Consider the following 56,160-nt stretch of genomic DNA (forward strand, 5'->3'; position numbering starts at 1 on the left):
ACCCCCATCACCGGCACCGCCACGACCACCACCACCGCCCCACCCCTGACCATCCACGAAGCCCGCACCCGCCTCGTCACCGAACCCCTCGACTGAACGGGATGCTGCCCGTCGTCGCCTCGGTCGGTTCGACGACAGCAGCCCGCACGAGGAACACTGAGCGGACCGCTCGGTGTGCGCCTCGGCTCTGGTCAGCAGCGCAGCAGGTCCCGGGCGGCCGCTCTCGGCCAGGCCGACCGGCCAGACCGACCGAGCGGATCGACAGGACGAGGGCACACGTGGAGGACGAGGCATGGGTAGGACGTTGATCGTCGAGGCTGACGGCGGTTCACGCGGCAACCCCGGACCTGCGGGCTACGGCGCACTCGTGCGCGACGCTGCGACGGGAGCAGTGCTGGCCGAGCGAGCCCGCTACCTCGGCGTCGTGTCGAACAACGTCGCCGAGTACTCGGGGCTCGTCGCGGGGCTCGACGCCGCGCGGTCGATCGACCCCGAGGCGCGCGTGGTCGTGCGGATGGACTCCAAGCTCGTCGTCGAGCAGATGTCGGGGCGTTGGAAGATCAAGCACGAGGACATGCGCCGGCTCGCGGCCGAGGCGGCGCAGGTGCTGCCGCCGTCGCAGGTCACCTACGAGTGGGTGCCGCGTGCCGACAACTCCGCGGCCGACGCCCTCGCGAACCAGGTCATGGACTCGCGCGGCGAGATCGCCCACGACCACTGGGTTGCCGACGCCACACCTGTGACCGACCAGGGGCAGGCGGACACGGACCTGGCAGTCGAGGAGCCGGCCGACCCGAGCGGTGCGCCCGGTGCCGACGCCGCCGGCCCCGGTTTCGACACGCCGACCCGTCCCTCGGGCGCCCGTGCCCGGTTCGACGGTGCCGAGCCGTTGACCGTCATCCTGGTCCGGCACGGCCAGACGCCGCTCACCGTGGCGGGCGCGTACTCGGGCTCATCGGTCCCCGGCCCGTCGCTCACCGCGCGGGGCCGGGTGCAGGCCGCCCAGGCTGCTGACCTGATCTACCGCATCGGCCGGGACCGCTGGACCGATCTGCCGAAGCCGACCGAGATCGTCGCGTCACCCATGGTCCGTGCGCAGGAGACCGCTCGCGCCGTGAGCCGCCGTCTGGGCCTGCACGTCCGCACCGACGAACGTTTCGCCGAGGTCCACTTCGGAGAGTGGGAGGGACTGACGGCCGGGCAGATCGCGGAGCGCTGGGACGGGCATCCCGAGCAGTGGCTCGTCTCGGGCACCGAGGCCGCCCCGGGCGGGGAGTCGATGGCCGACGTCGGCGACCGGGTCTGGGCCGGGCTGCAGGACCTTCTCGCGCAGGGCACCGGCCGGACCGTGGTCGTGGTGGGTCATGCGGTGCAGGTGCGTGCCGCCGTCGGGCGGGCGATCGAGGCGCCGCCCTCGCGCTGGGCGGGCTTCCGGGTTCCGCCGGGGTCGGTGAGCATCGTGCGGCTGTGGGCCGACGGGGCGACCGAGCTGACCGTCGTCGGGTGCCCGAGCGAGCCCTGAACCCGCACTGAGAACGAGGTTGAGGTCGTCAGAAGGCCGTTGGCGACCTCGACGTCGTTCTCGACCGTGGGTCCGTCGTCAGGAGACGACGAGCTCCAGCGTCGACGCACCGCGTGCTCCGGGCAGCAGCGTCGCATCGAGCAGCGCGGTACCGACGAGCTCGTACGCGGCCTTGAGCAGCTCGTCGGCCGTGTGCACGGGTTCGGCGCGAGTCAGGAGGTGTCCGGTGAGGACGCCGCGCGTGTGCTTGGCGTTGTGCGACACGACGCTCCGCTTCCCGTCGAGCTCGCGCAGCACGCGCACCGCGACGTGCTCGGCCCCGGCAGGCACCTTCCACGCGGCTGCGTAGGGCGCCGAGCGGCAGTCGATCACGACGTCACCGGTCGCCCGCACGTCCAAGGCTGCGGCGAGGTGCGGTCGCCACGACGGGGCGAGCGCCCCGAGCGGAGGGAGCTTGGTGCCCATCGACAGCCGGTAGGCGGGGATGCGGTCGATGGGGGAGACCGTGCCCCACAGCGCCGACACGATCCGCACGGACTCCTCGGCCCGCGCCGCAGCGGCGGGCGGCAGGTCGGCCAGACCCGCAGCGGCGTACAGCACGCCCGAGTACACCCGCGAGGCGGGAGCAGCCGGCGCTGTCGCCAGCGACACGTTGCGCGCCACCTCGTCGGCGAGCCCGCTGCTGACACCCAGGACGTCGAGCGCGTCGCGCCGCCTGCTCGCGGCGACGAGCGCCTTGAGCACGGCCTTGCGGTGCCGGGTGAGCGACGGCGAGCTGAGGGACGCGAGGTCGAGTGGAGCGCCGTCGTCGGGCAGGGACTTTCCCTCGGAGGGCGGCAGGAGCAGAAGCACACCGCCACTCTAGGGTGGGCGCGGCGGCCGTCCCGCCCGTCGCCCGCGTGGCGATGGTCACCCGTGGCGCACCCCGAGCCGCGGCACTAGGTTGTGCCGCATGGTCCAGGTCAAGATCTACGGCACCCGCACGGTCTGGGAGATGAAGCGCGAGGTCATCTCCGACGTGATCCACCGGGCGGTCGTCGGCGCCTGGGGGCTGCCCGAGGACAAGCGGTTCCACCGCTTCCTCCTCATGGAGGACGGCGACCTGGTCGCGCCACAACGCAGCGACGCGTACCTCGTGATCGAGGTCGTGTGCTTCACGGGTCGTTCGCGCGAGGCCAAGCGGGCGCTCATCGCCGCGATGTTCGACGACGTCGCGCCCTTCCTGGGGCTGGCGGCGGACGACCTCGAGGTCGTCATCCTGGAGAGCCCGCCCGAGAGCTGGGGCATCCGGGGCACGAGCGGCGACGAGCTCGCGCTGGGCTACCGCGTGGACGTGTAGGCTGCGGGAGCGGATGAGTCGGTCAGACGGCCGCGTCGGCGCCCTCGTGGCGTCGCCGAGGAACGTCCGGGCTCCACAGGGCAAGGTGGTGGGTAACGCCCACCCGGGGTGACCCGCGGGACAGTGCCACAGAGAACAGACCGCCTCCCACGACTCCGGTCGCGGGCGGTAAGGGTGAAACGGTGGTGTAAGAGACCACCAGCGGGCCAGGTGACTGGTCCGGCTAGGTAAACCCCACCTGGAGCAAGGTCAGACAGACTGTGTTGGAGGGCGGCCCGCCCGATTCTCTGGTGAGAAGCACAGTCGGGTAGACCGCTGGAGGCGTGCGGCAACGTACGTCGTAGATGGATGGCCGTCACCCGCGCGGGGGCAACCGCGCGCGGGGACAGAACCCGGCGTACCGACCGACTCATCCGCCCTGTCATCCATCTCTCCCCGTCAGTAGGCTGGCGGGATGAGGATCGTCGAGTGCTTGGCTCCCCTCGTGGGGCAGTGGCAGGGCGTCCACCGGCAGCGCCTCCTCCCGACCGACGAGTTCGTCGCGTCGGCCGCGACCGCTTCGGTCACGGTCACGGCGCGCGAGTACGTCTCGTTCGCCTACACGTGGTCCGACGGCGACGCGCCCCAGGAGGGCCTCCTGCTTCTGAGCGGCGGCTCGGGCGAGGAGGGGGTGTCGGCGGTGTGGCTCGACTCGTGGCACGCGTCGCCCGCGTGGATGCTCGTCGACGGGACGGTGGGGGACGACGGCGTCGTGCGGCTCACCGGGAGCTATGCCGCGCCGGAGGGGCCGGACTGGGGCTGGCAGATCTTCGTCGCGCCGGTCGTGGGCGGTGGCGGGCGCATGACGATGCTCAACCTGGTGCCGGGCGAGGCCGCGTACGAGGCGGTCGAGGCCGTGTACGACCAGCGGGCCTGAACGCTGCGGCCGACTGCTCGTCGCCCGCTCGCCCTACTCGTCGCCCGCTCGCGCCCGCCGCATCAGCCCGAGGGGCAGTGCGACCCACAGCAGAGCGAACAGCACGAGCGCGCCCACCGCCGCGATCACCGCGGCCGTCCACCCGACGACGACGTCGAAGATCAGCAGCACCGTGCCCGTGACGACGAGGGCGAGGACTGCGAGCCCTACCCGCGCCAGCCGGTCGGCCGACGTGACGAGCCGCGCCTTGAGGTGCTTGCGGAAGAGCATGCGGTGCAGAGACACGGGTGCGACGAGCAGCCCGGTCGCGATCACGGAGAGCACCACGAGGCACAGGTAGACGGTGCGCTGCGCGGGGTCGAGCTCCCCGAACCGCTGCTGGAACGGCAGGGTCAGCAGGAAGCCGGTGAGGATCTGCACGCCCATCTGCGTGACGCGGAGCTCCTGGAGGAGCTCGGCCCAGTTCCGGTCGGCCCGCTCGTCGGCGCTCTCGTCCCGTGAGTCGGTGATCGGCCCGTCGTGCGCGCGGTCGGGCTGCTGGTTGTGGGCTCCGTCGCCCGAGGCGCTCGACCCTGCGGGGCCGCCGGCGTCGGCGCCCTTGTTCATTCGGCGACCCCGTCCATCCGACGGCCCCGCTCAGTGGTTCCGCAGCGCGGAGATGAGCTCGCCCTTGCGCATGGTCGAGCGGCCTTCGATACCGACCTCGCGGGCGCGCTTGCGCAGCTCGGCGACGCTCCACTCCTCGTAGGCGGGTGAGGAGCCTCCCTTGGCGCCGACCTCGCTCCGGGACGACGCGGCGGCCGCGTTCGCTATGCGTGCGGACTTCTCCTTCGAGTTCCCCTCGTCGCGCAGCGACTCGTACAGCTCCTTGTCCTTGACGGACGGGCCGGGGTCTCGCCTGGGCATGGTGACCACCTCTCGGGTCGTGTCTCGGTAGGTCGTCCGACCGTACGACGGCGCCGCGCCACTCGCGCGAGAAGTCGCACCGAGGTGGGGCAGACCCGGTCGAAGCACCACGAGCACGGGGATGATTCGCCCTTAAATGCACCTGATGACCCTCTCAGGTAAAGTAATCCCCAGAATGCTGTCATGCGGGCGCCTGTTGGGGGTACCCTTGCTCTGTTGGCGGCACTGCAGGCGTCGGGTGCCGAGAACGCGACGAGCGGGGGCTCACGTCATGACTGCGAGCAAGACAACGACGACGACAGGCGGGATCACGCTCTTCGAGCAGCCCGACACGAGCGTGGTGGACATGTGGGGCGAGATCGACGTCGCCCTGCGGAGCGAGGCGAGTGCGGCACTGGCGAACGCCCTGGACCGTGACGTCCCCGTGGTGATCGACACCTCGAAGGTGACGTTCATGGACTCGACCGGGATCGCGTTCCTCGTGCAGTTCTACACGATCGGCTGCGAGGAAGGGCTCCAGGTGAGCCTGCGGAACCCGCCGACGGTCGTGACCGACGTCCTGGAGATGCTGGGCGTGATCGACATCTTCCCGTCGCTGCCGCAGCATCAGATCGAGCACCCGGTCGAGGACCGGCACCCGAGCACGGTCTGAGGCCGGTCGACCGCCCGGCCTGACCCGCCACAGCGGACCAGGCCGAGCCGCAGCGGACCAGGCCGAGCCGCAGCGGACCAGGCCGAGCCCGGCCCGCGCGCGACGACGACTACGCGAGCCCGGCCCCTTCGGCGGCGAGCGCCGCGGCCCCGACGATCCCGGCTGCGTTGCGCAGCTTCGCGGGGATGATCGGTGCCTTGAGGTCGAGCAGCGGCAGGAAGTTCTCGTGGTGCTTGGAGATGCCGCCGCCGACCACGATGAGGTCGGGAGAGAACAGCATCTCGACGACGTCGAAGTAGCGCTGGAGCCGCGCCGCCCACTCCTCCCAGGAGAGGTCCTCGCGGCTGCGCGCGGACTCCGCGGCCCGGGACTCGGCGTCGAACCCGTCGATCTCGAGGTGTCCCAGCTCGGTGTTGGGCACGAGGACCCCGTCGACGACGAGTGCGCTGCCGATGCCCGTCCCGAGGGTCGCGAGGAGCACGGTGCCGCGCGCGTCCTTGGCGGCGCCGTACCGGACCTCGCCGATCCCGGCGGCGTCGGCGTCGTTGACGGCGACGACGTGCCGCCCGGTCTCCTTCTTGATCAGGGCGGGCAGGTCGACGCCCTTCCACGACTTGTCGAGGTTCGCGATGAACCCGATCACGCCGTGGCGGATGGGGCCGGGGAACGCGACGCCGATGGGGACGTCGTGGGGCAGGTCGTACTCGTCGACGAGCTCCGCGATGACCTTGGCGACGGCCTCGGGGGTCGAGGGCTGCGGCGTCGGGATGCGGTGGCGCTCCTGGGCGAACTCGCCCGTCGAGAGGTCGACGGGTGCGCCCTTGATGCCGCTGCCGCCGACGTCGATCCCGAACGCGAGGCCGTGGTGGTGGTGTGAGTGCTTGCTCATGGCAGGGTCAGGATCTCCGCTCCGTCTTCGGTGACGACCAGGGTGTGCTCGAACTGGGCGGTCAGCGACCGGTCCGCGGTGACTACGGTCCACCCGTCGTCCCACGTCTGCCACTCGGGGCCGCCCAGCGTCAGCATGGGTTCGATGGTGAAGACCATCCCTGGTTCGATGATGGTGTCGTGGTCGGGGGCCGCGTCGTAGTGCGGGATGACGAGGCCCGAGTGGAAGGCCTCCCCGACGCCGTGGCCCGTGTACTCGCGCACCACGCCGTACCCGTGGCGGTGCGCGTACTTCTCGATGACGCGGCCCAGGACGTTGACCTCGCGCCCGGGGCGCACGGCCTTGATGGCGCGGTCGAGGGACTCGCGCGTGCGCTGGACGAGCAGCGCGGCCTCCTCGCTGATCTCGCCGACCGCGAAGGTCGCGTTGTTGTCGCCGTGGACGCCGCCCACGTACGCGGTGATGTCGACGTTGACGATGTCGCCCTCCACCATCTCGGTCGAGTCGGGGATCCCGTGGCACACGACCTCGTTGAGGGACGTGCACAGCGACTTGGGGAACCCGCGGTAGCCGAGCGTGGACGGGTAGGCGCCGTGGTCGAGGAGGAACTCGTGCCCGATCCGGTCGAGCTCGTCGGTGCTCACCCCGGGGGCGACGTGCATCCCGACCTCGGCGAGGGCCTGGGCCGCGATGCGGCTCGCGACGCGGATCCGCTCGATCGTCTCGGGGGCCACGACGTCGTCGCCCGTGAAGGGCTGCGGGCCGGGCCGTCCGACGTACTCGGGCCGCGCGATCGAGCGCGGCACGGCGCGTGGCGGGGAGAGCGTCCCGGGGACCAGAGGTCCGCGCGGGGCGGTCAGGACGGGTGAACCGGGCATCGTGCCAGTCTACGGAGGTGAGCGCCGCCGAGACGTCCATCGGCCCTGCGCGCGTCCGCCGTCGCGCGCGGGGTCGTGTCGGTGCGGCAGGATCGACCCATGACGAAGGAACGATTCTCCGACGACGGTGACGCTGCGAGCGACGACCAGTTCTTCTTCGACACGCGCACGGGCGAGGTGTCGAAGGGCCCACAGTCGACCTGGTCGTCGCGCATGGGGCCCTACCCGACGCGGGAGGCGGCGGCCAAGGCGCTCGAGCTCGCTCGTGCCCGCTCCGAGGCGTGGGACGAGGAGGAGCGCGAGCGAGAGCAGGACCGGTGACGTCCTGCCCGACGACGCTACGCGCCCCGGTGCACCAGGGCACCCTGGCGCGCGACGCCGTCGGGCGGGGGAGCGCTACTTCTCGAAGCTGTGCGCGGCGTCGGGGAACGTCCCGCCCTTGACCTCGGCCGCGTAGTCCTGCGCGGCCCGGCCCAGGGCCGCGCCGATCTCCGCGAAGCGCTTGGCGAACCGCGGCGACCACTCGGTCATGCCCGCGAGGTCGGTCCAGACGAGGACCTGGCCGTCGCACACGGGACCCGCCCCGATGCCGATCGTCGGGATGCGCACGATCTCCGTGACGCGTGCGGCGACCTCGACCGGGACCATCTCCAGGACGAGGGCCACCGCCCCGGCGTCCGTGACCGCGAGGGCGTCCTCGCACAGGATCTCCGCGGCCTCGTCCCCGCGGCCCTGAACGCGCGGCCCGCCCAGGATGTTCTCCGACTGGGGCGTGAAGCCCAGGTGCGCCACGACGGGGATGCCCGCGTCGGTCAGCGCACGGATCTGCGCGGCCGAGCGGCGACCGCCCTCGATCTTGACCGCGTGCGCACCGGTCTCCTTCATGATGCGCACGCCCGTCGCGAGAGCCTGCTCGGGCCCGGCCTCGTACGACCCGAACGGCAGGTCGACGATCACGAGAGCGCGACGGGCCGCCCGGGCGACGCCGCGCGCGGCCGGGATCATGTCGTCGACCGTGACGGGCAGCGTGGTCTGGTGGCCGTGCATGGTGTTCCCGATCGAGTCCCCGACGAGGAGCATGTCGATGCCGGCCTCGTCGAAGATGCGGGCGGTCACCGCGTCGTACGCGGTGAGCATGGTCAGCTTCTCGTGCCGTGCCTTGGCCTCCGCGAGGTGGTGCACGCGGAAGCGCTTGACGGGCGTGGCCGGGGTCTGGCCGGGCTGGGTGTGTGCGGACATGCTCTCGTCTCTCCAGGTCGTGCGGCCCGTCGGTGGTCGGTGGGCCGGTCGTTCGGGAAGCGGGTGGGTGGCGTGCGGCGGGCGCGCGGGCACGCCGGTCGGTGCTACTCGACGGGCTCGCGCCAGCGGGACGTGACGGGCAGGCGGCGGTCGCGGCCGAAGGCCAGCGACGTGACCTTGGGGCCGAGCGGGTACTGGCGCCGCTTCCACTCGGCGCGGTCGACGAGCGTCACGACCTTGTCGACGACCTCCGGGTCGAACCCGCGTGCGAGCAGCTCGGCGCGCCCCTCGGCGTGCTCGATGTACGCGTCGAGGACCTCGTCGAGCAGGTCGTAGGGCGGCAGCGAGTCCTGGTCGGTCTGACCGGGGCGCAGCTCGGCCGAGGGCGGCTTGGTGATCGAGGACTCGGGGATCGGGGGGATCTCGCCCGCGTCGAGCGCGGCGTTGTTGCGCCAGCGGGCGAGGGCCCACACGCGCGACTTGTCGACGTCCTTGAGCGGGGCGTACCCGCCGATGCTGCCCGCGTCGTAGATGGTCGCGTACCCGACGGCGAGCTCGGACTTGTTGCCCGGCGCGATGACGAGGTGGCCCTCGCGGTTGGAGATCCCCATGAGGACCACGCCGCGCACGCGCGCCTGGAGGTTCTCCTCGGCGACGCCCTCGAGCGCGAGCTCACCCTGGAAGGCGTCGACCATGGGTGCGATGGGCTGCACGCGGTAGTCCGCGCCGAGCCGCTTGGCGAGGTCGGCGGCGTCGTCCTTGCTGTGCTCCGACGAGTACGTCGAGGGCATCGAGACGCCCACGACGTTCTGCCCGCCGATCGCGTCGGCCGCGATCGTCGCGGACAGCGCCGAGTCGATCCCGCCCGACAGCCCCAGGACGATCGACCGGAAGCCGTTCTTGCGCACGTACCCGGCCAGGCCCGTGACGCACGCCCGGTACACCTCCTCGTCGGGGTGCAGCGGGGCCGCGACGCGGCCCGTGGGGTACGTGGTGCCGGCGGCGCCCGGTGCGGCAGGGGCACGCGAGGGCAGGTCCCACACCAGCAGGTCCTCGACGAACTGCGGCGCGGAGGTGAGCACCGCGCCGTCGGGCCCGACGACGAACGAGCCGCCGTCGAACACCAGGTCGTCCTGGCCGCCGACCATGTTGACGTACGCGACCGGGGCGTCCACCTCGCGCGCCCGGCGTGCGGCGAGCTCTGTGCGGACGTGCCCCTTGCCCTCCTCGTAGGGCGAGCCGTTGAGCACGAGGAGCAGGTCGATCCCGTGCCCGGCCTCGTCGAGCCCGCCCAGCGTGGTGATCGGGCCGCCGTCCTGCCAGATGTCCTCGCAGATCACGATGCCGACCGAGCGGCCGGCGATCTCCAGGACGAGGGGTTCGGTGCCGGGCGCGAAGATGCGGAACTCGTCGAACACGCCGTAGTTGGGCAGGTGGTGCTTGTCGTACGAGGCGACGACCTTCCCGTGCTGGATCGCGACCGCACGGTTGGTCGGGAGGTCGGCGGGTGAGCCCGACACCTCGCGCTCGGCGGCGCCCGCGCCGCGGGCGAGCGCGGTCTCGGAGGTGCCCACGGTGCCCAGGACGACCGTCACATGACCCAGGCCCTCGCGCGCGAGCTGGGCGGCGACGTCGGCGGCCGCGTCCCAGGCCGCGCGGCGGAACGAGGCCCGCAGCGCGAGGTCCTCGACGGGGTAGCCCGTGAGGGTCATCTCGGGGAAGGCCACGAGGTCGGCGCCCTCGCCGGCCGCCCGCCTGGTCCATTCGAGGATCGCCGCCGTGTTCTGGTCGATCGCTCCCACGCACGTGTCGATCTGTGCGAGGGCGATCCGCAGGTCTGCCATGCCCGCCAGCCTATGCGAACCCGCCGGTCAGGTGGCCACCCGCACCCCACGTGGGCCGGGTCGTGGCAGGCTGGTGACACGTCGGCCGCGTCAGGACGCGACGTAACCCGCTCGTCACACTCTTCAGGCAGGATGTAGCCCATGGACAGGCAGCAGGAGTTCGTGCTCCGCACGGTCGAGGAGCGCGACATCCGCTTCATCCGTCTCTGGTTCACCGACGTGCTGGGGATGCTCAAGTCGGTCGCGGTGGCTCCCGCGGAGCTCGAGTCCGCGTTCGCGGAGGGCATCGGCTTCGACGGCAGCTCGATCGAGGGCCTCACTCGTGTCTACGAGGCCGACATGATCGCGCGCCCCGACCCCACGACGTTCCAGGTGCTCCCGTGGCGCGGGGAGCGGCACGGGACCGCGAGGATGTTCTGCGACATCCTCACCCCGGACGGCGAGCCCTCGCTCGCGGACTCGCGCAACGTGCTCAAGCGCGCGCTCGCGAAGGCGAGCGACAAGGGCTTCACGTTCTACACGCACCCCGAGGTCGAGTTCTACCTCTTCAACCACCCGGCGGACGCCTCGGCGCCGCTCGTGCCGGTCGACCAGGGCGGGTACTTCGACCACCTGGCCCGGGGATCGACGCACGACTTCCGCCGCGCCGCGATCACGATGCTCGAGTCGATGGGCATCTCGGTCGAGTTCTCCCACCACGAGGCGGGCCCCGGCCAGAACGAGATCGACCTGCGCTACGCCGACGCCCTGACGACGGCCGACAACCTCATGACGTTCCGCACGGTCGTCAAGGAGGTCGCCCTGGAGCAGGGGGTCTTCGCGTCGTTCATGCCCAAGCCCATGGCGGACCAGCCGGGCTCCGGCATGCACACGCACCTGTCGCTGTTCGAGGGCGACCGCAACGCGTTCCACGAGCCCGGCGCGCAGTTCGAGCTGTCGAAGACGGCGCGCTCGTTCATCGCGGGCCTGCTGGTCCACGCGGCGGAGATCACCGCCATCACGAACCAGTACGTCAACTCGTACAAGCGCCTGTGGGGTGGCTCCGAGGCGCCGAGCTACGTGTGCTGGGGTCACAACAACCGCTCGGCGCTCGTGCGCGTGCCCATGTACAAGCCGGGCAAGGGCAACTCGAGCCGCATCGAGTACCGCGCGCTGGACTCCGCGACCAACCCGTACCTCGCGTACGCGGTGATCCTCGCGGCGGGCCTCAAGGGCATCGAGGAGGGCTACGAGCTGCCCGAGGCGACCGAGGACGACGTGTGGGAGCTGACCGACGCCGAGCGCCGCGCGCTCGGCATCAAGCCTCTGCCGCAGTCGCTCGACGCCGCGATCCAGATCATGGAGACGTCCGAGCTCGTCGCCGAGACCCTGGGCGAGCACGTGTTCGACTTCGTGCTGCGCAACAAGCGCCAGGAGTGGGACGCCTACCGGTCCCAGGTGACGCCGTTCGAGCTGAAGCGGTTCCTCCAGGTCCTGTGAGCCAGTCCTCCCGTCGGTCGGTCGGGTCCCGGTGGTCGTCATGACCTCGGGGCCCGACGACGTCACGCCCCTCGGGCGCGTCGGCGCACCCCACGGGTCGCGCCGCCCCACCCTGAGCTCGCGCCTGCGCCGGATCGGGTTCGCCGACGTGACCCGCTCGGCGTCGCTGCTCGACGACAAGGACCTCGTGGGCGTCGTCGGGCCGCTGCCCGAGGACGTGCTGGTCGCGCTCGGCGTGACCGCTGACCCCGACCTGGCCCTGCTCCAGCTCGCGCGGCTGTCGTCGGCGGTGGCCGGGGACGAGGCGTCGTGCCGGACGTTCCGCGACCTGCTCACGGGAGCGGGGGAGCGCGATGCGGCGGAGGCTGTCGAGGGCGAGGCCCCGGTCCCCTCGGGTCGCGACCGTCTGCTCGCGGTGCTCGGCGCGTCGGTCGCCCTCGGCGACGAGCTCGTGTCCCACCCGGACCTGCTGGTCGTCGTCGCCGACCCGGCGTCCGGGACCGGCGTCGACGCGGGCGCCGTCCGGGCCGAGCTGCTGCGCGCGGTCGGCGCGGACCCCGAGGCCCACCAGCCCGTCTCGGCGCTGCCGGCCGCCGCCGCGACCGACGCCATGCGCCGCGCCTACCGGTCCCGTCTCCTGCGCATCGCCACGACCGACCTCACGTCGCGCGAGCCGCTCACGCGGTTGCCGGCCGTGGCCGCGGCGCTCGCGGACCTCGCGGCCGCAGCGCTCGAGGCCTCGCTCGCGATCGCGCGCTCCGAGCTCGACGACCACGGGGCGGGCGTGCGGCTCGCCGTCATGGGCATGGGCAAGTGCGGCGGTCGTGAGCTCAACTACGTCTCGGACGTCGACGTGATCTACGTGGCCGAGCCCGCCGAGGGGTACGACGAGACCTACGCGACGAGCGTCGGTGCGCGGCTCGCGACGGGCCTCGCCCGCGCCTGCCAGGGGACGTCGTCGGAGCCGCCGCTGTGGCCCGTCGACGCGGCGCTGCGCCCCGAGGGCAAGAACGGCCCGCTCGTGCGCACGCTCGCGAGCCACCTCGCGTACTACGAGCGCTGGGCCAAGACGTGGGAGTTCCAGGCGCTGCTCAAGGCGCGCCTGGTCGCGGGCGACCGCGAGCTCGGTGCGGCGTACCACGACGCGATCAACCCGTTCGTGTGGTCGGCCGTGACGCGCGAGAACTTCGTCGAGGACTCCCAGGCGATGCGCCGCCGCGTCGAGGACCACGTGCCCGCCGCAGAGGCCGACCGTCAGCTCAAGCTCGGCAAGGGCGGCCTGCGCGACGTCGAGTTCACGGTCCAGCTCCTGCAGCTCGTGCACGGGCGGGCCGACGACTCGATCCGCAGCCCCAGCACTCTGACGGCGCTCGCGGCCCTGGCGGCGGGCGGTTACGTCGGGCGCGAGCACGCCGCGCGCCTCGCGGTCTGCTACCGCTTCCTGCGCTCGCTCGAGCACCGCATCCAGCTCTTCCGGCTGCGCCGCACGCACCTGGTGCCGACGGGCGAGGACGACCTGCGTCGTCTGGCACGGTCGTTGGGCATGCGCGCCGAGGGTGCGGAGGGACTTCTGGACCGGTGGCGTTCCACGCGCCGCGAGGTGCGCGCGCTGCACGAGGAGCTCTTCTACCGGCCCCTGCTCCCGGCCACGGCACAGCTCTCGGCCGAGGAGGCGAGCCTCGCGCCCGAGGCGGCCAAGGCACGCTTCCAGGCGATCGGGTACCGCGACCCGGCGGGCGCGATGCGGCACGTGCTCGCGCTGACCGAGGGCGTGAGCCGTCGTGCCGCGATCCAGCGCCAGCTCCTGCCGGTCATGCTGGGCTGGTTCGCCGAAGGGGCGGACCCGGACGCGGGGCTGCTCAACTTCCGCAAGCTGTCCGAGGAGCTCGGCTCGACGCACTGGTACCTCAAGCTGCTGCGGGACTCGGGCTCGGCCGCGTACCGGCTCGCGACGCTCCTCTCGAGCTCGCGGTACATGGCCGACGCGCTGTCGCGTTCGCCCGAGTCGGTGGCCTGGCTCGCCGACGACGCCGACCTCGTCCCGCGCGGGGCCGAGCGCCTCGCGAAGGAGGCCGACGCGATCCTCACGCGCGCCGACGTCGCCGTCCCGGCGGCCACGGCGCTGCGGGCCGTGCGCCGCCGCGAGCTCGCGCGCACCGGGGCCGCGGAGATCCTCGGCGTCGTGGCCCCGGTCGACGCCGCCCGCGCGATCTCCGACGCCGCCGATCTCGCCCTCGTGGGCGGGCTGCGCGTGGCGCAGTTCGTCGCCCGGGGCGAGCTCGGGGTCGCGGACCCGGCCGACGACCCGGCGCGGTGCGCGATCATCGCGATGGGCCGCCTGGGCGGGCGCGAGATGGGCTACGGCTCGGACGCCGACGTCATGTTCGTGCACGAGCCCACCGAGGGCGCGAGCGAGCGCGACGCGCAGGCTTTCGCGCTCGTCGTCGCGACCCGGTTGCGCTCCCTGCTGGGCGACATGGGCCCCGAGCCCGGGCTGCCCGTCGACGCCGACCTGCGCCCCGAGGGACGCAACGGCCCGCTCGTGCGCTCGTTCGACTCGTACGCCGAGTACTACGACCGCTGGTCGGCCGCGTGGGAGTCCCAGGCGCTGCTGCGCGCCCGACCGGCCGCGGGGGACGCAGGGCTCGGCGAGCGGTTCATGCGGCTCGTCGACCCGCTGCGCTACCCGGCGGGCGGGCTCGACGCCGCGACCGTGCGCGAGGTGCGGCGCATCAAGGCCCGTGTCGAGTCGGAGCGGCTGCCGCGCGGCGTCGACCCGTCGCGCCACCTCAAGCTCGGCCGGGGCGGCGTCTCGGACGTCGAGTGGACGGTCCAGCTCCTGCAGCTCCAGCACGCCCACGAGGTCGCGGGCCTGCGCACGACGTCGACGATCGACGCGCTCGAGGCCGCGGCGGTCGCGGGCATCGTCACGCCCGAAGACGCCGCGACCCTGGGCGAGTCGTGGCACCTCGCGTCGCGGTTGCGCAGCGCGCTCGTGCTCTGGTCCGGGCGCTCGGGCGGACCGACGGCCGACGTCCTGCCGCACGAGATCCGGGCGCTGACCGGGCTCGCTCGCGTCATCGGCGACGAGGAGTCCGGGGCCGAGCTCGAGGAGCGCTACCTGCGGACCGCGCGACGGGCCCGGGCCGTCATGGAGCGCGTGTTCTACGGCGAGGACTGAGCCCCGCCCGCCTCGGTGGTGTGCCGACCTGACGACCGGGCCGTACGGCCCGGTCGTCAGGTCGGCTCGGGCACGGACCTGACCTCAGGCCAGGGCCTTCGCCTTGAGCGTGGCGAACTCGTTCTCGTCGATCACGCCCGAGTCGAGCAGGGCCTTGGCGTCGGCGATCTGCGTGACCGGGGACGAGTCGGCACCGGCGACTCCTCGGATGTAGGCGTCGGTCTGCACCTTGGCCTGCGACATGTCCTGCATCTGGCGCTCGGCCATCCCGCGCCCGCGGGCGATGATGTAGATCAGCGCGGAGAGGAACGGCACGACGATGAGGGCGACGACCCACACCGCCTTCCACCAGCCGTTGAGCGTGTGGTCGCGGAAGAGGTCGGCGAGGATCCGGAACAGGATCATCAGGTACATGAAGAAGAAGAACCACCAGACCATCAGCCAGAACCAGTCCATGAAGCTGTCCATGCGAATTCCTCCTCAGGTGGGTGCCGGTCAACCGGCGAGGATCTGAGCCTTCTGCGCCTCGAACTCGGCAGGGCTCAGCACTCCCTGGTCGCGCAGCGCGGAGAGCTGCGTGAGCTGGGCGATCTTGGCGTCCATGCCGACGGGCGCGGGTGCAGGCGCGGGCGGCGGCGGTGCGGCGTAGGTCGGCTGCGGTGCCTGCTGCGCAGGCGGTTCCTCCTGGGCGGCCCAACGGCCGGCCTGGCGGCGGGAGACGCGGTTGGAGACGGCGGTCGCGGTTCCGGCGACGACGGCGGTGCGCGCGACACCTCGGATCAGTCCGGGCATGGTGTTCCTCCTCTGTCGGGAAGCGGGTCAGGCGTTCTCGGCGGCGTCGAGCGCGGCGAGCACGGCCTGCACCGGGATGCGCCCGCTCGCGACGAGCTGGGCGCCGCCGCGGCGCAGTGCGGACGCGAAGGGCGCGGCCCACACGTTCTCGTAGACCAGGACCGCTGCGGTCCGACCGGGCTCGACCGCCTCGGCGGCCTCGGTCAGGTCCTCGTGCCCCAGGAGCCCCGACGAGGCGCCCGCGAAGATCTCGAGCCCCGTCGATCCGTCGGCGAGCTCGTCGAGCTCGACGCCCACCACGCTCCCGTCCTCCTCCTTGCGCAGGACGAGCAGGTCGAGGACGCGGATGGTGCCCTGCTCGACGAGGTCGACGAGCAGGGGAAAGGCTTCGCCCGTCATGGCGTCGGACGCGAACTCGACGACGAGGTAGTCGATCGGTCCGGTGTCCTGCAGGTCGCTCGGGTCCTGGGTCATGGGTCGTCGGTCCTCTCCGTCGGGACCTCTCTCGCCCCAGGTCAGGGGCGCCCGGTGCGGGGGAGGTCGCACGTGTGCTGTCGCTCCTGCCCAGGATCCGTCGCCCGACGGTCGCCGTCGTCATGCAGACCGCATGAACTTGATCCCGCCGGCACGCGGCAGGCGAGGCGCCGGATCATGTGATCGGGGTGATGCGAGCCCCCGGCGGGCGTGCGGCAATAGGAGGACGTGACCGGGCGAGAGGATGGCCAGACCGTGGACTACACCGATCGACTTCGGCGCTTCGCGATCAACGACGCACGCCTCGAGGAGGACCTGGAGCTCGAGTCGACCGTCCTCGAGCCCAAGACGCTCGCACTGATCCGGCTCGCCGCGCTCGTCGCGGTCGGCGGTGCCGAGCCGACGTACGGCAGCGAGGTCGACGAGGCGGTGACAGCGGGCGCGACCACCGCGGAGATCGTCGACGTCCTCGCCGCGACCATCCCCATCGTCGGGCTGCCGGCCGTCGTGGCAGCAGCACCCAAGCTCGCGCTCGCGCTCGGCTACGACCCGTTCGACGCGCGCGAGCCCGGATGAGGGCTCACGCGCCCAGGAGCCCCCTGTCGACCGCACGCTCCACGGCCTCGCTCCGGCTCGACACACCCAGCTTGCGGTAGATCGAACCGATCTCCGAGCTCGCGGTGTTGCGTGACACGAACAGCCGCTCACCGATCTCCCGGATCGTGAGGTGGGTCTGGAGGTAGGGCAGGAGCCGCAGCTCTGCGGGCGTGAGCGGAGGTCCGGTGCCGACGGCCGTGGTCGCGTGCTGGGCCGCGTCGAACGACTTGCGCAGGTCCGCGACCTCGTCGCTCAGCACGCCGAGCGAGGGGCGTCGGAGCAGCACGTCGTCGATCTCGCGCAGAAGGTGCCGGACCGCGGCGACGTCCGCCGTCGCCCAGCTCGTCCGCGCGAGACGCAGACGCACGCGGACGGCGAGCGTCGGGAACGCGTACGTGCAGAACGTCCTGGTGCGCATCCCGCGGGTCAGGAGGTCGGCGGTCCGCGCCGGGTCGTGGTCGTGGTGGGCTAGGCGAGCGGCCACCGCGTAGCCGAGCGCGCTCGTGGGGTGGTCACCCGTCCGATGGTCCTCGACGGCGGCCAGGATCCGCCGGACCCGGCCGCGGGCACCTTCCCAGCGGCCGTGGTCCATGTCGAGGTCGGCGAGCTGCGCCTCGGCGTAGACGAGCATGTCCGCGTCGCCGAGGGCGCTCGCGGCCTCGGCGCCGAGCTCGAGGTGCCGGACGGCGGACTCGTCGTCGCCGGTCAGGCGGAGCGCGTCGCCGCTCAGCACCAGCGCGGTGTCGCGCCACGGGCTCCACTCGGGCTCGGCGGCCAGGGCCACGCCGGCGTCGTCGAGCATCCGTTGCGGGCCGTCCGGGCACCGCAGGGCCCGGTACATCGCCCGCACCGAGTCGAACGAGGCCGACCCGTCCTCGGGGTCGCCGTCGAACGTGGCCGTGTCCACGACCGCTCCCCAGTGCTCGGCGGCCCCGGCGCGTCCCTCGGACACCGCGACGTGGCCCGCGAGCGCCGCGAGCGGGGGGTGGCTGCGGATCGCGTCGTCGCCCAGGGTGCTCAACCATCGGTCGATCGTGGAGGTCCGGCCGTCCTGGACGAGGGGCATGACGACCCGGGTGACGAGCCGGGCGGCGCGCTCGCGCTCGCCGGTGGCCAGGAGCTGCTCGACGGCGCGTGCCGGGGACCCGTTCGCCTCGTACCAGTCGGCGGCCCTGACCCGGAGGGTGTCGGCGAGGTCGGGCTCGGTCGTCAGGAGGTCGTCGAGGAGCAGCTCGCGGAACAGGGCGTGGTAGCGGAACCAGCGGCGTTGCCGGTCGAGCGGGACGAGGAAGAGGTGCGCGGACTCGAGCCCGCGCAGGTGCCGCAGCGACGAGGTCTCGCCCAGGACGGCGTCGCACAGGGGGGCGGTCAGGTCGTCGAGGATCGCGGTGCGGCGCAGGAACTGTCGCGTCTCGTCGGGCAGTCGTCGCAGCGCCTCCCGTTGGAGGTAGTCGGCGACGTACCGGTCGGTGCCCGTGACGGTTGCGGCGTCTGCCTCGTCGCCGCTGTCGCGTGCGGCGAGCGCCGCGAGGTGCACCCCCACGGGCCAGCCCTCGGTCCGGGTCCGGACGGCGTCCGCGACGTCGGGCGTGAGGGGTACGTCCGCCGCGGCGAACACCTGTGCGGTGCCCTCGGTGTCGAGCGCGAGCTCGCGCACGCCGAGCTCGACCGTCGCGTCCGTCGCGCGCAGCTGCGCCAGGTGTGGTTGCTCGTCGCGGCTCGCGGCGACGAGCTGCGACCCGTCGGGGATTCCTGCGACCACGATGCCCAGGACGTCGTGGCAGGCCGCGGACCTCACCTCGTGCAGGTCGTCGAGCACGAGGACGAAGGGAGCGGGGCTGGTGCGCAGGGCCGACGCCAGGCGGGGGGCTGCCCGTCCCAGCAGCGAGGCGTCAGGTCCGGACATGTGCGCGCCGAGGTCCGGGCGCCCGATCCCCTGGCGGGCGAGGGCCGCGGCGAGCACGGTCAGCAGGGTCAGGGGGGCGTCGTCGAACCGGTCGAGCGTGATCCACACGACCGTCCTCGGGTCGCTCGCGGCCCACTCGGCGAGGAGCGTGGACTTGCCGTAGCCCGGGGGAGCGGTGACCCCGACGACCCGTCGTCCGCTCGCGCGTGCGGCGTCGATCAGCGGGGCCCGGCTCACGACCGGTGCTCCGGTCCGGGGCACGGTGAGCTTGGCGTCGAGGAGCTGGTGGTCGAGCTCCAGGGGCGTCGTTGCCGGCCGCGGCTCCTTGTTCACGACTCTCACGATAGGGCGCAGGTTCCCTGTGCGCCCGGGGGAGGCGCGGGATCATGCGGTCTGGGGGATGCCTCGGGGTGAGGGGTGCTCCTAGCGTGGGACGCACCCATGCCTCGTCGTCCGACCGAGCGGAGTCCCTCATGCGTCCCGACCAGCACGCCCGCACGATGCTGCCCGTCCCGGACCGGCCCGCGCCGGGGCTCGTGACCTACGACGCGAAGGACCCTGACACGTCGTTCCCGCCCATCGAGCCGCTGCTCCCTCCGGAGGGTGCGCCGAACGTCCTGGTGGTCCTGCTCGACGACGTGGGCTTCGGGGCGTCGAGCGCGTTCGGCGGCCCGTGCCGGACGCCTACCGCGGAACGGCTCGCGGCCGGCGGGCTGCGCTTCAACCGGTTCCACACGACCGCGTTGTGCGCGCCGACCCGGCAGGCGCTGCTGACGGGGCGCAACCACCACTCGGTGGGCATGGGCAGCATCACGGAGACCGCGACGTCGGCTCCTGGCAACAGCTCGGTGCGGCCCAACACCAAGGCACCGCTCGCGATGACGCTCAAGCTCAACGGGTACTCGACGGCCCAGTTCGGCAAGTGCCACGAGGTGCCCGTCTGGCAGTCGTCGCCGCTGGGGCCGTTCGACGCCTGGCCGTCGGGTGGCGGTGGGTTCGAGACGTTCTACGGGTTCATCGGCGGGGAGAACAACCAGTGGGACCCGGCGCTGTACGACGGGACGACGCCCGTTGAGCCGCCCGCCACGCCCGAGGAGGGGTACCACCTGACGGAGGACCTCACGGACCGTGCGGTGGGTTGGGTGCGTCAGCAGAAGGCGCTCATGCCCGACCGCCCGTTCTTCGTGTACTTCGCGCCCGGTGCGACGCACGCCCCGCACCACGTCCCCAAGGAGTGGGCCGACCGGTACGCGGGCCAGTTCGACGACGGGTGGGACGTGCAGCGTGAGCGCACGTTCGCGCGCCAGCAGGAGCTCGGCGTGGTCCCGGCCGAGGCCGAGCTCACGGTGCGTGACCCGCAGATCCCTGCCTGGGACGACATGCCCGACGACCTCAAGCCCGTGCTCGCGCGGGAGATGGAGGTCTACGCCGGGTTCCTCGAGCACACCGACCACCACGTTGGCCGGCTCGTCGACGCCCTCGACGACCTCGGGATCCTGGACGACACCCTGATCTACTACATCATCGGCGACAACGGGGCCTCGGCCGAGGGGACCCTGAACGGCGCGTTCAACGAGATGGCGAACTTCAACGGCATGGCGGCGCTCGAGACGCCGGAGTTCCTGCGCTCCAAGGTCGACGAGTTCGGGTCGCCGTCGTCGTACAACCACTACGCGGTCGGCTGGGCGTGGGCCATGGACACCCCGTTCCAGTGGACCAAGCAGGTCGCCTCGCACTGGGGCGGGACCCGGAACGGGACGATCGTCCACTGGCCCGAGCGGATCACGCAGGGAGACGAGGTGCGCTCGCAGTTCACGCACGTGATCGACGTGGCCCCCACGATCCTCGAGGCCGCAGGGCTGCCCGAGCCGACGAGCGTCAACGGCGTCCAGCAGTCGCCCATGGAGGGCACGAGCATGCTCTACGCGTTCGACGACGCGCAGAGCCCCGAGCGGCACGACCTGCAGTACTTCGAGATGTTCGCGAACCGCGGGATCTACTTCAAGGGGTGGAGCGCCGTGACCAAGCACCGCACGCCGTGGCTCCTGGTCGGCGGTGAGGTGCCCGCGTTCGACGACGACGTCTGGGAGCTCTACGACGGGCGCACCGACTACAGCCAGGCGCACGACCTCGCGGCCGAGCAGCCCGAGAGGCTCGCAGCGCTCCAGCGGCTGTGGCTCATCGAGGCGACCAGGTACGGCGTGCTCCCCATGGACGACCGCACGGGCGAGCGGCTGGACCCTGTTTCGGCGGGGCGCCCCACGCTCGTCCACGGCACGTCGCAGCAGTTCTTCGCCGGGATGGGGCGGTTGTCGGAGAACAGCGTGCTCAGCATCAAGAACCGCTCGTTCTCGGTCACGGCCGAGGTCGAGGTCCCGGCGTCGGGTGCTGAGGGGGTGATCATCGCCCAGGGCGGCCGGTTCGGCGGGTGGTCGCTGTACACCAAGGAGGGGCGGGTGAAGTTCGTCTACAACGTCCTGGGCATCCAGGAGTTCGTGGTCACCGGTGACCTCCCGGTGCCCGCGGGCACGCACCAGGTCCGGATGGAGTTCGCGTACGACGGCGGCGGCCTCGCCAAGGGTGGTGACGTCACGCTCTACCACGACGGCGACGTCGTGGGAGCGGGACGTGTCGGGGCGACGCAGCCCATGATCTTCTCCGCGGACGAGACGACCGACGTCGGGTACGAGTCGGGCACCCCGGTCACGTCCGACTACACGACCCGGGGGAGCCGCTTCACGGGCAGGATCGGCTGGGTCCAGATCGACCTGGGCACCGACGGCCACGACCACTTCATCGACCCGGACGAGCGGCTGCGGATCGCGATGGCGCGCCAGTGACCGGTCGGTGAGGGGCGTCCCTCCCTGCGCACGGCCCGACGGCGCCGCTCACCCCGCGAGGTGAGCGGCGCCGTCGGGCGTTGGGCGGTGACACCATTCCTCGAAGCGTGGCCCTTGTCTTGACACCATGAGTGGTGTCATAGTGGTGTCATGGAACTGACGCGATACGTCGACGAGCTGCAGCACCAGCTCGCCACCGCAGCCGCCGCGGGCGGGGACGAGGCACGTGAGCTCGCCGGCCGCCTGTCGGCCCCGCTCGATACCGCCGTCCGGCTCGTCCTGCTCGAAGCCCTCTCGACCGCTGCCGCCGAGATCACGGCCGAGCTCGCGCCGGGCGCGGTCGACGTCCGGCTCCGAGGGCGTGACCCCGAGTTCGTCGTGACGCCCTCGCCCACCTCGGCGTTCGAGGAGGACGCCACCCCGCCGGTCGAGCCCGCCCGCCCGGCAGCGCTCGACCCTGACGACGTCAGCACGTCCCGCACGACGCTCCGCCTGCCCGACCAGCTCAAGGCGCTGGTCGAGGAAGCGGCAGCCCGTGAGGGCGTGTCCGTCAACACGTGGCTCGTGCGCGCGGTCGCCGCCGCGCTCGCTCCCACCGCCCCCTCCCGCCCGGCTCCCCGGGCCACGAGCACCTCCGGTCGTGTGACCGGCTGGGTGCGCTGACCCACCACCCGACACCACCACACCCACGCGCCCCGCCACCCCGGGGCGGCCACGCTCACCCCTCCGGAGGATCCGTCATGCCCACTTTCGCCGCCCCCACGCCCGTCCCGGTCGTCGTCGACGTCCCCTTCGGCAACCTGTACGTCGTCGCCGGCGAACGCGACGACGTCGTGGTGACCGTCCTGCCGGCCGACCCGAGCAAGTCCGGCTCGGTCCGCGCCGCCGAGGAGACCCGCGTCGAGCGCGACGGCGACACCGTCACGATCGTCTACCCCAACGCCTGGAAGCAGTACGTCCTGCCCTTCGCCTCCGGCGGCGCGAAGGTCACCATCGAGCTCCCCGCCGGGTCGGACCTGCGCGGCAAGGCCGGCTCTCTCTACGCCGAGGGGCGGCTCGGGACCGTCGACCTCACCCTCAACGGCGGCAACGCCCGGCTCGACGACGTCGACCGCCTCGACATCAAGGTCTCGGCAGGTTCGCTCAGCATCGGCCGGGCCTCGGGCACCGTCGACGCCGTCGTCTCGGCCGGCGGCCTGCGCGTCCGCGAGCTCGACGGCGACGCGACGGTCAAGGTGCCCAACGGCACCACCGAGATCGGGCGGACCCGCGGGAGCCTGCGCGTCAACGGCGCGCACGGGGACATCTCGATCGACCGGTCCCACGGCGACACCGTCGTCCGGTGCGCGCACGGCGGAATCCGCGTCGAGCAGGCCGTGACCGGCCGCGTCCAGCTCGAGAGCTCGTCCGGCTCGATCGAGGTCGGCGTGCCCGAGGGCACGGCTGCCTGGCTCGACGCGACCTCGCAGCACGGCCAGGTCCGCAACCTCCTGCAGGACGCCGCCGGTCCCGACGAGTCCGACCTGACGGTCGAGGTCCGCGCAGGAACCAGCTACGGCGACGTGATCGTGCGCCGCCCTCACGCCTGAAGGAGAAGCTCATGACCACCACAGTCCGTGGACCCGCGATCGAGGTCGCAGGCCTGTGCAAGTCCTACCGCTCGAAGTCCGGCACCCAGCTCGTGCTCGACGGCGTCGACCTCGTCGTCCCGGCCGGGACGATCACCGCGCTGCTCGGCCCCAACGGCTCGGGCAAGACCACGACCGTGGGCGTCCTGTCGACCCTGCTCGCCGCCGACGCCGGCACGATGCGCGTCGCGGGCCACGACATCGCGCGTGAGCCGGGCGCCGTCCGCGCCTCGATCGGCGTGACCGGCCAGATCACGGCCGTCGACGAGCTGCTCACCGGCACGGAGAACCTGCGGCTCATGGCCGACCTCAACCACCTCGGGAAGTCCGCCGGACGCCGTCGGGCGACTGCGCTGCTCGAGCAGTTCGGCCTCGCCGAGGCCGCGGGCAAGCCCGTGGCCACCTACTCGGGCGGCATGAAGCGCAAGCTCGACCTCGCGATGACGCTCGTCGGCACGCCGTCGGTCGTCTTCCTCGACGAGCCGACGACGGGTCTCGACCCCCGCAGCCGTCGCACCCTGTGGGACGAGGTGCGTGCGCTCGTCGAGGGTGGCACCACGATCCTGCTCACCACGCAGTACCTCGAGGAGGCGGACCGGCTCGCCGACTCCGTCGCGGTGCTCCACGGCGGCCGCATCGTCGCCGAGGGCACACCCGCAGAGCTCAAGTCCGTGCACGACGCGGGCTCGCTCGACGAGGTCTTCCTCGCACTGACCGAACCGCCCACCGAGGGGGAGGCCGGCACCGACGCCGCTGCCACCACCGACGCCGCCGCCGGTCCGACACAGGACAAGGAGAACGTCCGATGACTGCCATCGCCACCACCGCCCCCACCACCACGGCCCGGCCCCGCCCCGTCGCCGACGTCGGGACGATGCTCCGCCGCAGCCTGCTGCGCGCCGTGCGCTACCCGGGCCTGACGGTCTTCCTCGTCGGCGGCCCGATGGTCATGCTGCTGCTGTTCGTCTACGTCTTCGGCGGGGCCTTCGGTGCCGGCGTGGCTCCCGGGATCACGCCGGGCGCCGACGGCCGGGCCGCCTACCTGGACTACATCACGCCGACTCTCCTGGTCATCACCGTCGTCGGGGGAGCGACGTCGGTCGCGGTGAGCGCCGCGATGGACGCCGCGAGCGGCATCATGGCCCGGTTCAAGACCATGGCGATCTCGCCGGGGTCCATCCTCTCGGGGCACGTCCTCGGGTTCGCCGTGCAGGCCATGATCGCCGTGGTCCTCGTGCTGGGCGCCGCGATCGCCATGGGCTACCGTCCCGAGGCCGACGCTCTCGACTGGCTCGCCCTGCTGGGCCTGTTCGTCCTGCTCGGGACCTGCCTCAACTGGCTGTGCGTCGCCATGGGTCTGGGCGCCCGCAGCGTCGAGACCGCGAGCAACACGCCCATGCTCCTGCTGCTCCTGCCGTTCCTCGGCAGCGGGTTCGTGCCCGTCGAGACCATGCCGACGGCCGTGCGCTGGTTCGCCGAGCACCAGCCCTTCACGCCCGTCATCGACACCGTGCGCGGGCTGCTCGCCGGGGGAGCGGGACTCGAGGGCTCGACCGCGGTGCAGGCCGTGGCCTGGTCCGTCGTGATCGGCGTCGCGGGCTACGTCTGGGCGCGTGCGCTCTTCCGCCGCGAGCGTCGCGTCTGAGACCAGGAAGAGGCGACGGATCGGGCACCGTGTGACCAGCCGCACACCCGTCCGGCGCCCCTCGCCGGGTGACTGCCGACCACCCGACCTACGCTCGGTCGATGACGACGGACCTCCGTGAACCGGTCGTGTGCGTGCTCGCGCTCACGCCTCTCCTGGCGATCGAGATCGAGCCCGCCGGGCCGCACGAGACGTCGCCCGAGATCCACGTGCACCCCGGTGGGCAGGGGTTGTGGCTCGCGCGCATGGCGTACTCGCTCGGTGCGCACGCGATCGTGTGCGGGCCGTTCGGCGGGGAGACCGGGTCGGTGGCCGCGCACCTGGCCCGCGCCGAGAACCTCGACCTGCGGGTGACCTCGACAGGGGCCAACGGTGCCTTCGTGCACGACCGGCGCAGCGGTGAGCGCGCCGAGGTCGTGGCCATGGAGCCCTTCCCCCTGAACCGGCACGAGGTCGACGACCTGTACGGCACGGTGCTCGTCGCGGCGCTCGACGCCGCGGTCACGATCCTCACCGGGTCCAGCACGCCCGTCGGCGTCCCGCCGGACTTCTTCGGCCGGCTGACCAAGGACCTGCACGCGGCCGAGCGCCAGGTCGTCGCGGACCTGTCGGGCGCCGAGGCCCACGCGGTCGCCCAGGAGCCCGGCGCGGTCCTGAAGATCAGCCACGAGGAGATGGTCGAGGGCGGCTTCGCGCCCGACGACGGCGAACGGTCGTTGCGCACGGCGGCGGACGAGATGGTGGCTGCGGGTCCGCGTGCCGTGATCGTCTCGCGCGCCGAGGCGCCGTCGCTCCTCGTGACGCGCGAGCGCAGCTACACCGTCCAGAGCCCGTCCGTCACGACCGTGGACCATCGTGGGGCGGGCGACTCGATGACGGCGGGGATCGCCGTCGGGCTCGCGCGGGGCATGGACCTGCCCGACGCCGTGCGCCTGGGCGCCGCCGCCGGGGCCCTCAACGTGACCCGCCGCGGGCTGGGCACGGGGCACCGCGACCAGATCGAACGCTTCGCGGACCGCGTGACGGTGCGCGAGACCCGCTGACCACCCCGGACGAACAAGGAGGCCATGATGCGCGCACTCATCACCAACGACGACGGGATCGACTCCCCGGGCCTGGCGGTGCTCGCCGGGGCGGCCCTCGACGCGGGGTACGAGGTCGTGGTCGCGGCCCCCGCGCGCGAGTCCTCGGGCGCGAGCGCGGCCCTGCTCGGGGCCGAGGAGGACGGCCGCCTGGTCGTCGAGCCCCACAGGGCCCCGGGCCTGCCCGACGGCGTGACGTCCCTCGCTGTGCGGGCCGCCCCCGCGCTCATCGCCTTCGTCGCGGCGTACGGCGGCTTCGGCGCGAAGCCGGACCTGGTCCTGTCGGGCGTGAACAAGGGCGCGAACACGGGCAACGCGATCCTGCACTCGGGGACCGTGGGCGCGGCCCTGTCCGCGACGACCCACGGCATCGCGTCGGTCGCGGTGTCGATTGACGCCGCCGAGCCGCGCCACTGGGAGACCGCACGCCTCGTGACGGACCACGTCGTGGAGTGGGTGGTCCGCACCCCGCTCGGTCGCCGGGTCGTGAACGTCAACGTCCCCGACCGCGCCCCGGGCGACCTCAGGGGCCTGCGTCAGGCGCCGCTCGCGAGCTTCGGGCTGGTCCAGGCGCGCATCCACGAGAACGACGACCGCAACCTGACGCTCCAGTACTCGGGGACCGAGCGGCACACCGAGCCGGACTCCGACACGGGTCTGCTCACGCGGGGCTGGGCGACCGTGACGCTGCTGCTCGCGCCGTACGCGGACGCGAGCCTCGAGGTGCCCGGGCTGCCCGTGCCGTGAACTGCCCGCTCAGGTGCGCTGACCTCGGCGCCGCAGCCGGTCCCAGAGCCGTCGGAGCGGGCTGCCCTTCTGTTCGGAGGGAGGCGGCACGGCCTGTGCACCGTGCACGAGCCACGCCTGCGCGTGCCGTGCGGCGTCGGCCGTCGACTCGCCGATCACCGGCCGGGCAGGGAAGACCTCGATGCGTTCGTGCAGCCGCAGATCGATGACCTGCTCGAACTTCGCCGCGAGCACAGGGTCCACGCCGCTCACGTAGAGGCGCCCGCCGTGGTCGCCGAGCTGGTCGGCGTAGCGGGCCAGGACGGTGAAGGCCGTCGCTCCGAGGCTCGCCCGGCCGCGCAGCCGCAGGACGACGACGGCGTCGCGTGCGTCGGCCGGCTCGGGGAGCGTGGCCTCGAGCGAGCGGGCCCCCGCGTAGAACAGGCTGCCGTAGACGTCGAGCACCGTGACGGTCCCGCTGTCGAGACGGCGGGGCGCCGGCTCCTCGCGATAGCGCCCCTCCTCGACGGGGACGAGCCGCACGATACGCAGGTCCTGGGACTCGCGGTTGGCCTGGAGCAGGATCGACAGGGCCGCGCCGATCCCGACCGCGGCCGCGACGGGCAGCAGCAGCGTCGCGAGGAACGTCGTCGCCATGGCCACCTGGGACTGGCTGCCCGTGTGCCAGGCCGTGGCCATCGCGGACAGGCGGATCGACCCGACCGACGCGACCGCGAGCAGAGCCGCGAGGGTCGCCGACGGGACGGCCCCCACCGGCCCCGACAGCAGGACGAGCACGACGAGCACCCACACGCCCGACATGACCCCGGCCCACCGGTCACGTGCTCCCGCGGCGGTGCTGACCGCCGTCTGGCCCACCGACCCGCCGACGGGGATCCCACGGAAGAAGCCCGCCGCGAGGTTCGCCACCCCCTGGCCGACGAAGTTCCGGTCCGGGTCCGCGCGCCGGCCCGGGTTCGGGACCGACTCGGCGACGCCCGCCCCCTGGACGAGCACGATCGCCGCGACGGCGAAGGCTCCCAGGGCCACGTCCAGCGAGAACACCGTGAGGTCGGGGACCGCGGGGACGGGCAGGCCGACGGGGATCGCGCCGGCGTCGCCCACGAGCTCCACCGAGCCCGCGCCGACGAGCCAGACGCCGACCGACGACACGACGAGGGCGACCACCGCGGCGAAGGGCGCCAGCCGGGTCCGGGCGAGGACCAGCAGCAGGAGGATCGACCCGGCGCCGACGACGACCGTCGGCACGTCCCAGGAGCCGGGGGACCGCAGCACCTGGAACGCCTGCCCGATCGCGAGCGACGCGGTCGGTTCGCTGCCCGTGAGCGCGTCGAGCTGCCCGAGCAGGATGTTGACCGAGACCCCCGTGAGGAAGCCGGTCATGACCGAGTGCGACACGAAACCGGTCAGTCGGCCCAGTCCCGAGAGCCCCGCGACGACCATCACGGCGCCCGCGAGCGTCGTGAGGAGGATCAGGGCACCGAGGCGGTCGTCCGCGTCGATCCCGGCCAGCGCCGACCCGGCAGCGAGCGCCGCGGCGCTCGTGGTCGTGACGATCATGAGCTGGGAGTCGACGGTCAGGCCGCCGGCGATCCGGCCGACGGCCGTCGCATACAGGCCGTGGATCGGGTTGACCCCGACGAGCGTCGCGGCCGCCATGCCGTCCGGGACGCCGCCGACCGCCCCGGGGACCCCGGTCCCGGCCGAGCGCCAGAACGTCGCTGGGGCAGGGCGCACCCCGGCCCACCAGGCCTTCGCCGCGCGCACGGGCCGGACCCTCATCTCGGTGCCCTCCGTGCCTGTCCTCGCGCCCACGACGCACGAGCAGGTGCGCCTCCGTCGCGTCGAGGCTGTCACACGACCGCGACGACGGCGCGGCGAGGGACGGGCGCGGCTGCCCACGTGCCGCTCGTGTCGCCGTCGAGACCCACGTCACACGTTGCGGGTGCGCAGTCCGCGGGTGGCTGGAATGCTGCCAACATGTCATCAGCCAAGCCAGCTTCCCCCGCCATCGTCCGGCAGCAGCAGGTGTTGCGAGACAGCCTGCCCTTCCACGACACCCAGGACTTCGACGACGTCTCCCGAGGCTTCGTCGGCCGACGAACACCGAACGCGGTGACCGCCGCGGACGGACGCGTCGTCTGGGACAACGACACCTACGACTTCCTCCAGGGCGAGGCCCCGGACACGGTCAACCCGAGCCTGTGGCGCCAGTCGCAGCTCGTCGCGACCCAGGGCCTGTTCGAGGTCGTCGAGGGCATCTACCAGGTGCGGGGCTTCGACCTGTCGAACGTCACCTTCATCGAGGGCGACACCGGCGTGATCGTGCTGGACCCCCTCATCTCGACCGAGACGGCCGCGGCGGCGCTCGCGCTCTACCGCGAGCACCGCGGGGAGCGTCCCGTCACGGGCGTCATCTACACCCACTCGCACGTCGACCACTTCGGCGGGGTCAAGGGGGTCACGACGCAGGAGGACGTCGACGCGGGGCGCGTCCCCGTCCTCGCGCCCGAGGGGTTCACCGAGCACGCCGTCTCCGAGAACGTCTACGCGGGCACGGCCATGGGACGCAGGTCGGGCTACATGTACGGCGCCGCGCTCGGACGAGGGCCGCAGGGGCAGGTGGGTGCCGGCCTGGGACAGACCACGTCGACGGGCACCGTCACCCTCATCGCCCCCACCGTGGACATCACCACGACCGGCGAGGAGAAGACCGTCGACGGGGTCCGGATGGTCTTCCAGATGGCCCCCGACACCGAGGCGCCGTCGGAGATGCTCGTCTGGTTCCCGGACCACCGCGCCCTGTGCGCGGCCGAGGACGCCACGCACAACCTGCACAACCTGCTGACGCTGCGTGGTGCCGTCGTGCGCGACCCCCACGCCTGGGCGCACTATCTCACCGAGTCGATCGAGCTCTTCGGAGACGACATCGAGGTCGTCTTCGCGTCCCACCACTGGCCCACGTGGGGCAACGAACGCATCCACGAGTACCTGGGCATCCAGCGTGACCTCTACGCGTACCTCCACGACCAGACCCTGAGGCTCCTCAACCAGGGACTGACCGGGATCGAGATCGCCGAGGTGCTCACGCTGCCCCCGGCGCTCGAGAACGCGTGGAGCACCCGCGGCTACTACGGCTCCGTGAGCCACAACGTCAAGGCCATCTACCAGCGGTACATGGGCTGGTACGACGGGAACCCGTCGAGCCTGTGGCGGCACACCCCGGTCGAGGCGGGCAAGCGTTACGTCGAGCTGGGCGGCGGCGCGGACGCCGTGGTCGCCAAGGCCCAGGTCGCGTTCGACGAGGGCGACTACCGCTGGGTCGCGGAGGTCCTGAACCACGTCGTCTTCGCCCAGCCCGACCACGCCGCGGCGCGCGAGCTGCTGGCCGACGCCTACGAGCAGCTCGGGTACGGGGCGGAGAACGGCACCTGGCGCAGCGTCTACCTCTCGGGGGTGACGGAGCTGCGCGACGGCCCGTTCGGGACCCCCATCGTCACGGTGTCTCCCGACATGGTCGCGCAGCTCTCGCCGGAGATGCTCTTCGACGCCCTCGCGATCCAGGTCGACGGCCCCAGGGCGTGGGACGAGAAGCTGTCGATCGACGTCGTGCTGACCGACGTCGACACCAGGTACCGCCTGCGCCTGGCCAACGGGGTGCTCACCTACAGCTCCGCCCCGCAGAAGGGCGCCGCGGACCTCACGCTCACCGGGACCAGGCGCGCCCTCCCGGTCCTGGCCAGCGGGAACGTCACACCGGACACGCTCGCCCAGGCGGGCATCGAGCTCGGCGGCGACCCCGCCGTGCTCGGCCGGCTAGCCGCCGTCCTGGACCCGGGCGACAAGGACTTCGCCATCGTCACCCCCTGACGGTCGGACGGGTCGTGCCGTCGCCGCCCCGGCGACCGGCACGACCCAGCCGGTGTCGCGGACCAGGACCCGCGGAGCCTGCAGGACGACGACCGGGGTGACCGAGGTACCTGCCGGCAGGACGGGATCGGACGGCGCACGAGGGAGTGTGTCGCTCTGACGGACGAGCGGAGGAACAGGGATGGGGAACGAGCGATCGAGGCATCGTCGGTCCGGCCGGGCCGGGCAGCGCTGGTCCGTACGGGCCCGCCGGGCCTGGGCGGCCACCGGCGCCGTCCTGCTGGCCCTGCCGCTGGCCCTCGTCCCCGCGATCCCCGCGGCAGCCGCGGACTGGGGCATCAGCAAGCAGGAGGTGTCCGCCGGGCCCTACGAGCCCGGAGACACCGTCCAGTGGATCATCACGGTCTCCTGCTCGGACCCGAACGCCGACCCGTGCACCAACGCGGCGCTCACCGACCCGCTGCCCGACGGCCTCGACCTCGTCTCCGCGTCGATCCAGTCAGGCCCGCCCGGTGGCCAGATCACAGCCGACACCGACACCGACACGGTCACCTACACCAACCCCCAGGTCCCGAACGGCGCACAGGCCCAGATCATCGTCAACGCCCGGGTATCCCCGGACCTGCCGTACAGCGCCGACGGTGTGCCGATCACCAACACCGCGACCGTCGTGGCCGACAACGCGGCGCAGCAGCAGGCGTCGGACGCGATCACCCCGGTCGTGCCGCTCGTCCTCGCCTCGACGACGACCAAGTCGATCGACCCACCAGGGGCGCTCGCAGCCCCGGGGACGACCGCGACCATGACGATCGGCGCGACGAACACCTCGAACGACCCCGTCGACACCCTGGTCCTCCAGGACCCGGTCGACCCCACGGTGAGCCCCAACCCGTTCACGTACCTCGAGTACGCGGGCACGGGCACGGTCGCGCTCCCCCCGAACGCCGACACCGTGACCACGCAGTACTGGGACGGCGACTCGTGGGAGACGCTCGACGACTCGGTCGACCCCGCGACCGTGCAGGGCGTGCGCTACACGTTCAGCGGCGACATCCAGCCGGGCGCGACCGCGAGCGTGCCCGTGCAGGTGCAGCAGAGCGACGCGGTCGACGACCTCACGGACGCCACCACGATCACCAACGACGCGTCGTCGTACGTCACGCACACGGGCGGGCAGTCCACGGCCACCACGGCGAGCGACACCTACGTCATCACCCCGCCGGACAACAGCGTCACGGCGTCCAAGGGCTTCTCGCCGACGACCGTCTCCGCGGGCGACCCGACGACGGTCACGATCGGGGCCACCAACACGGGGACCGCCGTCGGCTCCCTGACGATCACCGAGCCCGCCCCCGGGACCGACAACCCGTTCGAGGGCGACGACCCGTTGACCTTCACCGGGTTCGGGCCGACGGGGGACGGCACGGGCGTGCAGTGGCCCTCGGGCGCGAACGGTGCGACCGTGACGTTCACGTGCGCCGACGGCTCGACCCCCGAGGTCGACGCGACCGCCCCGAACACGCTCCCGAACCCCCCGGACGGGTGCGTCGTGGTCGGCTTCACCGTGGTCTTCACGGGCGACCTGCCGACCGGGGCCGCCGCGTCGGTCCCGTTCACGGCCGACACGGACCCCGACCAGACGACCGACGACGTCACGCACACCAACACCATCGAGGCCACGGTGCCGAGCGCCGACCCGGCCACGGCCCCCGCGGACCTCGTGACCCTGGTCGACCGGTTGGCGACGAGCACGGACAAGCTCATGTCGCCCTCGACGATCCCTGCGGTCCCGGGGCAGTCCGTGATCGTGCAGCTCCCGACCCAGCTCCTGCCGTTCGGACCGGACGGGTCGACGACGAACGCGGACCAGGTCGTCGTCCAGGACCCGGTCGACCCGGCGAACCCCGGCGAGTTCTGGTCGAACTTCACCGCGACCGCGGTGCGCACGACCGACGTGCCCGCCGGCTCGACCCTGACGGTCAGCTACTGGGACGGCAGCGCCTGGGTGCCCGCGCCGGCCTGCGGGCCGTACACCGGCCCGGCGACCGTGAGCTGTGAGCTCCCCGCAGGCGCACAGGGCGTCCAGTTCGTCTACGACTCGACCGGCGACGGCTTTCCGCCCGGCACGCAGTTCCAGCCCAACTTCACGGCCGACTACACGGGCCCGGCCGACCGCGACACCCCGATCGAGAACTGCGGCGCGTCGAGCGCGTCGTCGGGCACGGTGGACCCGACCACGCCCGCGCAGGGCTGCGCCTCGGTCACCCCCTTCCCCGTGGACGGGTCGGGCGCGCTCGAGTTCGTCACCAAGGACTTCCTCGGCGGTACCCCACCCAGCGTCCTCGCCCGCTCGGACGACCAGGTCACGGCGCAGATCACCTGGTCGACCAACGGGTTCTCGGGCGTGGACCCGATGGTGATCTCCGACATCGCCGATCCGCAGAGCACCCCCATCGCGGGCTCGTTCTACGACGCGTTCGACCTCGTGCGGGTCGAGGCGATCGACACCGCGACCGACCCGCTGATCTCGTACGACCAGGTGACGGGCGTCGAGCTCTTCGTCGGGGGTACGTGGGTCCCCGCGAGCGGCGACCCGTGCCCGTGCGTGGGGTCGTTCCCGGGGTACACCCTGTCCCCCGAGGAGCAGGCGTCGGCGACGTCGGTGCGCCTGACCTACGAGGAGTCGCCCGAGCGCACCACGACGGGGGACCCGACCGCTCCGCAGCCCGGTGACGGCGTGGCGCGCTCGACGCTCTTGGACGGCCGTCACCTCGACCTGACCTTCGAGGTGCGGGATTTCAAGCGCTCCGACCCGAGCGCCCCGGTGCTCGGCTCGACGAACGGGACGATCTACAACACGACCGATCCCGGACTCGTCCGCGACACCGTGCGTGCCACCGCCACTTTCAGTGGGAACCAGTACACGGACACCGACACGGCCGACGTCCTCATCATCGACCAGCCCCTCAACGTGACCGTCGCCAAGGACTGGACCGGCGGCCCTGTCTCGGTCCCGCCGTCGGACACCCCGGCGCAGTTCTACCCGACGACCGACGTGACCATCGCAGGCACCAACGCCTCGGCCGCGAAGGTGAGCCAGCTCCGGTTGGTCGAGCCGGGCATCGCGACCTCGGGCGACGTGCAGACGGCGCCCGGGACCAAGCCGTTCGACGCGTTCACGCTGCGGGCAATTGCCTTGGAGCCCCCGGAGGGCGCGGAGACGACGACGGTCACGCTCACCTACCTCGGGGGCTCGACCGCGAGCTTCACCGAGGCCGAGGCCGAGGCTCTCGGCACGGGCGACCTGGCCGACGTCGTCGGGGTCGTGACGTCGTTCGACGGTCTCGTGGCACCAGGAGCGTCCGGCAGCATGGACCTCACGCTGCAGCTGCGCGAGAACGACCGCTACACGTCGGCGCCCGTCACGGTCGCCGGGTACAGCCCGGTGCCGGACGGGGCGGTCGCGACGATCGCCGACCCGGGCGGCACGGACCAGGACGTCCGGCTCGCGTACGACGACGCGAGCATGATCCTGCAGGACGCGGGGATCGCGCTCGACGTCGGCAAGACCTTCGACCCGACGCAGGTCGTCGAGCCGGGCACCGGCCCCGTGACGATGACGCTCAGCGGTCAGCCCCTCGGGCCGTCGCGCACGGTCGAGATGGTGCTCGTCGACGACGACCCCCGGTTCTGGAACCAGTACGACTTCGACGCGTTCGCGGGCGCCGCGCTCACCGCGCCCATCCAGCAGGTGCGCGTCGACGCCTTCACGGGCGGGACCTTCACCACGGGCCCCGGTGGCGTCGTGGTGAACGGCGGCTCGTGGGTCCTGGGTGACGAGGTAGCCACGTTCGAGCTTCCCGACGGCGTGGCCCCGGCTGACGTGCAGGGGCTGCGGTTCACGTTCAGCCGGCCCGACGGGTCGATCTGGGAGAACCCCGCGAACCCGACGCAGACCGTCCCGATCTCGGTCGAACGTCGGGACCAGATGCGCACGGGCGGTCCGGTCCTGACGGACCTCGTCGCCAACGCGCCGGCCCCGGGCGAGAGCGCCCCGGGCGTCGCGACCAACACGGTGGTCGGCACCGTGAGGGGTGCGGACCTCGTCGTCGACCCGGAGTCCGGCGAGCTGGTCCCGGTCTCCGCGACCGACACCGCGACAGCCCCGCTCGTCTACGCGCACGCGACCAACGGGGTGCAGGTGGTCAAGACGTTCGACGGCGTCGTGACCGGTGGTACCCAGGCGCCCGATGCGACGTTCCCGATGAGCATCGTCGTGACGAACACCGGCAACCGGTCGATCGGCGAGCTCGTGGTCGAGGACGCCCCGATGCCGACCGATGCCCAGGGAGCCCAGCTCCGGCTGGCCGACGTGGACGACCCCTACTCCTACCTGCTGACCGGACCGCCGCTGGCCCCCGCAGAAGGTGCCCCCCTGCCCGTCGATCCCGACGAGGTGACGGTCACCCGGACCGGGGACCTCCTCGGACTCCGGTTCGCCTTCCCCGAGGGGACCGTGCTCGGGGTCGGTCAGACGTACACGATCACCGTCTTGGTGCAGTTCCGTGTGGGGCTCGCTCCGCAGACCCTGGTGGCGAACACCGCGGGCGCGACGGCTGACCGCCCGTGGGACCAGTGCCAGACCCGGCTCGACGCGCAGACCGGTGCGTGCGAGGCGGACGCCGACGTCACACCGATCCCCGCGGGCGTCCTCGCACAGTCCAAGCTCGTGCGGGCGACGGACGACGACGCGCTCGACGTCGTCGTGGACCCGGCGTACACGGGCCCGCCGGTCGAGTGCGCTCCGGACCCGACAGGGCTCTACGCCTACCCGTGCACCCCGGTCATCGCTCCAGGGCACGCGCAGACGTGGCACGTGCGCATCGACAACGTCGGCAACCTGCCGATGAACAAGATCGTGACCTACGACCGGCTCCCCGCGGTGGGGGACACCGGATCGTCGTCGACGTCGCCGCGCGGGTCGCAGTGGACGCCGATCCTCACGAACGACCCGCCGCCCGAACTCGTCAACGCTCCGGAAGGCAGCACCGCGTCGTTCTCCTACACGACGGCCGTGGACTACTGCATGGACGACCTCACGAATCCCCTGGCCGAGCCGGTCTGCCCGACGGACGACCCGGCGACGGGCTGGGTCCAGCTGACGGGGACCGAGGACGCGGCGCTGCTCGCGACGGTCACGGCGCTGAAGTTCGTCATCACCTTCCCCGAGGCCGACCCTTTCCAACCGGGGGAGTACATCGCGATCGAGGGCACGACCCTGACGCCGGCCCTCGCGCCCGAGGCCGGCGACCGGTCGATCGCGTGGAACTCGGCGGCGGCGTCCGCGGTCGTCGTGACGCCGCAGGCCGACTTCAACCTCTTGCCCACCGAGGGCACCAAGGTCGGTGTGGCCACCGCGACCGGTGCGCTCGAGGTGACCAAGCGGGTCACCGGCGCGGGAGCGGCCAACGCCCCGGCCATGTTCGACGTGTCCGTCCAGTGCACCTCGGCGCCGGGCACACCGGTGGAGACTGTGCTGGACCCGATCCCGATCACGGTGGCTCGTGACACGCCGTTCACCGTGCCGAACCTGCCGTACGGGGCCGAGTGCACCATCACGGAGGACGGGTCGGGCGGCCAGACCGAGCTCATCGTCGGGACCGCGACGATCGGCGAGTCGCCGGACGTCACCGCGATCACCGCGGTCAACCGCTACGACCTCGCGAGCATCGAGGTGTCCAAGGAGGTCGTGACGGACGCCGAGGACCAGGAAGGTCAGGCGGTGCCGTTCGGGCCGTTCGAGGTCACGGTCGACTGCACCTTCCTCGGCGAGCCGGTCTACGCGACCGGCTACGGACCCGACGACCCCATGGTCGTCGAGATCCAGGACGGTCAGACGGTCGAGCTCGACGGGCTGCCCGTGGGAGCCGTCTGCACGGTCGAGGAGACCGGGACGGGCAACGCCTCGTCCGTCACCGTCACGGTGACGCAGCAGGCGAGCCCGCCCGTGACCTCGCCCGGGGCGCTGGCGACGCTCACTGTGGGCGCCGACACCGACGCGGGGGAGAGCACCAACGACGTCGTGCTCACCAACACCTACGACGTCGGCGGGCTCGACCTGCTCAAGGTCGTCGACGGCCAGGGCGCGCCCACCTACGGGGCGGGGCCGTTCACCCTCGCGGTGCGCTGCACGTTCGACGACGACGGCACGGGGCCCGGCGCCCCGCGCGTCGTCTACGACGACACGGTCGTGCTCGGCGCGGGAGCGCCTCTCGGGGCGCAGGTCGCCGACCTGCCCGCGGGCGCGGTCTGCGACGTCACGGAGCCCGACGACGGCGGCGCGACGTCGACGTCGATCGATCCCAGCCCGGTCACCGTGGCCGCCGGAACCACCGTGACGGTCACGGCGACCAACACGTTCGACGTCGGCGCCGTCTCGGTGGACAAGGTCGTCGACGGCGAGGGTGCCGACCTCTACGGCGCCGGCCCGTTTACCGTGACGCTCGAGTGCGTGGCCGACGACGAGCCGCTCCCCGTGCCCGGCGGACCCACGCGCACGCTCGTGCCGGGGACGCCCGTCGTCTACGACGACCTGCCCGTCGGCGCGACCTGCACGGTCACCGAGACCGAGGACGGCGGTGCGACCGCGTCGACCATGACCGTCACGGTCGACGGCAGCGAGCCCGTCGAGACCGACGGTCCGTCGGCCGACGTCGTCGTGCCGCCCGTGGACGCCCAGGGGGCGCCCACCACCGTGGGCGTCGTCGCGACGAACACGTTCGACCTCGGGTCCCTCGTGGTCGACAAGGTCGTCGACGGCGACGGGGCCGCGCTGTACGGCGCCGGACCGTTCGAGGTGTCCCTCGTGTGCACCGTCGACGGCGAGGCGGTCGACATCCCCGGCGGCACCGCGCGCGAGCTCGTGCCCGGAGACCCGGTGACGTACGACGACCTGCCCGTCGGTGCGCGGTGCGAGGTCACCGAGACGGCGACGGGCGGCGCGACCACCACGGCGGTCTCCGCCGTCGGGGAGGGCGAGCCGGGCGCCGTCGTCGTCCCGGCAGGAGACGCCGGGAGCGTCACCGTGACGAACTGGTTCGACGTCGGCGAGGTCCGCGTCGTCAAGACGCTGTCCGGAGCCGACGCCGCCGAGCACCAGGGGGACGTCTTCACCGTCTCGCTCGCCTGCACCCAGGACGTCGACGGCAACCTCGTCGACGTCGCGATCCCGGGCGGCCCCACCCGCACGCTCTCCGCGTCCGACGACTGGGTCGCGGTGTACGAGGACCTCCCGCAGGGGGCCACCTGCGTCGTGACCGAGACGGACGCGGGGAGCGCCGACACGGTGCAGATCGTCGTCGACGGCGAGAGCACGCTCACCGACCCGTCGACGGGCGTCCCGGAGTCGGTCGAGTTCGACCTCCCGGTGGGGCCGGACGTCTGCGAGCCCGTCGAGGTGATCAACACGTGGTCGCCGACGAGCGGCGGCATGGGCGGCGGGACGGCGATCCACAACGCGCTGACGACGGCGCTGACACCCGCCGAGGTGGCGATCGCCGCCGGATGTGACGGCGCTCCACCGGCCCTGCCCGGGACCGGCGCCGACCTCGCCCGGGCCGGGGCCCTGGCCGTGATCCTGCTCGCGCTCGGGACGACGGCCCTGCTGGCGGTGCGTCGCCGGGGCGCCTAGCAGGGGCGCCGGGGCGCGCCCGCAGAGGGGACGTGCTCCGACGAGCCCGTCGCCCGGGTGGCGAGTCGGGCCAGGTCACCTAGGTTGGGGGTCTCGCCCCCCGCACGTTGCCGCCGTGGCCGACCTGGACGTGCCCACGAGGAGGAACGACATGGACACCACCGACACGCCCCGCCCCGGCGCCGAACCTGCCCCCGACGACCCGCGCAAGCCGGACTCGCCCACTGACCTACCAGGGCGTTCGTGGAAGCACGTCGCCCGGACGACCGTGCGTCAGTTCTCGCGCGACCAGTGTCTCGACCTCGCGGCGGCCCTGACGTACTACGCCGTGCTCGCCTCGGCGCCCGCGCTCCTGGCCGTCGTCTCGCTGATCGGCCTGGTCGGGGACAGCCAGAAGATCGTCGACCAGGTGCTGGACGTCGCGTCGTCGGTCGTCCCCGCCGACGCGATGGCGACGCTCGAACCGCTGGTCGAGCAGGTCGTCGGCGGCAGCGACCGGGCGGGGCTCGCGCTGGTCGTCGGTGTCGTCGTCGCGCTCTGGTCCGCGTCCGGGTACGTGGGCGCGTTCGGGCGGTCGATGAACCGCATCTACGAGGTCGAGGAGGGGCGTCCCGTCTGGAAGCTCCGGCCCGTGATGCTCGTGGTGACCGCCGCCGTGGTGCTCATGGCCGCGCTCGTCGTGGTCGCTCTGGTGGTGTCCGGACCGGTCGCCCGGGCGATCGGGGACGCCGTCGGGCTGGGCGCGACGGCCGTGACGACGTGGAACGTCGTCAAGTGGCCCGTGGTGCTGCTGCTGGTGATCCTCATCGTGGCCGTGCTTTACCACACGACGCCCAACGTCCGTCAGCCCCGGTTCCGGTGGCTGAGCGTGGGCGCGATCGTCGCGATCCTCGTCTGGGTCCTCGCGTCGGTCGGTTTCGGCTTCTACGTCGCGACCTTCGCCTCGTACGACTCGACCTACGGCGCGCTGGGAGGAGTGATCGTCTTCCTGCTGTGGCTCTGGATCACCAACCTCGCCCTGCTGTTCGGCGCGGAGCTCGACGCGGAGCTCGAACGGGCTCGCGAGCTGGAGGGCGGGATGGCCGCCGAGCAGTCCCTCCAGCTCCCGCCCCGCGACACGCGCGCGAGCGAGAAGCGGGCGCAGAAGCTCCAGGAGGACGTCGAGCGAGGCGCCGAGATCCGCCGGGCCGCGCAGCAGGAGACGAAGGACGAGACCGCCGGCTCCCCGACGGTGCGGGACTGAACGCCGCAGCCGGGACCTCCCGGCCGGGACGTGGCACGACCATCCGACAGGACGACGCACGAGAGGACGACGCACATGCGAGCACTGACATGGCAGGGGCGGGAGAAGGTCTCGGTCGAGGAGGTCCCCGACCCGCGGATCGAGGAGCCCACGGACGCGGTCGTCCGGGTCACGTCGACCGCGATCTGCGGCTCCGACCTGCACCTGTACTCGGTGCTGGGCATGTACCTGGACCCGGGCGACGTGCTCGGTCACGAGACCATGGGCGTCGTCGAGGAGGTCGGCGCGAACGCGACCCGGCTCAAGGTCGGCGACCGCGTCGTCGTCCCCTTCGGCATCGCGTGCGGGACGTGCTGGATGTGCACCCACGGACTGCAGTCGCAGTGCGAGACGACGCAGGTCCGCTCGCAGGACAAGGGCGCCGCGCTCTTCGGGTACACCAAGCTGTACGGCCAGGTCCCGGGCGGGCAGGCGGAGTATCTCCGGGTACCGCAGGCGCACTACGGCCCCGTCGTGGTGCCCGCCGACGGCCCGGACGAGCGGTACCTCTACCTGTCGGACGTGCTGCCGACCGCGTGGCAGGCTGTCGAGTACGCGGCGGTGCCGCCCGGCGGGACGGTCGCCGTGGTCGGGCTCGGACCGATCGGTCAGATGGCCGCGCGGGTCGCGCGGCACCGCGGGGCCGGGCAGGTCGTCGGGCTCGACCTCGTGCCCGAGCGCCTGGAGATGGCCAGGCGGCACGGCATCGAGGTCGTCGACCTGTCGGTGGTCGACGACGTCGTGGGCGCGGTCCGGGACCTGACCCAGGGGCGAGGCGCCGACGGGGTGATCGACGCCGTCGGGATGGAGGCCCACGGGTCTCCGGGGGCGTCCTTGTTCCAGAAGGCGGCGGGAGTCCTGCCCGACACCGTCGCCGGCGCGATCAACGAGAAGGTGGGCGTCGACCGCCTGGCCGCGCTCCTCACCGCGATCTCGCTCGTCCGCCGCGGAGGCACCCTGTCGATCGCCGGTGTCTACGGCGGCGCCAAGGACCCCCTGCCGATGATGGACCTCTTCGACCGGCAGGTCACGCTCCGCATGGGGCAGGCGAACGTCCGCCGGTGGATCGACGACCTGCTGCCTCTCGTCTCCGACCCCGCCGACCCGCTGGGCGTCCTCGACCTGCGGACCCATCGGTTGTCGCTCGAGGACGCACCTCGCGGCTACGACCTCTTCCAGAAGAAGGAGGACGGGTGCATCAAGGTCGTCCTGGACCCCACGGTGCGGACGCCGTCCGCCCCGGACGCTCCGGACGACGCGGGCTCGCGATGACCACGCCGGTCGACACCCGCCTGCTCGCGATCTATCTCAACGACCACGTGTCCGGGGCGACCGTGGGGGTGCAGCGGGTCCGGCGCATGGCGAAGGTGTACGACGGCACCGTGGTGGGTACGGCGATCGCCCCGCTCGTCAGCCAGCTCGAGGACGAGCGAGCATGGCTGATCCGGTGCGTGCACCGGCTCGACCTTCCCGTCCGGACGTACAAGGTCGTCGGTGCGGCCGTCGCCGAACGGATCGGGCGCCTCAAGCCCAACGGGTACGTGAGCAGGACGTCGCCGCTGAGCGCACTGCTCGAGGTCGAGCTGCTCCGGGGTGCGGTCACCGGGAAGAAGAGCGGGTGGCAGACCCTCCTGGCCCAGAGCAGGGACCTGGGGCTCACCCCTGAGCAGGTCGTGGACCTCGACGGCCTGGTCGCCCAGGCGGACGAGCAGGTCCGGGTGCTCTCCGACCTGCTCGAGATCCTGCAAGCCAGGGTGTTCCGGCGTCGGTCGTCCGACGGGGGCGGGTAGGCGCCCGGCTCACGAGGGGGACGACCGGTCGCGCCTGGCGCGCCGCCGCTCGGTGATCCGCGCCGCCCATCGCTCCCACGGCGGGCTGACCGCCCAGTTCACGGCGAGGGTGTGCCAGGCCCAGCGGAACCGTCGGGCCAGAGCCTGCCGGGACGCGAACGTGCGCCCCGAGACCCCGACGACCAGCCGACCGTCGTAGCGCACACGAGCGTCGCTCCCGAGCTGGAGGCTCAGGTCGGTGTCGTCGTGGACGTGCGGGTCGTCCCGGTGCACGAGGTGCCTGACCTCGCGCCACGCGACGACACGGATCGCCATGTTGGACCCCCACAGGGGCACGTTGCCCGACGCGGCATGCATCCCCCAGTAGTAGCAGCGCATGTAGAAGAGCCGCGCGAGGCGAGCGCGGACGACAGGCAGGTCGTAGAACCGCCCGGAGCCGGTGAGTGCCGTCAGACCAGGGTCCGCCGCGAAGGCCTCGTGCACGCGCTCCAGCCAGTCCGGCGGGGGCATCGTGTCCGCGTCGCAGCGCACGATGACGCCGGACGCCACGGCGTCGTAGCCCGTCGAGGCGGCTGCCGGGATGCCGGGCGAGGGCTCGACGACCACTCGTGCGCCTGCCCGCCGTGCCACGTCGGCGCTGTCGTCGGTCGAGGCGTTGTCGACCACCACCACCTCGCGGGGTGGCCGGCTCTGCCGGGCGATGGCCTCGAGGCAACGTTCCAGGTGCCGTGCGTCGTCCTTGACGGGAATGACGACGGTCAACGGCAACGCGTCGGCCCGGGACGTGGGGCTCATGACCCGCGCACCAGGAGGACACCGGCGGCGAGTGCCCCGATCCCACCTGCCACGAGGTCGCCCAGCGTGTCGAGGTAGCCCACGTTGATCGCAGGGTCCACGAACCTGGTGCCCGCCCACTCGCCGACCTCCCACAGCAGGGCGAGCAGGACCCCGAGCGCCGCTGCCGTGACGACGGCGCCGAGCCGAGGGCGCGAGAGGCCGTCCATGACCGCGCGGGTGGGTCTGCCGCCCAGGCCGTCGAGCAGGGGGCCGGGCGAGGGGAGTGCCCCTAGGAAGACGAGGACCGCGTACGCCAGGACCGTGAGTACGGCGGTCGCTACCAGGTGCACGGCGAGGTCGAGCCAGGAGAGCTGGGCGTAGAGGTCGAGGAGCGCGATCCAGGCGGCGGCGCTCAGGACGAGGCCGACGAGCGGATCGAGCGGCCCCTTGAGACCGACGGCCCGGGGGATCACCGCGCCCAGCAGGACGAGGGAGAGCAGGGCGGTGGCCACGAGCCCGTAGAGAAGGGAGCCCACCGGGATCGCGATCCCTGCGAGGACGCGCACGACGTCTCCCACAGTGGTGGACACCGCGGAGCGTCTCTCGATCTCGCCGGTGGTCATCGAGCAAACGTAGCGACCCCCGCGGAGTCCCGCTCAGCGGCCGGGGCACGGGAGGTCGCGAGTCGCGCACGCCCGTGCGAGCCTGCCCAGATGTCTGCCACGACCACTGCGTCCCCGTCCACGCCCCTGAACCGCTCGGTCGGGGGCCGCCTGCTCTACGTCTTCATCCTGGGTGACGTGCTCGGTGCGGGGGTCTACGCCCTGGTCGGCGAGATGGCCGGGAAGGTGGGCGGCGCCGTCTGGCTGCCCCTGCTCGTCGCGCTCGGACTGTCCCTGCTGACCGCGGGCTCGTACGCCGAGCTCGTCACGAAGTACCCGGCCGCCGGGGGCGCCGCGGTGTTCGCCGAACGCGCCTTCAAGGTACCGATCGTGTCGTTCCTCGTGGGGTTCTGCATGCTCGCCGCGGGCGTCACGAGCGCGGCGGGTCTGTCCCTCGCCTTCGCCGGCGACTACTTCGGCTCGTTCGTGGACCTCCCTGTCGTGCCGGTCGCGCTCGTGTTCCTGCTCCTCGTCGCGGCGCTCAACGCGCGTGGCATCCAGGAGTCCTTGCGTGCGAACGTCGCGATGACCGCGATCGAGCTCTCCGGGCTGCTCCTGATCGTGGTGCTCGCGGCCGTCGTCCTCACCCGGGGCGACGCGTCACCGGGCCGGGCCCTCGAGTTCACCCAGGGCACCACCCCGGCGCTCGCGGTCCTCTCTGCCTCGCTCATCGCGTACTACTCGTTCGTCGGCTTCGAGACCTCGGCCAACCTGGCCGAGGAGGTCAAGGACGTCCGGCGGGTCTACCCCCGTGCGCTCTTCGGCGCACTGATCACCGCAGGCGTCGTGTACGTCGCCGTCGGTGTGGCCGCCGTCGCGGTGGCGCCCCCCGAGCAGCTCGCGGGCTCGACCGGGCCGCTGCTCGAGGTCGTGAAGGTCGCCGACGTCGTACCGGAGCGCGTCTTCGCCGTGGTGGCTCTCGTCGCGGTCGCGAACGGCGCCCTGCTCACCATGATCATGGCGAGCCGCCTCACCTACGGCATGGCGCGACAGGGACTGCTGCCCGCAGGTCTGGCCCGGGTGCTCCCCGGCCGCCGGACCCCGTGGGTCGCGATCGTCGCGACGACCGTCGTCGCGATGGGGCTCGTCTTCACGGGAGACCTGGGTGCGCTCGCGGAGACCGTGGTGCTCCTGCTCCTCGTGGTGTTCATCAGCACCAACGTCGCGGTCCTGGTCCTGCGCCGGGACACCGTGAAGGAGGACCACTTCCGCGTCGCGACGATCGTGCCCGTGCTCGGGACCGCGAGCTGCGTCCTGCTCCTGACGCAGCAGGCCGGGCAGACCTGGCTCCGCGCGGGGGCTCTCGTCCTGGTGGGTGTCGTGCTCTACCTGGTCACGCGGCTCGTCCGCCGGCGGACGGCTACGCCGCCCCGCGGGGACTGATGATCGACGGCGGTCCCCAGATGCCAGTGGGCAGGGAGGGGCGCACGGTGGAGGACCACATCGGTTTCACCGAGGAGGCACGAGATGTACCTGCACGTGCAGCGACTGATCAACGACATCGTGGCCGACGAGCCTGACCCCGCAGCGGCGAACGCGCTCCAGGAAGGACTGGGAGGTCAGTTCGGGGAGATGCGCACGATGATGCAGTACCTCTTCCAGAGCATCAACTTCCGTGGACCCGCGGGAAAGCCCTACCGGGACCTGCTCCAGGGGATCGGGACCGAGGAGATCAGCCACGTCGAGCTGATCGGCACGACCATCGCCCGCCTGCTCGACGGTTCGCCCCGGTACAACGGGAAGAAGACCGACCCCCTCGACACCCCGGGTGCGGGAGGCAGGACGCCGCTGGACCTGGCGCTCGGGGTGGGGAACATCCACCACTACCTGGTCGCGGCCCAGGGGGCACTGCCCGTGGACGCCGCGGGCAACCCTTGGAGCGGGAGCTACGTCTACAACTCGGGCAACCTGGTGCTGGACCTCCTGTACAACCTGATGCTCGAGTCGACCGGGCGCCTGCAGAAGTGTCGGATCTACGAGATGACGGACAACAAGACGGCGCGCTCGACGATCTCCTACCTGATCGTGCGCGACCAGGCGCACGAGAACGCGTACGCCAAGGCCCTGGAGACCCTCGGCGTGGACTGGGGCAAGGTCCTGCCGATCCCCACGACGAACGCGGAGAAGTTCCCCGAGGTCAAGAAGCTCGTCGACCTGGGGCTGCAGTCCAAGCAGTACACGTTCGACCTCGAGGGGGCCTCGGAGGCTGGTCGCATCTTCCAAGGCACGTCGCCCTCGAACGACGGGACCGAGCTCGACGCGACCGAACAGGCTCCCGCCGGCGTCCCGTCGACCATCGCCCGGGAGCGCTACGAGGAGTTCTCCCCGGGCCTCGACCCTGACCTGCTCGCCCTCATCCAAGCGACCGCGGACCTCGAGATGGCCGACGCCGCGGACCCGCTGTTCGCGCCGACGCGCAACGCCTAGGCACAGGCACCGACCCGCGGTGACGAGACCCTCCGGTGCGTGTGGAGGGTCTCAGCCTGCCCTCACCGGCCGGACGAGGTTCTCGCGCAGGTGCCGCGCGTACCCGCCGGGAGTGCGGCCCGTCGTGCGACCCGAGGTGAGGACCCGGCCCTCGTCGGAGGCCACGACGCGCGCTCCCGCGCCCCGGGCGCGGGCCACGAGGTCGACGTCCTCGTGCTCGGCGACCCTCGGGAAGCCGCCTGCGGCGAGGTAGAGGTCGCCGCGGATCCCCAGGTTCGCCCCGTGCACGTGGCCGTTCGCATGTCCGACGGGATGCGTCGCCACCCAGGCGGCCTGCTGCGCGGGGGAGAGGTCGTCGAAGTCGGGACGCACGGTGCCGATCACGAGGTCGGCCCCTGCCTCCGCGACCCCGACCTGGTGCGTGAGCCAGTGCGGGGGCACCGCCGAGTCCGCGTCGGTGCTCGCGATCCACAGCCGTGCCGGGCGGCCCCTGCCGATCTTCTCCGTCGCGGCCTCGACCCCGGCGGCGCGTGCTGCCCCGACCCGCCGGTATCCCGTCTCGATCACGGTGAACGGAGACGAGCGTGCAAGCGAGACCGACCCGTCGGTGCAGTCGTCGAGGACGAGCACGACCTCGACCCGCACGGCCGGTCGCTCGTCCCGCATCCGCGCGACGGCCGCGTCGAGCGCGGCCAGGCAGCGGGGGAGGAGCTCCTCCTCGTCGTTCACCGGCACGACGACGGCCAGTCGCGTCACGCGGTCCGGTGCGCTCATGCCAGCCCCGCCTCGGCGGCGACCGAGCGTCCCGGCGGTCGGACGAAGACCTCCAGGACGAAGTCCTCCTCGAGGTGATGCACGAGGCGCACGATCTCGGCGCGCGCAGCGAGGGCTGCATGGACGTCGTCGCCCCGCAACGGGTACTCGGGCACCGGGTGCCGCCAGTGACACGCGACCAGGACGCCGTCCGCGGTGAGGGACCCGACCGCACGGGAGATCGCGGTCTCCAGGTCGCTCGCACCGTAGTAGTACCCGACCTCGGAGAGCACCACGAGGTCGAAGAGCCCTTCGGGCCACTCGGCAGGCGTCTGGAGACGCAGGAGCTCGACCTCGTCACCGAGGCGGTCGCGGGCTGCTGCGAGCGCGGCCGCAGCGACGTCGACCCCCACGAGACGGTCGCAGCGGGTGGCGAGATCCGCCGTCAGGACACCGGTCGAGCAGCCGACCTCCAGGCCGGCCCGAAAGCGTGCACGCGGCAGCGACGCGAGCGTCACGGCGCGCTTTCGTTCCTCGTACCAGCGCGTCTCGAAGCCCCACGGGTCGGGGCGGCCGCGGTAGAACGCGTCGAAGAAGCCGGCGGGCAGGCTCTCGGAGGTCGCCGATCCGGACCCTGGTCCGCGCCCCGCCGCCGATCCGGACCCCGTCGCCAAGGACGGCGCGGCCGGGGCGGGCGACGGGCACGGTGCCTCGACGAAGACCTCCACGGCGCGGTCGGCGTGCCGCAGCATCTCCGGTCCGACGGTCGCCGCGTCCCGAGGGTCCGGGGACAGCGGCTCGACCTGCGACCGGTGCGCGGCCAGCGCGAACCTCTTGGCTGTTCGCTCCTGCGGCGTGAGCGTGAGCGCCCGCATGTCCTCGGTGGCGGTCCGGTCGTCCGGGTTGCCCCAGTGCCACCACCAGATCGGGTACTCCAGGAGCCGTGCGCCCCGCTCGCCGGCGACCGCGGCCGCGACCTCGCCGGCGATGCGGTGGTCGCGGTGGCCGTCGCCGCGCCACGGTGCGCACAACAGCACCGGGCCGCCCTCGCCGGGTCCGCGCTCGTCCTCCGTCACCGGGCCGAGGATCGCGGACAGCCGTCGGTGCAAGGTGGGACGGTGCTCCCGCAGCCCTCCGTCCGGCAGCCCCAGGAAGACCACGGCTGCACCGGGAGCGGCCACGTCGATCGCGTCCACGAGCTCGCGACGCCGCAGGCCCGCGAGCCGAGCAGGGGAGAGCGTGGGGGAATCCGGGTGGGACGCCTCGCCGTCCGTCGCGACGACGACCGTGACCGGCGTGCCCCGGTACGTGAGCCGGGCCAAGAGGCCGCCCGCGCCCAGCGACTCGTCGTCGGGGTGGGCGGCGAGGACGACGAGGTGGGGCGCGCCGTCGGGAAGGTCGAGGGGAGGCAACCTGTCGAGGAGACCAGCGGCCCTCCAGGCGTCCTCGGTGGTGCCCGGGTCTCGATGGTCGAACGTCACCACGGCGCGACCCCGCGGGCCACGAGGTCACGGCCCAAGGAGGCGTCGTCACGCTCGGCGTGGTGCTGGCGCACGTAGAGCTGCAGGTCGGCCAGACGGCGCGCGTAGGCCTCGTCGGCCGTCATCGGGCCTGGACCCAGGGCGTGCGAGCACCGCTGCACGGTCTCCTCGACCGCGCGCGCGACTGCGCCGCGCGCCCGCCGGGCGAGCACCCCGGGGGCGACCTCGGCGTCCGCGGTGCCGTCCACGTCCCGGCTTGCCTCGACGAGCGTCGTCCGTGCGCTGGTCAGCGCGATGTCGATCGCGCCCAGGTGGGCGAGCATGATCTGGTCGGGCTCGCGACGCGCGGTCGCCGCATACAGCTCACGCGCGAGGCCCACGGCGCCGCCCCACCAGCAGGCTGCGACACCGATGCCACCCCAGGCGAAACCTGGGCGGTCGAGGTACCACCCGGGACCCCCGACCGGGACTGCCGCTGCGCCGTCGAAACGCACGGGAGCACTGACGATCTCCGCGAACCCGCGCGCGACCCACGGGCCGTCGTCGGGCCGGACGCCGGGAGCGCGCAGGTCGACGGCGAACAACCGCCGACCGTCGCCGGTCCACGCGGTCACCAGCGCGTGCGAGAGCGTCGCGGCGAGCGAGCACCACGGCTTGACCCCCGTGAGCCGCCAGCCGTCCCGGCTCTCCTGAGCCTCCAGGCGCGCGCCCGGACCTTCCGCCGCGAAGACGCCCCAGGTGCTGGTCTCGTCGACGGCGATCGATGGCAGCTTCACCTCGTCCGGGACCTGCGCCAGGATCGCGAGCGCGTCGAGGTGCGGCTCGAGGACGCGAGCGACACCGACGTCGGCCGCGGCGGTCGAGGCGAGCAGCTCCCACAGATCGAGCGTCCGGCCGGTGCCCGGGGCGGGCGTCGAGCGGCCGACCTCGGCGGCCCAGGCCAGGGCCGCCACGACGTCACCGCTCATCGTCGGTACGTGCGCGACGGTCGTCGCCAGGCGCCGGGAGCGCTCGTCGTCCCGCCGTGAGGGGTCGAGGACGACGGTGAGGTGCTCGGGGACGGTGGTGCTCGGATCGGTCACGAGTGCTCCTGTGGTCTAGCGGGGTTCCCGCAGACTAGGCGTGCTCCGGGTCCCTCGCACGCCGCCCGCACCACGCGCGACGTGAGGACGATCACCCCGACGGACCGCGTCAAGAACAGACCGGACGGATGCCCTGACCGCTCGTGCTCACCGGCGGCTCGCCTGCCGCCTGCCGAGGTGCCGGGGACGTCTCGAAGAACAGGTCGAGGTCGTCGGCAGTGGGCGCGGCGATGCCGGAGCCTTCCGCGAGGGTCTCCATGAGGCGGCGGGCGAGGTGCCGGATCGACTCGTTGGTGACGTTCGAGTGGTGGCGCAAGAGGTCGAAGGCCTCGTTCTCGGCCATGCCGTACACCGTCATGACCGCGCCCTTGGCCTGCTCGATCACGGCCCTGCTCTGTGCGGAGGACTTGATGGCCGCCGTCGCCTCGCGCTGGGACAGCTCGCGCTGCGTGATCGTGAGGTCGACGAAGTACCCGGAGACCTGTGTGACCTCGTCCGTCCCGGGCTCCTTGCGAGCCCGGCCGACGACCCCGAGGGTCCGGGTGTGGCCGTGCGCGTCGATGATGCGGTGCACGCACGCGAACGGCTCGCCCGACGAGCACGCGTTCGCGAGGACCGCCTCGACGCGGGCGCGATCGTCGGGATGCTTGTGGGCAAGCATCAGGGCGGTGGTCGGTGCCACCTCGCCGGGCGCGAACCCGTGCATCTCGTAGAGGCCGTCCGACCACCACCAGGTCCCCGTGCGGACGGTCAGGACGAACTGACCGACGGGTTGGGGCGTCCCGGCGAGCAGGACCTCCATGAGGTCCGCGTCAAGAGGGCGATCCAGGTCGTACGAGGTCGTCATCTCACCTCCAGGGGCAGGGAGGCTCAGGGCCTCCTTCCAGACTCCTGACCGGATGCTAGCGCCGGACCGCGACTCCGGCACGGGCGCTTCGCGGACCGCGAACGCCGGGCCGACGCCCGGGCCCTCCGGCACGAGGCCTGCTCCGTGCGTGGCTAGAGACGCTCGTCGGCGACGTCGGCGACGTCGGTGACGTCGGTGATCGCGACGTCGACGGTGACGGCGCCGGCCTCGGGAGCGAGGTCGCCGAGGACCGTGGCAAGGTGCGAGGTGGCCAGCCGACGGACGGCGGAGGCCAGGGGGAGGAGCGGCTCGTCGAACGCTGCGAGGATCTCGATCGTGACGGTCACGAGCCGGTCGTGGTCGTCGGTCGAGCAGGTGATCGTGAGGGGAGACGCGCTCGGCACCGCGACGACCGCCTCACGGAGGGTCGTGACGAGGACGTCCGAGGCGATGAAGTACTCGACGACACCGGTGGGCGTGGTCGTCCGTCCGCGGACCGGAGCGGAGGGGCGGAAGGCCGAGAGGGCCTTCAGCAGGGCGTTCTCGCGGACGAGGGTCCACCCCTGGTCGGTGTGGCGGCGTAGCGCCTGGGTGGCGCGGTCGAGGACTGCGTCGTCGTTCATCGCCATCCCTTCATCCTCTCGGCCAGCGTCGCGCGGGCCCGGTGGAGCATCCCGCGCACGGAATCGTGGGTCGTGCCGAGGATGTCGGCGATCTCGGCGTAGTGCAGCCCCTCGACCTCGCGCAGCAGCCAGCACGACCTCTGCAACGGTGGCAGACCGAGCAAGGCGATGTCGAGGGCTTCGACGAGCGCGGTGTCCACGGCATCCTGGTCCGGTGCGTGGGAAGTGGACTCGACGAGGTCGTCGGGCAGCGGGCCGGGAAGGCGAGCCGCGCGGCTCCGGTGGCGGTAGGCCTGGCGGGTCGCGATCCCGAAGAGCCAGGTCCGCGGGGCGGACTCGCCGCGGAAGGCGGGGAAGCCGGTCCAAGCGGCCACCAGGGTGTCCTGCAGGCAGTCCGCGGCGACCTCCGGGTCCTGGACCATGCGCAGGACGTAGCGGTACATCGCCGGGCCGTGCCTGTCGACGAGAGCCGTGAAGGCAGTGCGGTCACGCAGGGCAGCCCTGCGTGCGAGCGACAGGTCGGAGACTGCCCCCGCGTAGCCACCATCACCGACGGCTTCCACCTGTCCGACGATAGCGCCCGACGGAAGCCCCGCCATCGGCGAGGGTGAGTGTGACCTAGGTCACACCAATGCGGCGTGACGTTCCGGCAGCGGAGCGGCACTCACTGGGGAACGTCGCAGATCGTCCTGCCGGCGCGCAGGGCGTCCCGAGCACGAGGAGCGAACGATGAGCGAGCAGAGCACACCCACCACGGGAGCATCAGCACCCAGCACGGTCTCACGTCCCGGAGACGCCGGGCCGGCACGAACGGCGCGCGAGATGGTCGACCGCCCTTCGGCTCTCGCCTCCGAGCACGGCAGCACGACGATCGCCGATCAGGTCGTCGCCAAGATCGCGGGCATCGCGACCCGCAACGTCCAGGGGGTCTACGCGGTCGGCGGGGGAGCGGCCAGGGCCTTCGGTGCCATCCGCGAGTACATCCCGGGCAGCGGCAGCGACACCACCTCGGGCGTCCACGTCGAGGTGGGAGAGCGTCAGGCCGCCGTCGACCTCGACCTCGTCGCGGACTACGGCGTGTCGATCGCGGACCTCGCCCAGGCGGTCCGTCGGAGCGTGATCACCTCGATCGAGCGCATGACCGGGCTCGAGGTGACCGAGGTCAACATCGACGTCAACGACGTCCACCTGCCCGGTGACGACGCCGACTCCGGCCCCGACCGGCGCACCCAGCGCGAGCAGTCCTCCGGCAGCGGTGAGGGCGAGGACGGTGGCGGGCGGGTCCGATGACCTCGTCGCCACCTCCTCACGCCGCGACACCTGGGTCCTCGAGCGAGGGCCGGGAGGCGGCCGCGCCCACCCCGCTGGACGTCGCCGAGTCGTTCGAGCACGCACACGCGGGGACGGGGCTCGGCGAGCCTCTGCGTCCTCCCGCCGACCGGTTCCTGCCGCCTCTGCCCGACGACGTCGCCCAGGGGGAGATCGCCGAGAGGATCGTCGCAGCCGTGCTCGCCGTCCCGGGGGTCGCACGGCTGCACGCAGGGGTCTTCGGCGAGGTCGCGACCTACCTCCCTGGCCGTGCCGTCACGGGGGTCCGGCTCCGTCCCGAGGAGACCGAGGTCCACCTGGTCGTCGCGCCCGACCGTCCGATCCCTGCGGTCGCTCGTGACGTCCACGAGACCGTACGTGCGCTGGCCACCGGGCCCGTCCGCGTGTTCGTCGAGGACGTCGAGTCCCCGTCCCCGTCCTCATCCCCGTCCGCGTTCTGAGCGGACACGTCCAAGGAGAGCACATGTCTGTGTCCACGATCGGTCTGCTGACCGGCATACTGCTGGCCCTCGCCGCGATCCTCGGAGGGTTCTGGGGGTTCGTCCTCGCCGTGGTCCTCGGCGGGGTCGGATGGGTCGTCGGCGCCCAGATCGAGGGGCGCATCGACCTCGGTGCCGCCTTCCGCAGCCGACGCCATGTCTGACACGCCGTTCGCCCAGCCGTTGCCCTCGCAGGGTGCGGCCACGACCTCCTCGGACGAGACGGTCGACGCCGGGGACCGCGGAGCGCTGCGCGTCGCGGACAAGGTGGTCGAGAAGGTCACCCGCGCCGCCGTGCTCGGCGTTCCCGGTGTCGCTCCGGACGCGGCTACCACGGGAACTGTCGGGCGAGCGCTGGGCCGGGCGTACCCGCACATCGCCTGCTCCCGTGCCGGTGACCGCGCCCGTGTCCTGCTCGAGATCGCGCTCGTGTGGCCCGCCCCGGCCGCGAGCGTCGCCCGTCAGGTCTGCGAGGCCGTGACCGAACAGCTCCGGACCCTCGCGGGGGTGCACGTGGACGAGGTCCGCGCGACCGTCGCACGCATCGTGGACCCCTCGGACGTCCTCGAGGCCACCGGAACGACCAAGGAGCGACGAGTCCGATGAGCGCACCCACGACACCCCCCGTCCGGACCGTCCCCGCCCCGGCCAGGTCGCCACGGGCGGCCCTCGTCCTGACCTCGTGGGCATTCGTCCTGGCGGTGGTGCTCCTGGCCGTCGCGGTGCTCGCCGGGCAGGCCGCGTACGTGGCGGCACGGGGACAGGGCACGAGCTGGTTCGCGGCTCTCACGGACGCCCTGGACGGACTCGAGCCCGAGACGTGGGTCGGGGTGGCCGGGGTCCTCGTCGCGCTGGTCGGGATCTGGTTGCTCTGGCAGGCCGTCCGCCCCCGTCCGCGCACGACCCTGCGAGTCGTGGCGACCAGCGGTGTCCACCTGCGCTCGGCCGACGTCGCCCGGTGGGTGAACGCCACGGCCCGCGACGTGCCGGGGGTCCTCGACACCAGCACGTCCGTGACCCGGCGCGCCGTGCGGGTCACCGTCCGCACGACGGGCTCTGCGGACATCCTCGCCGAGGTCCGTGACGAGGTCGCTCGTCAGCTCTCGGCGCTCGAGCAACCACCGAGCCTGAGCGTGCGCGCCGGCGAAGGGCGGACACCATGAACCGCACCGTCCTCAGACTCGACCGCGTGCTGCTCGCCCTGTTCGGGCTCGTGCTCGTCGTGGTCGGCGTCGCAGCGTTGCTGTGGACCACGGGCACCTTGGCCGAGTACGTCGACGGCGTCCCCGACTCCCTCGACACGTCCGGCGCGACCACTGCCGCCTCCCAGACCTGGTGGCCCTACGCGACCGGCGCCGTCGCACTGCTCCTCGCGATCGTGGCGGTGTGGTGGATGCTCGCGCACCTTCCCGCCCGTTCCGTGCCCGAACAAGACCTGCCAGGCTCCAGTCGTGCCATGCGTCTGCGCATCGACCGGGGGGCGGTCGCCGACGCGACCGCCCACGCGGCCCAGCAGATCCCCTCGGTCCGCCGATCTACGGCGACCCTGCGCGACGAGGGGTCTGAGCTCGTCCTCAGTCTCCTCGTCACGGTCGACCCCGCCACCGACCTGCCCGATCTGGCCACCCGGCTCGACGACCTCGTCGCTGACGCGGCGACGGTCCTGCCTGACGAGAGGCTCCGCTCCCGCACGACCGTCAGGATGAGGACGAGTCGTCGCTCCGACCGCGGATCGCGCGTCGAGTAGCGAGGGGTGTGCGGCGTGCCTCCGGTCGACGAGGCGCACGGCGTCCCACTAGGTGGTCGGCCCGTGCTGCACCGCGCGACGACCGACGGCGACGACCGCGACGTCGTCCTCGCGGCCCGCGTCGTCGAAGCCAGAGACGAGTCGTTCGCACATCGTCGCCGGGTCGACCCCGGCGCTCTCGGCGGCCAGCAGGGCCAGCCGGTCGAGGGCGTCGGGCAGGGAGGCCCCTCGACGCTCTACGAGCCCGTCGGTCACGAGGACGAGGAGATCCCCGTGCTGCAGCACGTCCTGGTGCACGGGCCGACCCTCCGGGTTCGGCAGGCCGAGGAGGCGTGAGCCTTCCTTCACCCGGAGCACCGTGCCGTCCGCACGGACGACGAGAGCGGGCAGGTGGCCGGCGTCGGTGATCTCCACCGCGCCCGTCCGGGGGTCGAGCACACAGACGCACACGGTCGCGTACTCGGTGTGGTCGCAGCGCAGCGCATCGTTCAGGAGGTTCAACGCGTGCCGGGCGTCATGACCTTCTCGAAGGTAGGCGCGGAGCGTGACTCGCACCTCTGCCATCACCGTCGCTGCGCGGAGCGAGTGGCCCTGGACATCACCGATGACGACGGCGACCCGACCGTCCGGGAGGTCGAACGCGTCGTAGAAGTCCCCGCCCACGTCGAGGCGTGCGTCGGAGGCCTCGTACCTGGCGGCCACCTCGAGGCCGCTCACCTGCAGGCTCGACGGCAGGAGGGCGCGCTGGAGGGCGAGCGCGATGCGCTGCTCCTCCGCGAACGTCCGCAGGTTCGAGAGCGCGACGGTCGCAGCCTCGGCGAATCGTCCGACGGCCGCCTGCTCCTCGTCCGTGAGGTTCTTGTCGCCGTCCACGACCTGGATCCCGAGGCCGCCGACGAGGGCGCCGCTGCTGTCGACGAGCCACATGGTCCACCACTGCGACGGGCCGATCCCGGCCTCCCTCAGCAGGGGAAGCCACGGGGCCGGGACCTCGTCCGCGCCGAACACGGCCGAGTTGACGTCGCCGGGGGCGAGGACGGCCGACGGCCCGCGGCCACGGACGAGTGCGGAACCTTCCGTCACGCAGACCGAGCGCAGCACGAGCCCGGCGTCGGCGACCACCATCGCGACCACGGCCCGGCCGAGGACGGCGCAGGCGCCGCGGGCGGTGTGGTCCACGACGGCCTCGTACGAACGGGCCTCGTGCAAGGGCACCAGCGCGTTGGTGAGCGCTTCGAGACGGCGAGCCGTGCGCCCTGCGCCTCGCTGGGCGTCGTGGCGTCGGCACAAGGCGCTGATGGTCGCGATGAACTCGTCCCGGTCGAGCGGCTCGGGCAGGTACGCGTCCGCGCCACCCTCGAGACCGGCGGTCCGGGAAGCGGCGTCGACGGCCGTCGCGGACACGTGCAGGACGGGGATGTGGGCGGTCGACGGTTCGGCCTTGAGCCTCCTGCAGACCTCACCGCCGTGGATGTCCGGCAGGTTGACATCGAGAACCATCGCGTCGATGTGCGGGTTCGTGCGGACGAGCGCCTCGGCACCGGTCGCCGCCTCGATCACCTCGAAGCCTGCACGACGGAGCCAGCTCGACATGATGTACCGGTGCGCGGCGGTGTCGTCGACGACGAGCACGGTGTGGGGCGAGGTCACCGGGCCTCCTTGGCCCGCCGCAACGTCGCGACGAGGGTGTCACGGGAGATTCCCGCCTTGGGGAGGAAGAGGACGCCGCCGAGGTCGTCCCGCACGGGCAGGGACGCGCTCGACATGAGCACCGTCCCGGTCGCCGGGTGCACCTCGCGGATCCTCGATCGGAGCGTCGGCCCGTCCGTGCCGGGGAGCCGGACGTCCAGGAGCGCGAGGTCCGCCGCGCCGTCGTGCAGCAGGGCCAGTGCGTGCGACGCGTCGTGCGCGACGCTGACGCGCGCGGCGTGGCCCTGCAGCATCGCGACGATGACCGACGCGAACGCCCGGTCGTCGTCCACGACGAGCACGTGCCCGAGGTCGCCGCCCTGGGGGACGGCCTCGGTGCGCACCGGCCTGACCGACACCTCGGACGGGAGGGAGGGCAGGCGGAGCGTGAATACGCTCCCGACGTCCGGCTGCGACGAGGCGACGAGAGTCCCACCGAGCGCCTCCGAGGTCCGCCGTGCGTACGGCAGCCCCAGGCCTGTCCCGCGCACCGAGGGCTGCAGACGGTTCGGCACCTGGACGAACTCCTCGAAGACCGACTCGACGTGCTCCTCGGGAATCCCGAGGCCCGTGTCACGGACGTCGAACCGCACCAGGTCGCCGTCCCTCTCCGCACGGAACTCGATGTGTCCCTCGTCCGTGAACTTCGCGGCGTTCGCCAGGAGGTTGCGCAGCACCCTCGCGGCGAGGCGCCGGTCCGTCACCAGGGCGAGGTCGGGCGGCGAGGAGGCTCTGAGCGTCACCCCGGGCCGAAGGAGCGGGAGGGTCGTCCCCCGCAGCTCGTCGAGCAGCTGGGCGACGTCGACGGGCGCCGGCTCCACGTCCTCGTGGCCGGCCTCGGCCCGTGCGAGGTCGAGCAGCTCGTCGACGAGCTGGAGCATCGTCGTGGCGCTCTCGCGCAGGTAGGTCGCCTGCTGGGCCTGGTCCGCGTCGAGGTGGGAGTCGGCGAGCAGCGACGTCAACCCGAGGATCGAGTTCACCGGGGAGCGCAGCTCGTGGCTCACGTTGCGCAGGAAGCGGGTCTTCGCCTCGTTCGCAGCCGCGAGCTCGCGACCGCGCTCGTCGAGCTCGGCGTA

At 72.5% G+C, this 56,160-nt stretch carries 50 protein-coding genes and 1 other RNA gene (1 of these 51 only partly in view); 29 read left to right on the plus strand and 22 right to left on the minus strand.

Annotated elements, in window-relative coordinates; translation table 11 throughout:
- Window positions 1-292 precede the first annotated feature (292 nt).
- Window positions 293-1,522 (plus strand): bifunctional RNase H/acid phosphatase, encoded by a 1,230-nt coding sequence (locus tag IE95_RS0117175; protein WP_030153177.1) that lies wholly within the window; start codon window positions 293-295, stop codon window positions 1,520-1,522.
- A gap of 78 nt (window positions 1,523-1,600) precedes the next feature.
- On the opposite strand, the gene IE95_RS0117180 is transcribed toward IE95_RS0117175, so the two are convergent.
- A complete protein-coding gene (locus IE95_RS0117180; protein WP_030153179.1) occupies window positions 1,601-2,374 on the minus strand; it encodes a YaaA family protein in 774 nt (257 codons plus the stop codon).
- A gap of 100 nt (window positions 2,375-2,474) precedes the next feature.
- On the opposite strand from IE95_RS0117180, the gene IE95_RS0117185 reads away from it, so the two are divergent.
- The 3 genes from IE95_RS0117185 to IE95_RS0117190 all read left to right on the plus strand — a co-directional run bounded on the left by IE95_RS0117185 (window position 2,475) and on the right by IE95_RS0117190 (window position 3,777).
- Window positions 2,475-2,861: a tautomerase family protein gene (locus IE95_RS0117185; RefSeq protein ID WP_030153181.1), complete on the plus strand. Its 387-nt coding sequence runs from the start codon at window positions 2,475-2,477 to the stop codon at window positions 2,859-2,861.
- A gap of 14 nt (window positions 2,862-2,875) precedes the next feature.
- Window positions 2,876-3,277: RNase P RNA component class A (gene rnpB / locus IE95_RS19850), an RNA gene on the plus strand.
- A gap of 38 nt (window positions 3,278-3,315) precedes the next feature.
- Window positions 3,316-3,777, plus strand: coding sequence for a DUF1579 family protein (locus IE95_RS0117190; RefSeq protein ID WP_030153184.1), 462 nt, complete (start codon window positions 3,316-3,318; stop codon window positions 3,775-3,777).
- Window positions 3,778-3,810: 33 nt separating this feature from the next.
- Here the strand turns inward: IE95_RS0117190 and IE95_RS0117195 are convergent, their stop codons facing one another.
- Entirely contained in the window at window positions 3,811-4,383 is a 573-nt protein-coding gene (locus tag IE95_RS0117195) for a DUF6328 family protein (RefSeq protein WP_240666416.1), read from the minus strand.
- Window positions 4,384-4,413: 30 nt separating this feature from the next.
- Window positions 4,414-4,683 carry a DUF7218 family protein gene (locus IE95_RS0117200; protein ID WP_030153189.1) on the minus strand — a complete coding sequence of 90 codons (270 nt, stop codon included), beginning with the start codon at window positions 4,681-4,683 and terminating at the stop codon, window positions 4,414-4,416.
- A 271-nt stretch (window positions 4,684-4,954) separates the two neighbouring features.
- On the opposite strand from IE95_RS0117200, the gene IE95_RS0117205 reads away from it, so the two are divergent.
- Window positions 4,955-5,335 carry an STAS domain-containing protein gene (locus IE95_RS0117205; protein ID WP_084690390.1) on the plus strand — a complete coding sequence of 127 codons (381 nt, stop codon included), beginning with the start codon at window positions 4,955-4,957 and terminating at the stop codon, window positions 5,333-5,335.
- Window positions 5,336-5,444: 109 nt separating this feature from the next.
- Here the strand turns inward: IE95_RS0117205 and ppgK are convergent, their stop codons facing one another.
- Window positions 5,445-6,224, minus strand: a complete 780-nt coding sequence (gene ppgK, locus IE95_RS0117210; RefSeq protein ID WP_030153194.1) for a polyphosphate--glucose phosphotransferase — start codon at window positions 6,222-6,224, stop codon at window positions 5,445-5,447.
- Window positions 6,221-7,102: a type I methionyl aminopeptidase gene (gene map / locus IE95_RS0117215; RefSeq protein WP_030153196.1), complete on the minus strand. Its 882-nt coding sequence runs from the start codon at window positions 7,100-7,102 to the stop codon at window positions 6,221-6,223. Before map ends, ppgK begins: the two co-directional genes overlap by 4 nt.
- A gap of 99 nt (window positions 7,103-7,201) precedes the next feature.
- Here map and IE95_RS0117220 point away from each other — a divergent pair, with 99 nt between their 5' ends.
- On the plus strand, window positions 7,202-7,423 hold the full coding sequence (locus tag IE95_RS0117220; protein ID WP_030153199.1) for a hypothetical protein: 222 nt from the start codon (window positions 7,202-7,204) through the stop codon (window positions 7,421-7,423).
- A 75-nt stretch (window positions 7,424-7,498) separates the two neighbouring features.
- On the opposite strand, the gene panB is transcribed toward IE95_RS0117220, so the two are convergent.
- Window positions 7,499-8,341: a 3-methyl-2-oxobutanoate hydroxymethyltransferase gene (gene panB / locus IE95_RS0117225; protein WP_030153202.1), complete on the minus strand. Its 843-nt coding sequence runs from the start codon at window positions 8,339-8,341 to the stop codon at window positions 7,499-7,501.
- Between the two features lie 104 nt (window positions 8,342-8,445).
- Entirely contained in the window at window positions 8,446-10,185 is a 1,740-nt protein-coding gene (locus IE95_RS0117230; protein WP_030153203.1) for an NAD+ synthase, read from the minus strand.
- A 141-nt stretch (window positions 10,186-10,326) separates the two neighbouring features.
- Between IE95_RS0117230 and IE95_RS0117235 the strand changes: the two genes are divergently transcribed.
- Both IE95_RS0117235 and IE95_RS0117240 read left to right on the plus strand, forming a co-directional pair.
- Window positions 10,327-11,664, plus strand: a complete 1,338-nt coding sequence (locus IE95_RS0117235; protein WP_030153204.1) for a glutamine synthetase family protein — start codon at window positions 10,327-10,329, stop codon at window positions 11,662-11,664.
- Between the two features lie 40 nt (window positions 11,665-11,704).
- Window positions 11,705-14,845: a bifunctional [glutamine synthetase] adenylyltransferase/[glutamine synthetase]-adenylyl-L-tyrosine phosphorylase gene (locus IE95_RS0117240; protein WP_051703262.1), complete on the plus strand. Its 3,141-nt coding sequence runs from the start codon at window positions 11,705-11,707 to the stop codon at window positions 14,843-14,845.
- A gap of 84 nt (window positions 14,846-14,929) precedes the next feature.
- Here the strand turns inward: IE95_RS0117240 and IE95_RS0117245 are convergent, their stop codons facing one another.
- The 3 genes from IE95_RS0117245 to IE95_RS0117255 are packed head-to-tail and all read right to left on the minus strand — an operon-like array spanning window position 14,930 to window position 16,111.
- Window positions 14,930-15,313, minus strand: a complete 384-nt coding sequence (locus IE95_RS0117245) for an SHOCT domain-containing protein (RefSeq protein WP_030153206.1) — start codon at window positions 15,311-15,313, stop codon at window positions 14,930-14,932.
- A gap of 27 nt (window positions 15,314-15,340) precedes the next feature.
- Window positions 15,341-15,637, minus strand: a complete 297-nt coding sequence (locus IE95_RS0117250; protein WP_030153207.1) for an SHOCT domain-containing protein — start codon at window positions 15,635-15,637, stop codon at window positions 15,341-15,343.
- Between the two features lie 27 nt (window positions 15,638-15,664).
- The gene (locus IE95_RS0117255; protein WP_030153208.1) at window positions 15,665-16,111 is read right to left on the minus strand and encodes a DUF6325 family protein; all 447 of its coding nucleotides are present in this window, start codon (window positions 16,109-16,111) and stop codon (window positions 15,665-15,667) included.
- 255 nt (window positions 16,112-16,366) lie between these two features.
- On the opposite strand from IE95_RS0117255, the gene IE95_RS0117260 reads away from it, so the two are divergent.
- The gene (locus IE95_RS0117260) at window positions 16,367-16,687 is read left to right on the plus strand and encodes a carboxymuconolactone decarboxylase family protein (RefSeq protein ID WP_030153209.1); all 321 of its coding nucleotides are present in this window, start codon (window positions 16,367-16,369) and stop codon (window positions 16,685-16,687) included.
- 4 nt (window positions 16,688-16,691) lie between these two features.
- Here the strand turns inward: IE95_RS0117260 and IE95_RS0117265 are convergent, their stop codons facing one another.
- The gene (locus tag IE95_RS0117265) at window positions 16,692-18,947 is read right to left on the minus strand and encodes a LuxR family transcriptional regulator (RefSeq protein WP_030153210.1); all 2,256 of its coding nucleotides are present in this window, start codon (window positions 18,945-18,947) and stop codon (window positions 16,692-16,694) included.
- 140 nt (window positions 18,948-19,087) lie between these two features.
- Here IE95_RS0117265 and IE95_RS0117270 point away from each other — a divergent pair, with 140 nt between their 5' ends.
- The 7 genes from IE95_RS0117270 to surE all read left to right on the plus strand — a co-directional run bounded on the left by IE95_RS0117270 (window position 19,088) and on the right by surE (window position 26,556).
- Entirely contained in the window at window positions 19,088-21,454 is a 2,367-nt protein-coding gene (locus tag IE95_RS0117270) for an arylsulfatase (protein ID WP_030153212.1), read from the plus strand.
- Between the two features lie 150 nt (window positions 21,455-21,604).
- A complete protein-coding gene (locus IE95_RS0117275) occupies window positions 21,605-22,117 on the plus strand; it encodes a ribbon-helix-helix protein, CopG family (RefSeq protein ID WP_030153213.1) in 513 nt (170 codons plus the stop codon).
- A 77-nt stretch (window positions 22,118-22,194) separates the two neighbouring features.
- On the plus strand, window positions 22,195-23,043 hold the full coding sequence (locus IE95_RS0117280) for a DUF4097 family beta strand repeat-containing protein (protein WP_030153215.1): 849 nt from the start codon (window positions 22,195-22,197) through the stop codon (window positions 23,041-23,043).
- 11 nt (window positions 23,044-23,054) lie between these two features.
- Complete coding sequence (locus tag IE95_RS0117285) at window positions 23,055-23,891, plus strand: ABC transporter ATP-binding protein (protein WP_036572514.1); 837 nt, start codon at window positions 23,055-23,057, stop codon at window positions 23,889-23,891.
- A complete protein-coding gene (locus IE95_RS0117290) occupies window positions 23,888-24,727 on the plus strand; it encodes an ABC transporter permease (protein ID WP_030153220.1) in 840 nt (279 codons plus the stop codon). Before IE95_RS0117285 ends, IE95_RS0117290 begins: the two co-directional genes overlap by 4 nt.
- Window positions 24,728-24,828: 101 nt before the next feature.
- Window positions 24,829-25,770 carry a 1-phosphofructokinase family hexose kinase gene (locus IE95_RS0117295; RefSeq protein WP_030153223.1) on the plus strand — a complete coding sequence of 314 codons (942 nt, stop codon included), beginning with the start codon at window positions 24,829-24,831 and terminating at the stop codon, window positions 25,768-25,770.
- Between the two features lie 27 nt (window positions 25,771-25,797).
- Window positions 25,798-26,556: a 5'/3'-nucleotidase SurE gene (surE, locus tag IE95_RS0117300; protein WP_030153225.1), complete on the plus strand. Its 759-nt coding sequence runs from the start codon at window positions 25,798-25,800 to the stop codon at window positions 26,554-26,556.
- A gap of 9 nt (window positions 26,557-26,565) precedes the next feature.
- Here the strand turns inward: surE and IE95_RS0117305 are convergent, their stop codons facing one another.
- Entirely contained in the window at window positions 26,566-28,323 is a 1,758-nt protein-coding gene (locus tag IE95_RS0117305; RefSeq protein WP_206053355.1) for a SulP family inorganic anion transporter, read from the minus strand.
- Window positions 28,324-28,536: 213 nt separating this feature from the next.
- On the opposite strand from IE95_RS0117305, the gene IE95_RS0117310 reads away from it, so the two are divergent.
- The 5 genes from IE95_RS0117310 to IE95_RS19235 all read left to right on the plus strand — a co-directional run bounded on the left by IE95_RS0117310 (window position 28,537) and on the right by IE95_RS19235 (window position 41,188).
- On the plus strand, window positions 28,537-30,426 hold the full coding sequence (locus IE95_RS0117310; protein WP_030153229.1) for an alkyl/aryl-sulfatase: 1,890 nt from the start codon (window positions 28,537-28,539) through the stop codon (window positions 30,424-30,426).
- Between the two features lie 181 nt (window positions 30,427-30,607).
- Window positions 30,608-38,116, plus strand: coding sequence for a DUF5979 domain-containing protein (locus IE95_RS0117315; RefSeq protein ID WP_030153231.1), 7,509 nt, complete (start codon window positions 30,608-30,610; stop codon window positions 38,114-38,116).
- A 151-nt stretch (window positions 38,117-38,267) separates the two neighbouring features.
- The gene (locus tag IE95_RS0117320; RefSeq protein ID WP_030153233.1) at window positions 38,268-39,359 is read left to right on the plus strand and encodes a YihY/virulence factor BrkB family protein; all 1,092 of its coding nucleotides are present in this window, start codon (window positions 38,268-38,270) and stop codon (window positions 39,357-39,359) included.
- 75 nt (window positions 39,360-39,434) lie between these two features.
- Window positions 39,435-40,670 carry a zinc-dependent alcohol dehydrogenase gene (locus tag IE95_RS0117325; RefSeq protein WP_030153235.1) on the plus strand — a complete coding sequence of 412 codons (1,236 nt, stop codon included), beginning with the start codon at window positions 39,435-39,437 and terminating at the stop codon, window positions 40,668-40,670.
- A complete protein-coding gene (locus tag IE95_RS19235; RefSeq protein WP_036572515.1) occupies window positions 40,667-41,188 on the plus strand; it encodes a hypothetical protein in 522 nt (173 codons plus the stop codon). The genes IE95_RS0117325 and IE95_RS19235 overlap by 4 nt, the downstream gene beginning before the upstream one ends.
- A gap of 9 nt (window positions 41,189-41,197) precedes the next feature.
- On the opposite strand, the gene IE95_RS0117335 is transcribed toward IE95_RS19235, so the two are convergent.
- Complete coding sequence (locus IE95_RS0117335) at window positions 41,198-41,983, minus strand: glycosyltransferase family A protein (protein ID WP_030153239.1); 786 nt, start codon at window positions 41,981-41,983, stop codon at window positions 41,198-41,200.
- Entirely contained in the window at window positions 41,980-42,588 is a 609-nt protein-coding gene (locus IE95_RS0117340) for a DUF2238 domain-containing protein (RefSeq protein ID WP_030153242.1), read from the minus strand. Before IE95_RS0117340 ends, IE95_RS0117335 begins: the two co-directional genes overlap by 4 nt.
- Before the next feature lie 90 nt (window positions 42,589-42,678).
- Between IE95_RS0117340 and IE95_RS0117345 the strand changes: the two genes are divergently transcribed.
- Together IE95_RS0117345 and IE95_RS0117350 are read left to right on the plus strand one after the other, a co-directional pair.
- Complete coding sequence (locus IE95_RS0117345) at window positions 42,679-44,010, plus strand: APC family permease (protein ID WP_051703257.1); 1,332 nt, start codon at window positions 42,679-42,681, stop codon at window positions 44,008-44,010.
- Between the two features lie 84 nt (window positions 44,011-44,094).
- Complete coding sequence (locus IE95_RS0117350; RefSeq protein WP_030153248.1) at window positions 44,095-45,054, plus strand: manganese catalase family protein; 960 nt, start codon at window positions 44,095-44,097, stop codon at window positions 45,052-45,054.
- A 51-nt stretch (window positions 45,055-45,105) separates the two neighbouring features.
- On the opposite strand, the gene IE95_RS0117355 is transcribed toward IE95_RS0117350, so the two are convergent.
- From IE95_RS0117355 to IE95_RS0117380, 6 genes are all read right to left on the minus strand, one after another.
- Window positions 45,106-45,828: a glycosyltransferase family 2 protein gene (locus tag IE95_RS0117355; protein WP_036572517.1), complete on the minus strand. Its 723-nt coding sequence runs from the start codon at window positions 45,826-45,828 to the stop codon at window positions 45,106-45,108.
- The gene (locus tag IE95_RS0117360; protein WP_240666417.1) at window positions 45,825-47,219 is read right to left on the minus strand and encodes a bifunctional PIG-L family deacetylase/class I SAM-dependent methyltransferase; all 1,395 of its coding nucleotides are present in this window, start codon (window positions 47,217-47,219) and stop codon (window positions 45,825-45,827) included. The genes IE95_RS0117355 and IE95_RS0117360 overlap by 4 nt, the downstream gene beginning before the upstream one ends.
- 65 nt (window positions 47,220-47,284) lie before the next feature.
- A complete protein-coding gene (locus tag IE95_RS0117365) occupies window positions 47,285-48,370 on the minus strand; it encodes an acyl-CoA dehydrogenase (RefSeq protein ID WP_240666418.1) in 1,086 nt (361 codons plus the stop codon).
- Window positions 48,371-48,479: 109 nt separating this feature from the next.
- The gene (locus tag IE95_RS19240) at window positions 48,480-49,217 is read right to left on the minus strand and encodes a PAS and ANTAR domain-containing protein (protein WP_084690391.1); all 738 of its coding nucleotides are present in this window, start codon (window positions 49,215-49,217) and stop codon (window positions 48,480-48,482) included.
- 152 nt (window positions 49,218-49,369) lie between these two features.
- Window positions 49,370-49,846: a hypothetical protein gene (locus IE95_RS0117375; RefSeq protein ID WP_030153260.1), complete on the minus strand. Its 477-nt coding sequence runs from the start codon at window positions 49,844-49,846 to the stop codon at window positions 49,370-49,372.
- Window positions 49,837-50,403, minus strand: coding sequence for an RNA polymerase sigma factor (locus IE95_RS0117380; RefSeq protein WP_206053356.1), 567 nt, complete (start codon window positions 50,401-50,403; stop codon window positions 49,837-49,839). The genes IE95_RS0117375 and IE95_RS0117380 overlap by 10 nt, the downstream gene beginning before the upstream one ends.
- Before the next feature lie 166 nt (window positions 50,404-50,569).
- Here IE95_RS0117380 and IE95_RS0117385 point away from each other — a divergent pair, with 166 nt between their 5' ends.
- The 6 genes from IE95_RS0117385 to IE95_RS0117410 are packed head-to-tail and all read left to right on the plus strand — an operon-like array spanning window position 50,570 to window position 53,395.
- Window positions 50,570-51,130: an Asp23/Gls24 family envelope stress response protein gene (locus IE95_RS0117385; protein WP_084690392.1), complete on the plus strand. Its 561-nt coding sequence runs from the start codon at window positions 50,570-50,572 to the stop codon at window positions 51,128-51,130.
- On the plus strand, window positions 51,127-51,609 hold the full coding sequence (locus IE95_RS0117390) for an Asp23/Gls24 family envelope stress response protein (RefSeq protein ID WP_240666419.1): 483 nt from the start codon (window positions 51,127-51,129) through the stop codon (window positions 51,607-51,609). Before IE95_RS0117385 ends, IE95_RS0117390 begins: the two co-directional genes overlap by 4 nt.
- Window positions 51,610-51,632: 23 nt before the next feature.
- Window positions 51,633-51,812 carry a hypothetical protein gene (locus IE95_RS0117395; RefSeq protein WP_030153270.1) on the plus strand — a complete coding sequence of 60 codons (180 nt, stop codon included), beginning with the start codon at window positions 51,633-51,635 and terminating at the stop codon, window positions 51,810-51,812.
- Window positions 51,805-52,254, plus strand: coding sequence for an Asp23/Gls24 family envelope stress response protein (locus tag IE95_RS0117400; protein WP_030153273.1), 450 nt, complete (start codon window positions 51,805-51,807; stop codon window positions 52,252-52,254). Before IE95_RS0117395 ends, IE95_RS0117400 begins: the two co-directional genes overlap by 8 nt.
- Window positions 52,251-52,811 (plus strand): DUF6286 domain-containing protein, encoded by a 561-nt coding sequence (locus IE95_RS0117405; RefSeq protein ID WP_030153275.1) that lies wholly within the window; start codon window positions 52,251-52,253, stop codon window positions 52,809-52,811. The genes IE95_RS0117400 and IE95_RS0117405 overlap by 4 nt, the downstream gene beginning before the upstream one ends.
- Window positions 52,808-53,395 carry a hypothetical protein gene (locus IE95_RS0117410; RefSeq protein WP_030153277.1) on the plus strand — a complete coding sequence of 196 codons (588 nt, stop codon included), beginning with the start codon at window positions 52,808-52,810 and terminating at the stop codon, window positions 53,393-53,395. Before IE95_RS0117405 ends, IE95_RS0117410 begins: the two co-directional genes overlap by 4 nt.
- A 48-nt stretch (window positions 53,396-53,443) precedes the next feature.
- On the opposite strand, the gene IE95_RS0117415 is transcribed toward IE95_RS0117410, so the two are convergent.
- A complete protein-coding gene (locus IE95_RS0117415; RefSeq protein ID WP_030153279.1) occupies window positions 53,444-55,045 on the minus strand; it encodes a fused response regulator/phosphatase in 1,602 nt (533 codons plus the stop codon).
- A protein-coding gene (locus IE95_RS0117420) for an ATP-binding protein (protein WP_030153281.1) crosses the window boundary here: on the minus strand, window positions 55,042-56,160 show its 3' portion. 606 nt of this gene lie beyond the right edge of the window; only the last 1,119 of its 1,725 coding nucleotides appear in the window; its start codon lies beyond the right edge, outside the window; it ends in the stop codon at window positions 55,042-55,044. Before IE95_RS0117420 ends, IE95_RS0117415 begins: the two co-directional genes overlap by 4 nt.

This window comes from Oerskovia turbata, from assembly GCF_000718325.1.
Taxonomy (GTDB): Bacteria; Actinomycetota; Actinomycetes; order Actinomycetales; family Cellulomonadaceae; genus Oerskovia; species Oerskovia turbata.

What these genes read in the sequence shown, in the direction of transcription:
- IE95_RS0117175 (WP_030153177.1), top strand. Translation starts at nt 293, where the DNA reads ATGGGTAGGACGTTGATCGTCGAGGCTGACGGCGGTTCACGCGGCAAC.
- IE95_RS0117185 (WP_030153181.1), top strand. Translation starts at nt 2,475, where the DNA reads ATGGTCCAGGTCAAGATCTACGGCACCCGCACGGTCTGGGAGATGAAG.
- IE95_RS0117190 (WP_030153184.1), top strand. Translation starts at nt 3,316, where the DNA reads ATGAGGATCGTCGAGTGCTTGGCTCCCCTCGTGGGGCAGTGGCAGGGC.
- IE95_RS0117195 (WP_240666416.1), bottom strand. Translation starts at nt 4,383, where the DNA reads ATGAACAAGGGCGCCGACGCCGGCGGCCCCGCAGGGTCGAGCGCCTCG.
- IE95_RS0117200 (WP_030153189.1), bottom strand. Translation starts at nt 4,683, where the DNA reads ATGCCCAGGCGAGACCCCGGCCCGTCCGTCAAGGACAAGGAGCTGTAC.
- IE95_RS0117205 (WP_084690390.1), top strand. Translation starts at nt 4,955, where the DNA reads ATGACTGCGAGCAAGACAACGACGACGACAGGCGGGATCACGCTCTTC.
- ppgK (WP_030153194.1), bottom strand. Translation starts at nt 6,224, where the DNA reads ATGAGCAAGCACTCACACCACCACCACGGCCTCGCGTTCGGGATCGAC.
- map (WP_030153196.1), bottom strand. Translation starts at nt 7,102, where the DNA reads ATGCCCGGTTCACCCGTCCTGACCGCCCCGCGCGGACCTCTGGTCCCC.
- IE95_RS0117220 (WP_030153199.1), top strand. Translation starts at nt 7,202, where the DNA reads ATGACGAAGGAACGATTCTCCGACGACGGTGACGCTGCGAGCGACGAC.
- panB (WP_030153202.1), bottom strand. Translation starts at nt 8,341, where the DNA reads ATGTCCGCACACACCCAGCCCGGCCAGACCCCGGCCACGCCCGTCAAG.
- IE95_RS0117230 (WP_030153203.1), bottom strand. Translation starts at nt 10,185, where the DNA reads ATGGCAGACCTGCGGATCGCCCTCGCACAGATCGACACGTGCGTGGGA.
- IE95_RS0117235 (WP_030153204.1), top strand. Translation starts at nt 10,327, where the DNA reads ATGGACAGGCAGCAGGAGTTCGTGCTCCGCACGGTCGAGGAGCGCGAC.
- IE95_RS0117240 (WP_051703262.1), top strand. Translation starts at nt 11,705, where the DNA reads ATGACCTCGGGGCCCGACGACGTCACGCCCCTCGGGCGCGTCGGCGCA.
- IE95_RS0117245 (WP_030153206.1), bottom strand. Translation starts at nt 15,313, where the DNA reads ATGGACAGCTTCATGGACTGGTTCTGGCTGATGGTCTGGTGGTTCTTC.
- IE95_RS0117250 (WP_030153207.1), bottom strand. Translation starts at nt 15,637, where the DNA reads ATGCCCGGACTGATCCGAGGTGTCGCGCGCACCGCCGTCGTCGCCGGA.
- IE95_RS0117255 (WP_030153208.1), bottom strand. Translation starts at nt 16,111, where the DNA reads ATGACCCAGGACCCGAGCGACCTGCAGGACACCGGACCGATCGACTAC.
- IE95_RS0117270 (WP_030153212.1), top strand. Translation starts at nt 19,088, where the DNA reads ATGCGTCCCGACCAGCACGCCCGCACGATGCTGCCCGTCCCGGACCGG.
- IE95_RS0117275 (WP_030153213.1), top strand. Translation starts at nt 21,605, where the DNA reads ATGGAACTGACGCGATACGTCGACGAGCTGCAGCACCAGCTCGCCACC.
- IE95_RS0117280 (WP_030153215.1), top strand. Translation starts at nt 22,195, where the DNA reads ATGCCCACTTTCGCCGCCCCCACGCCCGTCCCGGTCGTCGTCGACGTC.
- IE95_RS0117285 (WP_036572514.1), top strand. Translation starts at nt 23,055, where the DNA reads ATGACCACCACAGTCCGTGGACCCGCGATCGAGGTCGCAGGCCTGTGC.
- IE95_RS0117290 (WP_030153220.1), top strand. Translation starts at nt 23,888, where the DNA reads ATGACTGCCATCGCCACCACCGCCCCCACCACCACGGCCCGGCCCCGC.
- IE95_RS0117295 (WP_030153223.1), top strand. Translation starts at nt 24,829, where the DNA reads ATGACGACGGACCTCCGTGAACCGGTCGTGTGCGTGCTCGCGCTCACG.
- surE (WP_030153225.1), top strand. Translation starts at nt 25,798, where the DNA reads ATGCGCGCACTCATCACCAACGACGACGGGATCGACTCCCCGGGCCTG.
- IE95_RS0117310 (WP_030153229.1), top strand. Translation starts at nt 28,537, where the DNA reads ATGTCATCAGCCAAGCCAGCTTCCCCCGCCATCGTCCGGCAGCAGCAG.
- IE95_RS0117315 (WP_030153231.1), top strand. Translation starts at nt 30,608, where the DNA reads ATGGGGAACGAGCGATCGAGGCATCGTCGGTCCGGCCGGGCCGGGCAG.
- IE95_RS0117320 (WP_030153233.1), top strand. Translation starts at nt 38,268, where the DNA reads ATGGACACCACCGACACGCCCCGCCCCGGCGCCGAACCTGCCCCCGAC.
- IE95_RS0117325 (WP_030153235.1), top strand. Translation starts at nt 39,435, where the DNA reads ATGCGAGCACTGACATGGCAGGGGCGGGAGAAGGTCTCGGTCGAGGAG.
- IE95_RS19235 (WP_036572515.1), top strand. Translation starts at nt 40,667, where the DNA reads ATGACCACGCCGGTCGACACCCGCCTGCTCGCGATCTATCTCAACGAC.
- IE95_RS0117335 (WP_030153239.1), bottom strand. Translation starts at nt 41,983, where the DNA reads ATGAGCCCCACGTCCCGGGCCGACGCGTTGCCGTTGACCGTCGTCATT.
- IE95_RS0117340 (WP_030153242.1), bottom strand. Translation starts at nt 42,588, where the DNA reads ATGACCACCGGCGAGATCGAGAGACGCTCCGCGGTGTCCACCACTGTG.
- IE95_RS0117345 (WP_051703257.1), top strand. Translation starts at nt 42,679, where the DNA reads ATGTCTGCCACGACCACTGCGTCCCCGTCCACGCCCCTGAACCGCTCG.
- IE95_RS0117350 (WP_030153248.1), top strand. Translation starts at nt 44,095, where the DNA reads ATGTACCTGCACGTGCAGCGACTGATCAACGACATCGTGGCCGACGAG.
- IE95_RS0117355 (WP_036572517.1), bottom strand. Translation starts at nt 45,828, where the DNA reads ATGAGCGCACCGGACCGCGTGACGCGACTGGCCGTCGTCGTGCCGGTG.
- IE95_RS19240 (WP_084690391.1), bottom strand. Translation starts at nt 49,217, where the DNA reads ATGACGACCTCGTACGACCTGGATCGCCCTCTTGACGCGGACCTCATG.
- IE95_RS0117375 (WP_030153260.1), bottom strand. Translation starts at nt 49,846, where the DNA reads ATGGCGATGAACGACGACGCAGTCCTCGACCGCGCCACCCAGGCGCTA.
- IE95_RS0117385 (WP_084690392.1), top strand. Translation starts at nt 50,570, where the DNA reads ATGAGCGAGCAGAGCACACCCACCACGGGAGCATCAGCACCCAGCACG.
- IE95_RS0117390 (WP_240666419.1), top strand. Translation starts at nt 51,127, where the DNA reads ATGACCTCGTCGCCACCTCCTCACGCCGCGACACCTGGGTCCTCGAGC.
- IE95_RS0117395 (WP_030153270.1), top strand. Translation starts at nt 51,633, where the DNA reads ATGTCTGTGTCCACGATCGGTCTGCTGACCGGCATACTGCTGGCCCTC.
- IE95_RS0117400 (WP_030153273.1), top strand. Translation starts at nt 51,805, where the DNA reads ATGTCTGACACGCCGTTCGCCCAGCCGTTGCCCTCGCAGGGTGCGGCC.
- IE95_RS0117405 (WP_030153275.1), top strand. Translation starts at nt 52,251, where the DNA reads ATGAGCGCACCCACGACACCCCCCGTCCGGACCGTCCCCGCCCCGGCC.
- IE95_RS0117410 (WP_030153277.1), top strand. Translation starts at nt 52,808, where the DNA reads ATGAACCGCACCGTCCTCAGACTCGACCGCGTGCTGCTCGCCCTGTTC.